General features: G+C 63.6%; 45 protein-coding genes and 1 pseudogene (2 of these 46 running past the window's edge). 16 read left to right on the top strand and 30 right to left on the bottom strand.

The window, feature by feature from the left end; all coding sequences use genetic code 11:
- Both ACN22W_RS33650 and ACN22W_RS33655 read right to left on the bottom strand, forming a co-directional pair.
- Positions 1-304: the 5' portion of an IclR family transcriptional regulator gene (locus ACN22W_RS33650; RefSeq protein WP_419690392.1), read on the bottom strand. Its footprint begins 506 nt before the window's first position; 304 of the gene's 810 nt are visible here — the first part of the coding sequence; it begins with the start codon at positions 302-304; its stop codon lies off the left edge, out of view.
- 383 nt (positions 305-687) lie between these two features.
- Entirely contained in the window at positions 688-942 is a 255-nt protein-coding gene (locus tag ACN22W_RS33655) for a hypothetical protein (RefSeq protein ID WP_419690393.1), read from the bottom strand.
- 95 nt (positions 943-1,037) lie between these two features.
- Between ACN22W_RS33655 and ACN22W_RS33660 the strand changes: the two genes are divergently transcribed.
- Positions 1,038-3,080, top strand: coding sequence for a 7TM-DISM domain-containing protein (locus ACN22W_RS33660; protein ID WP_419690394.1), 2,043 nt, complete (start codon positions 1,038-1,040; stop codon positions 3,078-3,080).
- Here the strand turns inward: ACN22W_RS33660 and ACN22W_RS33665 are convergent.
- The 11 genes from ACN22W_RS33665 to ACN22W_RS33715 all read right to left on the bottom strand — a co-directional run bounded on the left by ACN22W_RS33665 (position 3,047) and on the right by ACN22W_RS33715 (position 16,339).
- Positions 3,047-3,799 (bottom strand): response regulator transcription factor, encoded by a 753-nt coding sequence (locus tag ACN22W_RS33665; protein WP_419690395.1) that lies wholly within the window; start codon positions 3,797-3,799, stop codon positions 3,047-3,049. The two genes, ACN22W_RS33660 and ACN22W_RS33665, sit on opposite strands and share 34 nt — an antisense overlap.
- Before the next feature lie 183 nt (positions 3,800-3,982).
- Positions 3,983-5,452, bottom strand: a complete 1,470-nt coding sequence (locus ACN22W_RS33670; RefSeq protein ID WP_419690396.1) for an efflux transporter outer membrane subunit — start codon at positions 5,450-5,452, stop codon at positions 3,983-3,985.
- A 47-nt stretch (positions 5,453-5,499) separates the two neighbouring features.
- Positions 5,500-8,586, bottom strand: coding sequence for an efflux RND transporter permease subunit (locus ACN22W_RS33675; RefSeq protein WP_419690397.1), 3,087 nt, complete (start codon positions 8,584-8,586; stop codon positions 5,500-5,502).
- Complete coding sequence (locus ACN22W_RS33680) at positions 8,583-9,680, bottom strand: efflux RND transporter periplasmic adaptor subunit (RefSeq protein ID WP_419690398.1); 1,098 nt, start codon at positions 9,678-9,680, stop codon at positions 8,583-8,585. The genes ACN22W_RS33675 and ACN22W_RS33680 overlap by 4 nt, the downstream gene beginning before the upstream one ends.
- A 167-nt stretch (positions 9,681-9,847) precedes the next feature.
- Entirely contained in the window at positions 9,848-10,282 is a 435-nt protein-coding gene (locus tag ACN22W_RS33685) for a DoxX family protein (protein ID WP_419690399.1), read from the bottom strand.
- Positions 10,279-11,469 carry a multidrug effflux MFS transporter gene (locus ACN22W_RS33690; RefSeq protein WP_129518133.1) on the bottom strand — a complete coding sequence of 397 codons (1,191 nt, stop codon included), beginning with the start codon at positions 11,467-11,469 and terminating at the stop codon, positions 10,279-10,281. The genes ACN22W_RS33685 and ACN22W_RS33690 overlap by 4 nt, the downstream gene beginning before the upstream one ends.
- A 57-nt stretch (positions 11,470-11,526) precedes the next feature.
- The gene (locus ACN22W_RS33695) at positions 11,527-12,153 is read right to left on the bottom strand and encodes a thermostable hemolysin (protein WP_129518134.1); all 627 of its coding nucleotides are present in this window, start codon (positions 12,151-12,153) and stop codon (positions 11,527-11,529) included.
- A gap of 13 nt (positions 12,154-12,166) precedes the next feature.
- Positions 12,167-13,642, bottom strand: coding sequence for an AMP-binding protein (locus ACN22W_RS33700; protein ID WP_419690400.1), 1,476 nt, complete (start codon positions 13,640-13,642; stop codon positions 12,167-12,169).
- The gene (locus ACN22W_RS33705) at positions 13,639-14,568 is read right to left on the bottom strand and encodes a TauD/TfdA family dioxygenase (RefSeq protein WP_129518136.1); all 930 of its coding nucleotides are present in this window, start codon (positions 14,566-14,568) and stop codon (positions 13,639-13,641) included. Before ACN22W_RS33705 ends, ACN22W_RS33700 begins: the two co-directional genes overlap by 4 nt.
- A 191-nt stretch (positions 14,569-14,759) precedes the next feature.
- A complete protein-coding gene (locus tag ACN22W_RS33710; protein ID WP_129518137.1) occupies positions 14,760-15,716 on the bottom strand; it encodes a LysR family transcriptional regulator in 957 nt (318 codons plus the stop codon).
- A 92-nt stretch (positions 15,717-15,808) separates the two neighbouring features.
- A complete protein-coding gene (locus ACN22W_RS33715) occupies positions 15,809-16,339 on the bottom strand; it encodes a MarR family winged helix-turn-helix transcriptional regulator (protein ID WP_129518138.1) in 531 nt (176 codons plus the stop codon).
- Between the two features lie 107 nt (positions 16,340-16,446).
- On the opposite strand from ACN22W_RS33715, the gene ACN22W_RS33720 reads away from it, so the two are divergent.
- Positions 16,447-17,283, top strand: a complete 837-nt coding sequence (locus ACN22W_RS33720) for an alpha/beta fold hydrolase (protein WP_419690401.1) — start codon at positions 16,447-16,449, stop codon at positions 17,281-17,283.
- Positions 17,284-17,441: 158 nt separating this feature from the next.
- On the opposite strand, the gene ACN22W_RS33725 is transcribed toward ACN22W_RS33720, so the two are convergent.
- Positions 17,442-17,705: a hypothetical protein gene (locus ACN22W_RS33725; protein ID WP_419690402.1), complete on the bottom strand. Its 264-nt coding sequence runs from the start codon at positions 17,703-17,705 to the stop codon at positions 17,442-17,444.
- A 288-nt stretch (positions 17,706-17,993) separates the two neighbouring features.
- On the opposite strand from ACN22W_RS33725, the gene ACN22W_RS33730 reads away from it, so the two are divergent.
- The gene (locus ACN22W_RS33730) at positions 17,994-19,691 is read left to right on the top strand and encodes a M4 family metallopeptidase (protein ID WP_419690403.1); all 1,698 of its coding nucleotides are present in this window, start codon (positions 17,994-17,996) and stop codon (positions 19,689-19,691) included.
- 188 nt (positions 19,692-19,879) lie between these two features.
- Here ACN22W_RS33730 and ACN22W_RS33735 read toward each other — a convergent pair whose 3' ends face one another.
- The 13 genes from ACN22W_RS33735 to tssB form a co-directional block, all read right to left on the bottom strand.
- Positions 19,880-20,050 carry a hypothetical protein gene (locus tag ACN22W_RS33735; RefSeq protein ID WP_419690404.1) on the bottom strand — a complete coding sequence of 57 codons (171 nt, stop codon included), beginning with the start codon at positions 20,048-20,050 and terminating at the stop codon, positions 19,880-19,882.
- A 36-nt stretch (positions 20,051-20,086) separates the two neighbouring features.
- Positions 20,087-20,617, bottom strand: a complete 531-nt coding sequence (tssJ, locus tag ACN22W_RS33740; RefSeq protein ID WP_419690405.1) for a type VI secretion system lipoprotein TssJ — start codon at positions 20,615-20,617, stop codon at positions 20,087-20,089.
- 128 nt (positions 20,618-20,745) lie between these two features.
- Positions 20,746-21,843 (bottom strand): type VI secretion system baseplate subunit TssG, encoded by a 1,098-nt coding sequence (tssG, locus tag ACN22W_RS33745; protein ID WP_419690406.1) that lies wholly within the window; start codon positions 21,841-21,843, stop codon positions 20,746-20,748.
- On the bottom strand, positions 21,840-23,654 hold the full coding sequence (gene tssF, locus ACN22W_RS33750; RefSeq protein WP_419690761.1) for a type VI secretion system baseplate subunit TssF: 1,815 nt from the start codon (positions 23,652-23,654) through the stop codon (positions 21,840-21,842). Before tssF ends, tssG begins: the two co-directional genes overlap by 4 nt.
- 11 nt (positions 23,655-23,665) lie before the next feature.
- The gene (gene tssA, locus ACN22W_RS33755; RefSeq protein ID WP_419690762.1) at positions 23,666-25,246 is read right to left on the bottom strand and encodes a type VI secretion system protein TssA; all 1,581 of its coding nucleotides are present in this window, start codon (positions 25,244-25,246) and stop codon (positions 23,666-23,668) included.
- Positions 25,243-28,806: an ImcF-related family protein gene (locus tag ACN22W_RS33760; RefSeq protein WP_419690407.1), complete on the bottom strand. Its 3,564-nt coding sequence runs from the start codon at positions 28,804-28,806 to the stop codon at positions 25,243-25,245. The genes tssA and ACN22W_RS33760 overlap by 4 nt, the downstream gene beginning before the upstream one ends.
- A complete protein-coding gene (locus ACN22W_RS33765; protein ID WP_419690408.1) occupies positions 28,803-30,041 on the bottom strand; it encodes a hypothetical protein in 1,239 nt (412 codons plus the stop codon). Before ACN22W_RS33765 ends, ACN22W_RS33760 begins: the two co-directional genes overlap by 4 nt.
- Before the next feature lie 3 nt (positions 30,042-30,044).
- Complete coding sequence (locus ACN22W_RS33770; protein ID WP_419690409.1) at positions 30,045-30,302, bottom strand: PAAR domain-containing protein; 258 nt, start codon at positions 30,300-30,302, stop codon at positions 30,045-30,047.
- Positions 30,303-30,343: 41 nt separating this feature from the next.
- The gene (locus ACN22W_RS33775) at positions 30,344-31,366 is read right to left on the bottom strand and encodes a hypothetical protein (protein WP_419690410.1); all 1,023 of its coding nucleotides are present in this window, start codon (positions 31,364-31,366) and stop codon (positions 30,344-30,346) included.
- Positions 31,360-33,930: a glycoside hydrolase family 19 protein gene (locus tag ACN22W_RS33780; protein WP_419690411.1), complete on the bottom strand. Its 2,571-nt coding sequence runs from the start codon at positions 33,928-33,930 to the stop codon at positions 31,360-31,362. The genes ACN22W_RS33775 and ACN22W_RS33780 overlap by 7 nt, the downstream gene beginning before the upstream one ends.
- Positions 33,931-33,938: 8 nt before the next feature.
- Entirely contained in the window at positions 33,939-36,278 is a 2,340-nt protein-coding gene (locus ACN22W_RS33785; RefSeq protein WP_419690412.1) for a type VI secretion system Vgr family protein, read from the bottom strand.
- Between the two features lie 83 nt (positions 36,279-36,361).
- Entirely contained in the window at positions 36,362-37,894 is a 1,533-nt protein-coding gene (tssC, locus tag ACN22W_RS33790; RefSeq protein WP_419690413.1) for a type VI secretion system contractile sheath large subunit, read from the bottom strand.
- Between the two features lie 73 nt (positions 37,895-37,967).
- Positions 37,968-38,480, bottom strand: coding sequence for a type VI secretion system contractile sheath small subunit (gene tssB / locus ACN22W_RS33795; protein ID WP_048244991.1), 513 nt, complete (start codon positions 38,478-38,480; stop codon positions 37,968-37,970).
- A 593-nt stretch (positions 38,481-39,073) separates the two neighbouring features.
- Here tssB and tssK point away from each other — a divergent pair.
- The 6 genes from tssK to tssE all read left to right on the top strand — a co-directional run bounded on the left by tssK (position 39,074) and on the right by tssE (position 46,782).
- Positions 39,074-40,426 carry a type VI secretion system baseplate subunit TssK gene (gene tssK / locus ACN22W_RS33800; RefSeq protein ID WP_419690414.1) on the top strand — a complete coding sequence of 451 codons (1,353 nt, stop codon included), beginning with the start codon at positions 39,074-39,076 and terminating at the stop codon, positions 40,424-40,426.
- The gene (locus ACN22W_RS33805; protein WP_419690415.1) at positions 40,423-41,154 is read left to right on the top strand and encodes a DotU family type IV/VI secretion system protein; all 732 of its coding nucleotides are present in this window, start codon (positions 40,423-40,425) and stop codon (positions 41,152-41,154) included. Before tssK ends, ACN22W_RS33805 begins: the two co-directional genes overlap by 4 nt.
- Entirely contained in the window at positions 41,151-42,890 is a 1,740-nt protein-coding gene (locus ACN22W_RS33810) for an OmpA family protein (RefSeq protein WP_419690416.1), read from the top strand. Before ACN22W_RS33805 ends, ACN22W_RS33810 begins: the two co-directional genes overlap by 4 nt.
- 98 nt (positions 42,891-42,988) lie before the next feature.
- Complete coding sequence (locus tag ACN22W_RS33815; RefSeq protein ID WP_040140390.1) at positions 42,989-43,474, top strand: Hcp family type VI secretion system effector; 486 nt, start codon at positions 42,989-42,991, stop codon at positions 43,472-43,474.
- Between the two features lie 139 nt (positions 43,475-43,613).
- Positions 43,614-46,340, top strand: a complete 2,727-nt coding sequence (gene tssH, locus ACN22W_RS33820; RefSeq protein WP_419690417.1) for a type VI secretion system ATPase TssH — start codon at positions 43,614-43,616, stop codon at positions 46,338-46,340.
- A 16-nt stretch (positions 46,341-46,356) separates the two neighbouring features.
- A complete protein-coding gene (gene tssE, locus ACN22W_RS33825; protein ID WP_419690763.1) occupies positions 46,357-46,782 on the top strand; it encodes a type VI secretion system baseplate subunit TssE in 426 nt (141 codons plus the stop codon).
- A gap of 256 nt (positions 46,783-47,038) precedes the next feature.
- On the opposite strand, the gene ACN22W_RS33830 is transcribed toward tssE, so the two are convergent.
- The 3 genes from ACN22W_RS33830 to ACN22W_RS33840 all read right to left on the bottom strand — a co-directional run bounded on the left by ACN22W_RS33830 (position 47,039) and on the right by ACN22W_RS33840 (position 50,994).
- Positions 47,039-47,827 carry an enoyl-CoA hydratase/isomerase family protein gene (locus ACN22W_RS33830; RefSeq protein WP_419690418.1) on the bottom strand — a complete coding sequence of 263 codons (789 nt, stop codon included), beginning with the start codon at positions 47,825-47,827 and terminating at the stop codon, positions 47,039-47,041.
- A 14-nt stretch (positions 47,828-47,841) separates the two neighbouring features.
- The gene (locus ACN22W_RS33835; RefSeq protein WP_419690764.1) at positions 47,842-49,578 is read right to left on the bottom strand and encodes an AMP-binding protein; all 1,737 of its coding nucleotides are present in this window, start codon (positions 49,576-49,578) and stop codon (positions 47,842-47,844) included.
- A gap of 300 nt (positions 49,579-49,878) precedes the next feature.
- Complete coding sequence (locus ACN22W_RS33840; RefSeq protein WP_419690419.1) at positions 49,879-50,994, bottom strand: porin; 1,116 nt, start codon at positions 50,992-50,994, stop codon at positions 49,879-49,881.
- 386 nt (positions 50,995-51,380) lie between these two features.
- On the opposite strand from ACN22W_RS33840, the gene ACN22W_RS33845 reads away from it, so the two are divergent.
- From ACN22W_RS33845 to ACN22W_RS33875, 7 genes and pseudogenes are all read left to right on the top strand, one after another.
- A complete protein-coding gene (locus ACN22W_RS33845) occupies positions 51,381-51,767 on the top strand; it encodes a bacteriohemerythrin (RefSeq protein ID WP_419690420.1) in 387 nt (128 codons plus the stop codon).
- A gap of 32 nt (positions 51,768-51,799) precedes the next feature.
- A pseudogene (locus tag ACN22W_RS33850) lies at positions 51,800-52,794 on the top strand (PDR/VanB family oxidoreductase).
- Positions 52,795-52,839: 45 nt separating this feature from the next.
- Complete coding sequence (locus ACN22W_RS33855) at positions 52,840-54,141, top strand: Rieske 2Fe-2S domain-containing protein (protein WP_419690421.1); 1,302 nt, start codon at positions 52,840-52,842, stop codon at positions 54,139-54,141.
- Positions 54,142-54,165: 24 nt separating this feature from the next.
- A complete protein-coding gene (locus tag ACN22W_RS33860) occupies positions 54,166-55,434 on the top strand; it encodes a Rieske 2Fe-2S domain-containing protein (protein ID WP_419690422.1) in 1,269 nt (422 codons plus the stop codon).
- Between the two features lie 11 nt (positions 55,435-55,445).
- On the top strand, positions 55,446-56,273 hold the full coding sequence (locus ACN22W_RS33865; protein ID WP_419690423.1) for an SDR family NAD(P)-dependent oxidoreductase: 828 nt from the start codon (positions 55,446-55,448) through the stop codon (positions 56,271-56,273).
- Positions 56,270-57,226, top strand: coding sequence for an alpha/beta hydrolase (locus tag ACN22W_RS33870; protein WP_419690424.1), 957 nt, complete (start codon positions 56,270-56,272; stop codon positions 57,224-57,226). The genes ACN22W_RS33865 and ACN22W_RS33870 overlap by 4 nt, the downstream gene beginning before the upstream one ends.
- 113 nt (positions 57,227-57,339) lie before the next feature.
- A protein-coding gene (locus ACN22W_RS33875) for a MarR family winged helix-turn-helix transcriptional regulator (protein WP_226800689.1) crosses the window boundary here: on the top strand, positions 57,340-57,671 show its 5' portion. The gene runs 349 nt beyond the window's last position; 332 of the gene's 681 nt are visible here — the first part of the coding sequence; it begins with the start codon at positions 57,340-57,342; its stop codon lies beyond the right edge, outside the window.

Below are 57,671 nucleotides of genomic sequence, written 5' to 3' on the forward strand. Positions count from 1 at the left end.
CGAGGATGTCACGCAATGCCGGATGTTGCATCGCCAGTCGATAGATTTTGGAGGAGAGATGGTAGCGATCCCCGCCGGATGCGCGATGGACGTATCCGCGTGAGACCAGCCTCTCGACCATCCGATAAATCTCGCTCGGATTGCGACCGAGCGCCGTCGACATCTCGGTGCGCGACAAGCCGTCAGCCTGCCCCGCAAGCAATTCCAGTATGTCGAGCCCCTTGTCCAGCGCGGGTGCGTGATAGCGATCGTGCCTGACTGCGCGATGCGCGTTTTCCAGAGAGTGGGATTCAGAACCAGTCATCAGTTGTACAGATCGATCCGGTGAAATGCACCAGGAGTGCGCGGTGCGGAGGCATCGGCTCGCATGACGCGACGGTTGTAGTCATGCCCGGAGCCGACGCAATCATGGCCGGAAGCGAGCACTGCTCTTCGAACAAGGGGAAGAAATAGGTTTCTAGTTGTTTTTATCGACACGGCGCTTGTCGGTCGTCATCGCTCGACATGTGATCAACGCAACATCCGTCGCTCGAACGGTCGGACAGCGCCGCGCTTCCGGCCCCGCCCGGCCCGATTGGACCAGGCGAGGCTGGAGAGGGACGAGCCGCTGCCCGCCATCTTCGCGCGCAACACCCCGTCAGCCAGCAAAACCCTGCCGACCGTCCGTTGACGGCGATGGCATTGTGGTCAACGAGCGCCCTCGTGCCGATTTCTTGTGATGGCTCGTCGGAATGCCGCCGCCCGCCCGGCCCTGTTGTTTTCTGCGTCGATCAAAGCGGCCACATGACCGATCGACGCGCCGTCATCGCGCGGGGCGCTGCCAATGGTGGCATCGCTGGTCAAGGTTTCCGGGAGCGCATTGCCGGCGAACACGCCCCGTCTCCCTTGATTGGCGCGAATCTTAAATGAACGCGTGCGGCGAAAGCTGACAACTTCTGACATCCGGCTCGCGTGCGCAGCGGACGCCGTGCGGCCGGACGACGTCGGGCGTTCGGTTATAGTGACGCCCGATCGCAGAAACCGACACGAATCGCGTGATGCTCCCGCTCATATTCTTCATATTATTTTCCTGGGCCTCGGGAGCGTTCGCGTCAACGCCCATTCCGCTGCCGGATGGCGGGCGCGTCAACATCCAGGCAGGCTGGGATCTGCTGCGCGATCCGGGCAACGCGCTCACCGTCGAGCAGATATCGGGCGCCGAGATCGCACGCCGGTTCGTCGGCCAGACGTCGGAGCCGGCGCTCGGTTATGTCAACGGTGCGGTGTGGCTGCGTCTGACCGTGATGCGGCCGGCGAGCGCACCGCCGATGTGGCTGCTGGAATTGCGCTCGTCGCTGCTGAACGACGTCACGCTGTACGTGCCACAGCCCGACGGCGGCTATCGGCGCCACGTCGCGGGCGACCGCAAGCCGGTGGAGCAACGCGACGTCGCGTACCGCAACCCCGTGTTCCGGCTCGATCTGCCCGCCGGCCAGCCGGTCACGCTCTATCTGCGGATCCGCAGCACCAGCACCATGAGCTTCTCGATGGTGCTGTGGTCGCCCGACGCGTTCATCTCCGCGACGAGCAAGGAATCGCTGCTGTTCGGCCTGCTGGACGCCGCGCATCTCGTGCTGCTCGCATCGAGCCTGTGGCTCTTCCGGGTGACGCGCGACGCGTCTTTCGGGCTCTACGGGCTGAGCGTCATCGTGAACCTGCTCACCGCGCTCGGTGCCGAAGGCTACCTCTACCAGTACCTGCTGCCGGACTTTCCGCTCGCAAGCAACGCGGTTTACCTGCTCAGCTGGCTATTCGGCACGCCCGTCGGCACGCTGTTCACCGCGCACTATCTCGGCCTGTTCAACGCGCGCTGGCGGCGTCCGGCCATCGCCTTTTGCGTGCTGACGATCGTCGCAGCGCTGGCTGCCGCGCCGCTGATGCTGGTCGTCAACGTCTGGTGGGTGCGTCCCCTCTACCTGTTCTGGCAGATGGCGGTCATCATCGTGATGATCGCCGTTTCGATCTGGCTCACGGCGAACGGACAACGGCATGCACGCGTGATCGTGCTCGTGCTGCTGCTGTTGCTCGGCGGCAGCGCGTTGCGGGTCGCGCGCAACGTCGGCTGGGCGGCACCGGGGCTGCTCGTCGACAATGCCGGCTATCTGGGTATGCTCGCGTTCATGCTGATCATGAATTCGGCGATCAGCGCGCGCTACAACGCGATGCGCAATGCGATGGAATCCGCGCAGGCAGACGCTTTGCGCGTTGCCCGCCAGGCCGAGCGCGATCTGGAAGCCAAGGTCGCGCTGCGCACCCAGGCGCTTCGCGAGGCGATGGAGCAAGTGGAAGCATCTCTGGCGATTGAAAAGCGCGCGCAGGACGAGCAGCGCCAGTTGCTCGCGACCGTCTCGCACGAGCTGAGGACGCCGCTGGCCGTGATCGACGCCACCGCTCAAAACCTCGAGCTCGACGATGCCCATGCCGATGCGCTGACCTCGTCGCGCTACCAGAAGATCCTGCGTGCGACGCAGCGTTTGACGGTGCTGATCAATGACGCGCTGCACGAGGACGGTTTCGAACTGCTGCGGCGCGGACCGCGCATCGACCACGCCGGCCTGGCAGCCTTGCTCGACGATGCGGCCACCGCCGCCGGGGTGCTGTCCGATGGCCACCGCATCGAAATCGACGCGACAGATCTCCCGGACGCCTTTGCATGCGACGTCGGCCTGACGCGTCTCGTGCTGCGTACGCTCGCCGACAATGCCGTCAAATACACGCCCGGCGGCACCCGGATCGTGTTGCTCGGCCGGCGTGTGCCGGGCGGCGTGGAACTGGAAGTGGAGGATGGCGGCCCCGGTATTGCACCGGCGGACCTGCCGCACGTGTTCGACCGCTTCTATCGCGGCCGCAACGTGGGCCGCAAGCCCGGCACGGGCCTCGGCCTGCCGCTGGCACGCCGCATGGTCGAGATGCAGGGCGGTACATTGAGCCTGGTCAGCAACGAGGGGCACGGCTGCCGGGCGACCGTCTTCTTGCCGGCGAACGCGGACGCGGTGGCCGTTGCCGCTCAGCCGACCATCAGCGGCGCGGCGAACGCGTAGCCGGTGCGATGCACGGTCTTCAGCGGCAGCTCCGAGCCCGACTCGCCACGCCAGCGCTGCCGAAGTCGGCTCACCATCGTCTCCAGCCTGCGCTCGTCGTAGTCGACCCAGTCGAAACCGAACGCCTCCGCGATCTGCCGCCGGCTGACTGCCTCGGACGGATGGCGCGCCAGCAGTGCAAGCAGGCCGATCTCGCCGGCCGACAGGTCGAGCCGCCCGCCGTCCGGCGCGAACAGCACGCGTGCCTGACGGTCGAGCCGCCAGTCGCTGGCGACCCGGCGGCCGAGGGCCTGAAGAATGGCGTCGAGTTCGATCAGCTTCACCGGCTTGACGAGATAATGATCGGCCCCGCCAACCAGGCCATTGATCTTGTCCTGCGTCTCGCCTCGCGCGGTCAGCATGACGATGCCGCAGTCGCGATGCCGGGCCCTGAGCCACGCAGCCGCGTCGAAGCCGCTCCCGTCCGGCAGCATCACGTCGATGATCGCGAATGCGAGATCCGTCGCCCGTTCCCGGAACTCCGCGACCGTGCCGGCCTGACTGACCAGCCAGCCACGCCGTTCCAGAAACGCGGCGATTTCCTCGCGTAACTCGACCTCGTCATCGAGCAACAGCACTTTAGCCATACCACCACCCCGGCCCCGCGTTGTGCACTTGCGGAGTTTTCCTTGTTTCCGTCGCCGATCGGCGGTTGTGCCGCGCTGGATTGCGCGATGCATTCGTCATCGGCCCCACATGTGCTTGCGCGTCGCGAGCACGGGGAATTCTAGCCGACGATTACCGTGGCGATGATGACCGGTTGCAAGGAATCGAAGGCCGGGCCGGATGCGTCGCTCACGCGGGTGTCGACCGGCCAGCGGATCGTGTTGTTGCTGGCCGGAACCGTGGAAGAGAAAGAAAAATCACAGGGCGTCGGCTTCCCGGGCCCTCTCCCCACTTCGCTCTACCCAGCCCCCGCCCAACGCACGGTAAAGCGTGACCAGGTTGGTCCAGCGCGCCAGCCGCGCATTGATCAGCGACTGCTGCGCCGAGTACAGATCCGTCTGCGCGGTCAGCACCGACAGGTAGCTGTCGACGCCTTTCCTGTAACGCAGGTCCGACAGGTCGAAGCGGCGCTGCTGCGCGTGCTCGTTGCGCTCGAGCGCGGCGATCTGCTGGTCGTACGTGCCGCGTGCGGCCAGCCCATCCGATACTTCGCGGAACGCCGATTGAATCGCCTTCTCGTAGTTCGCGATCTCGATGCGCTTCTGCACGTGCGCGAGATCGAGGTTCGCGATGTTCTGCCCACCCTCGAAAATCGGCAGCGCGATGTTCGGCGCGAACGACCACGCCGCCGTGCCGGCCTTGAACAGGCCGCCCAGCGTCGGGCTCGCGGTACCGAACGCCGCCGTCAGCGAGATCTTCGGGAAGAACGCCGCGCGTGCCGCGCCGATGTTCGCGTTCGCGGCCAGCAGCGTCTGCTCGGCCTGCATCACGTCAGGGCGACGCGTCAGCAGATCCGACGGCAACCCGGCCGGCACGTCCGTCAGCAGGTTCTGCGAGTCGAGCGGCATGCCCGGCGGCAGATCGTCCGGCAGCGGCTCGCCGATCAGCAATACCAGCGCGTTCACGGCCTGCGCGCGGGCACGTGCCTGAGCCTGCTGGTTCGCGAGCGCCGTCTCGACGACCGTCTGAGCCTGACGCAGGTCGAGCTCGGAGCCCGTACCGTTGTCGAACTGCAGCTTCGTCAGGTCGTACGACGCCTGCGCGGATTTCAGCGTGTTCTCCGTGACCTTCAGCAGATCGTCGGTCGACAGCACCGTCAGGTACTGGTCAGCCACCTGCGACACCAGCGAGATTTCCGACGCCTGCCGCGCATACGCGGTCGACAGATACTGCGCGAGCGCCTGATCCTTCAGGCTCTGCACGCGGCCGAACAGATCGAGCTCCCACGACGCGGACAAGCCCACGTTGTAGGTGCGCGTGATCAGCGACTGCTGCGTCGTCGACACACCAGCCGGAACACGCTGGATGTTGCCCGTGCCCGTCGCATCGAGCGTCGGGAACAGGCCCGCGCGCGTGATCTGGTACTGCGCACGCGCCGCCTCGATGTTCAGCACCGACACGCGCAGGTCGCGGTTGTTCTTCAGCGCGATTTCGATCAGCCGCTGCAGGCGCGGATCGACGAAGAATTCGCGCCAGCCGATGGCGGTCGCCGCCTGGCCGTTCGCGCTGCGCGCGCGGGCCGCGGCACCCGGTTGCGTCGCATAGACGCCACCGGACGGGAATGCCTGTGCGACCGGCGCGTCGGGCCGCGTGTAATGCGGCGCCATCGTGCAGCCCGTGGCGAAGAGCGCGGCTACCGCGGCAGCCGCAACGCGGATCCGATTCATGTTGCTCCCGTTGCGCACCCCTGCGGCGCGCGTTTCAAATTGCTCGCTCATACCGTCTCCAGCACACGTGCCCGCTCGCTGGTCGCCGCCTCGCGATGCCGCTTGGCGATCAACGTGTAGACGGTCGGCAGCACGAACAGCGTGAACAGCGTGCCGACGAGCATGCCGGTCGAGACCGTGATGCCGATCGCGAAGCGGCTGGCTGCGCCCGCACCGCGCGCGAAAATCAGCGGCACGAGCCCGGCGACCATCGCGGCAGTCGTCATCAGGATCGGCCGCAGCCGCACCGCGGCCGCGTGCTCGATCGCCGCGCGCCGGTCGAGGTGCTGCGTGCGCTGCAGTTCGTTCGCGAAGCTCACCATCAGGATCCCGTGCTTGGAAATCAGGCCGATCAGCGTGACGAGCCCGATCTGCGTATAGATGTTCAGCGTCGCGAAGCCGAGATACAGTGGCACCAGCGCGCCGCACACCGACAGCGGCACCGACACGAGGATCACGAGCGGATCGCGCAAGCTTTCGAACTGCGCGGCGAGCACGAGGAAGATCACGACGAGCGCGAACACGAACGTGACGGTCAGCCGGTTGCCTTCCTGCACGTATTGCCGCGATTCGCCGAGCCAGTCGATGTCGTAGCCGGCGGGCAACGGCTGCTTCTGCAGGAACTCGACCGCCTGTCCCATCGTCACGCCGGGTGCGGCCACCGCCGACAGCGTGGCCGAATTCAGCTGGTTGAATTGCGTGAGCGCGTTCGCCTGGCTGCCGTTCGACACGCGCACGACGGTCGACAGCGCGACCATCTTGCCGCTGCGCGTCTTCACGTAGTAGCGGTTCAGCATCTCGGACGACAGGCGCTCCGCGCGTGCGACCTGCGGAATCACGTCGTACGAGCGGCCGTTGTGATCGAAACGATTCACGTAGTTCTCGCCGACGAGCACCGCGAGCGTATCGGCAATGTCCTTCATCGTGACGCCGAGCGCATTCGCCTGATTGCGGTCGATCGTCACGCCCACCGCGCGGCTGTCGAACGTCAGGTCGCTGTCGACGACCGCGAACAGCCCGCTCTTCGACGCGGCGGCCTTCAGCTTGTCCATCGTCGCGAAGATATCCTTGAACTCCGCGGGCGCGCGCAGCACCATCTGGATCGGCAGGCCGCCGCTCGACGCGGGCAGCGACGGCAGCAGGAACGTAAACACCTGGTCGCCGGCGATGGCATTCGCGCGCGTCTGCACGAGCGCCTGCAGGTCGGCGGCGCCGCGCGTGCGTTTCGACCAGTCGACGAGGTTCACGCCGGCGAAGCCGAGATTGGCGCCGCCGACGCCATTCAGCACGAAACTCGTATCGGCCTCCGGCAGCGATCGAAACACCTTCTCGACCTGCGGCGCGTAGCGTTCGAGGTAATCGAGATTCGCATACTGCGGCGCCTTGACCTGCAACATGATCGAGCCCTGGTCCTCCTGCGGCGCCAGTTCGCGCTTCACGCCGCTGAACAGCAGGCCGATGCCGAGCAACACGCCCGCGCCGAACACGAGCACCGCCGGCCGTGCGGCAAGGCTCGCATGCAGCAGGTGCCGGTAGCCGTGCGTGACGCGCGACAGCGTGTGCTCGATCGCACGCGCGATGCGCCCTTCCGACATCTTGCTGTCGAGCAGCAGCGAGCTCAGCATCGGCGACAAGGTCAGCGCGATCAGCGCCGACACGCACACCGCGCCCGCGAGCGTGAACGCGAATTCGCGGAACAGCGAACCGGTCAGCCCGCCCATCAGCCCGATCGGTGCATACACCGCGATCAGCGTGATCGTCATCACGATCACCGGCGACGCGATCTCGCGCGCGCCGAGCAGCGCCGCGCGCGCGGGTGGCTCACCGGATTCGATGTGCCGGTGGATGTTCTCGACGACGACGATCGCGTCGTCGACGACGAGCCCGATCGCCAGCACCATCGCGAGCAGCGTCAGCAGGTTCAGCGAGAATCCCGCGGCCAGCATCAGCGCCGCGGAGCCGACGAGCGCGAGCGGAATCGTCACGACCGGGATGATGACCGCGCGGAACGAGCCGAGGAACAGGAAGATCACGACGACCACGATCGCGATTGCCTCGATGATCGTCTCGCGCACCTCGTCGATCGACGCATTGACGAAGCGCGCCACGTCGAACACGTCGCCGATCCGGATGCTGGCCGGCTTGCTGCGCTCCATCGTCGGCAGCAGCGCCTGCACGCCGCGCACGATGTCGAGCGGGTTGCCCGACGGCGTCGCATTGATGGCGATATTCACTGCGCGGTGGCCGTTCATCAGCGCGCTCGCGTTGTACTGCTGGCCGCCCAGCTCGATCGTCGCGACGTCGCGCAGCCGCACGAAGCCGCCGTTCGCATCGGACTTCACGACGAGGTTGCCGAACGCGGCGACGTCGGTCAGATCGGTGTTCGCGGAAATGTCGGCGACGGTGAGCGCGCCTTTCAACTGGCCCGGTGCGGCCTGGACGTTGTTCGCCTTCAGCGCGGCCGACACATCCGCGGCCGACAACCCGTGCGCGGCCAGCCGCGCGGCGTCGAGCCAGACCCGCATCGCGAGGTTCTGCCCGCCGACGATCTCGGCCGATGCGACGCCCGGCACCGTGGTGACCAGCGGCTGCGCGACCCGCACCACATAGTCGGTGATCTCGGGGATCGACAGCGTATCGCTCGAGAAGCCGAGATACATGACGGCCGTGGGCGCATCGGTGAGCTTGGTGATCACCGAGTCGTACGCGCCTTCGGGCATCTTGTACTTGACCTCCTGCACCTTCGCCATGATTTCCGTCATCGCGCGGTCGGCGTTTGCATTCAGGCGCAGCCGCGCCTTCACGACGCTCTTGCCCTGGGTCGACGTGGACGTCAGGTACTCGATGCCGTCCGCGGTCGCGATCGACTGCGCGATCGGCGTCGTCACGAAACCCTGCATCAACGCCTGCGACGCGCCGGGATAGGCGGTCTCGACGCTGATCGTCGCGCTCTCCAGCATCGGATACTGGCGCACCGGCAGCGCGCCGAGCGAGCGCAGCCCGATCAGCAGGATCAGCACGCTGCACACGAGCGACAGCACCGGCCGCCGCACGAAGATATCGGTGAAACGCGCACCTTGCGTGGTCTGGCTCATCGCACGGTCTCCCGTTGCGTGGAGGCATCGGCGAGCGCCTGCACCTTCGCGCCCGGCGCGACGCGCAGCTGCCCGGTCGTCACGACCGCGTCGCCGGCGCGCAGCCCGTCCTCGATGACGATGCGGCCCTGGTCGCGCGTGCCGGTGCGCACCTTGCGCACGCGCGCGACGCCGATGCCGCGCCCGTCCCGCTGCTCGACCACGACCACGGTGTCGCCCGCCTGCGACGTCTGCACCGCCGTATCCGGCACGCTGATCACCGCGTCGCGGCCCGGCAGCATCAGATGGGCGTCGATGTACATGCCCGGGCGCAGCAGTTGGCCGGCATTGGTCACGGTGGCCTGCACGGTGATGTTGCGGGTCTCGTCGCCGACCTGCGGCTCGATGGCCGTCACGCGCCCGTCGAACGATCGTCCCGGATACGCATCGGTCGTCACGCGCACGGTCTGACCGAGCGCGACGCGGCTCAATGCCTTCTGCGGCACCGTGAAATTCGCATGCAGCGTATCGAGATCGGTGAGCGTCGCGATCGCGTCGCCCGGGTTCAGGTACTGCCCGAGATTCACGCGTCGCAGCCCGATCACGCCGGAGAACGGCGCGCGAATCAGCTTCTGCGTGATCACCGCCTGGGTCTCGCGGATATCGGCGCGCGCGGCATCGAGTTCGTAGCGGCGCACGTCGAAGGTCGCCTTCGGCTCGGCGCCGTTCGGCGCCAGCTGCTCGGAGCGCGCGAACTGGCGGCGCGTGTAGTCCGCCTTCGCCTGCAGCCCGGCAAGCTTCGCCTGTTCGGGCGCGTCGTAGAGCTGCACGAGCGCTTGACCGGCGCTCACGCGCGAGCCCGCGACGAACTGGATGCCGACGATGCGGCCCGCGACTTCCGGCGCGATCGTCACCTGCCGCACGGCTTCGAGCGAGCCGACCGCGTCGAGCGTCGGTGCCGTCGATTGCGGATTCACGACGACGGTTTCGACCGGCAACGGTGCGGGCGGCGGCACCGGCCGATCGGCAGCCGACACGCGCTCGGTGCGCCAGAGGAATAATGCGCCGAACAGGACGGCCAGCGCGCCGGCGGTAAAGAACATTGAGCGTCTCATGGAGAATTCCCGATCGAGTCTGTCATGGCATCAGTTTGGACAGGACAGCATGAGCCGGATGTCAATTTTTTGAATTCCTGATTAAATATTTCGCGCGCCCGAAGCGAAAAAAAACCGCATGCCCGGGACGTCGGGTCATGCGGCCAAAAAAGCACCTGCTACGACGGTCAGAGGGTCGCAGCAGGCGAGCGCCACGCGTGAAGGGTCCACGCGCGAGCATACGGATGCGACATCGCCAGCACGACCGCGCCGAACAGCAGCAACGGGTTGGTGCTGACGGCACCGCACATCAGGAACAGCGCGGACAGCGCGGCCGCCGTGCCGATGCCCCAAGCGGTCGCGATGCCGAGCAGGATCGACACGCCCGCTGCGAGCTCGAGCCAGGGCACGGCGAAATTGACCAGCGCGACGTGCGGCAGCGCGACGTGCCCGATCGCGCCGATCAGCGCACTTCGCACGGCTTCCGGCGCCGCCGCCGAGCGGGAGACGGCGGCCGTGAGGAACGGCCCGGCATCGAAGTGTCCGGCCAGCTTCGTGAGGCCCGCCCAGCACCAGAAGGCGCCGAGCACGAGCCGCAACGCGAGCGCGAGGGCCGTCTTCATCGCGCCACCTGCGGATGCAGGCGATGCAGTTGCCGGAAGCCGACCATGGTCACGCCCAGCAGGCACGCGAACATGACGGCGATCGCCGCATTCGTTTCGATCGGCAGCGCGCTGACGACCCCTGACACGATGGAACCGAGCGCCAGCATCAGGCACCCTTGCAGGCTCGCCGCGGCGCCTGCCCGACCCGGGAACAGCGCCATCGAGCGGGCCATCGCATTGGAGAAGATGAAGCCCTGCGCGAAGGCAATCAGCATGATGCCGCCGAGCGCGGTCAGCAGGATCAGCTCGCCGCCGCTCGAGGCCACGCAGGCCACCCCGAGGGCAAACGTCGCGATGCCGCCGCGCATCAGCTGCTCGCCGCTGTAGCGGCGGATCAGGCTCCGGTTCAGCGTCGTGCCGCCGAGGTAGCACAGCCCGACGCCGAGCGCCGTCGAGCCGAAATACGACGCGGAATGACCGAGACGGAACTGCACGATGTACGGCCCGATCACGTTCCACATCAGGAACGCGGAAAAACTCATGCCGAGCATCGCGACCGCCGACAGGAAATGCGGATCGGACAGGATCTCGCGGTAGCCCGCGATGGTTTGCCGCGGCGTGCGCCGCAGTTCCGGCCGCAACGTCTCGCGCAGGCCGGCGAACGCGAACGACAGCACGACGAGGCCGTACCCGCAGTAGACGACGAAGTTCCAGCGCCAGCCGGCCCATTCCTGCACGTGTCCGCCGATATACGGCGCGATCACGGGGCCGAGGCCGAACGCCAGGCTGAGATAGACGATCGCGACGCGGAAGCGGTCGCCCTTCAGCCGGTCGACCAGCACGGCGCGCGCGACGACCTGGCAGGAGCCGATCGCGAAGCCCTGGATCGCGCGCCCGATCATCAGCACTTCGAACGACGGGGCGACGACCGCGAGCACGCTGCCGGCGATGAACAGCGCGAGGCCGAACAGCACCGACGGGCGGCGGCCCCACCAGTCGGCGAGCATGCCGAATGCGAGTTGGCCGATCGCATAGAACACGAGCGTGATCGTGATCGTGTTCTGCATCATGCTCGGCGCGACGTTGAGTTCTCGACCGATGGCCGGGATGCTCGGCGCATAGAGGTCGATCGCGATCCCGCCGACGCTGTTGATCAGCGGCGCCAGGAACACGAGAAAGTTTTCGTATCGTTTGGAATCGGACATGGGGACGTTCCTGAAATGACGGGACAGGCCGACGCACATGCGTGCGGCCCGTCGGGATCAGTGACCGTTTGCGGCCAGTTCGACCTGCCTCAGCGGCATGCGCGCCGACGGTGCGTCGTCGAGCGGGCTCCACATCGGCAGATCGTTGCGGGCGGCCAGGTCGTCGATCTTCACCATGATGACGCGCGGCGCGTTGTCGTAGTACGTGCCCCAGTCGACATGCGTGTCACGTACCCGGCTCACGCACGCGGGGCCGAGATCGTCGTAGGCGATCTGCAGCGACTGCACGATGTGGCGCACTCGCTCCGTCGCCGTCATCAGCACGTACCGGTAGTGATGCTGGGCCAGCGTGCGGAACACATTCGAGATCAGGTAGCGCCCGGCGCCCTTCGAGCCGAACGACGAGAACTGCCCGAGTTCGACGAGTTCCGCGCGCGACAGCCCGTACAGGCGCGTGAGCGACTCGTCGAGGTAGTGTTCGGAGAACAGCGGCGCGCTGTCCCCCCAGCTGAGCCCCACGCACGCATAGCCGGGCAACGACATCGCGCGGTCGGTCAGGCACCAGAACTGGTCCGGCCGCGGCTCGGGCCGCGCGCCGTGCGCCTGGTAGTAATGCTGCGTGACCGCGAGCTGGATCTGGCGATAGGCGCCCTGACCCGGATGGAAGGTTCGTACGATGTGCACGTTGGGCTCCCGGTCAGTACAGCGACGCCGCGTGATCGCGCTCGATCAGCTGGCGGCGCGGCCGCCCGGTGACCGTGTAGTAGTCCTTGCGGAAACGCTCGATGTCGGTCACCACCCTGACCCGTCGAACCCGCGCGAAATCCGCGAGCCGAGGTTCGAGCCGCGCCATCTCGTCGCGCACCGCCGCTTCGTCGTGCGCGGACAGCACGATCGCCGCCGGCTCCTCGCGCCCTTCGCCGAACACCACGATGTCGTCGATCAGCGCGCTTTCCTTGTAGACCGTCTCCACCCACTCCGGCGAGATGTTGCGCGCCGTCGACAGGATGATCACGTGCTTCTTGCGGCCGGTGATGTACAGGAAGCCGTCGACGATCTCGGCGATGTCGCCGGTATGCAGGTAACCGTCGGTCAGCTCGCACGACGTGTCGTCCGAGTTGTAGTAGCCCGCGCAGAGCGTCGGCGTGCGTACCCGCAGCTCGCCGTCGACGATCACCGGCAGGATCCCGTCGAGCAGCGTGCCGGCCGAGCCGATGCGGCGCTGGCCCGGGTAGTTCAGCGAGATGATCGAGCTGTTCTCGCTGAGCCCGTAGGCCTCGTAGACCTGCACGCCGCGCTTGTCCAGCGATTCGAGCACGGTGGCCGGAATCTTCGCGCCGCCCGTGATGATGTGCGGGTTGCGGCGGCCGAACAGCTGCGTCACGCTGGTCGATTCGAGCAGTGCATCGGCTTCCTCGAGCAGCTTCGGCGGCAGGTACAGGAAGTTCGGATCGACGCGGGCGATCAGGTCCAGGTAGTCGCGTGCATTGCCGCTGCGCGAGCCGTACTCGGCGTAGTTCGCCGGCATCAGCGTCAGCGAGCCGCCGGACAGCACCGGCAGGAACACGCCGAGCACCTGCTCGATCAGCAGGCTCATCGGCACGATCGACAGATAGTCGAGCGGGCCGGCCGGCACGCGCTTCAGCACGTTGGTCACGAGCAGGCCGACGGCCTCGTCGCGGATCTTCACGCCCTTCGGCTTCGAGGTCGTGCCGGACGTATGGATGATCCCGCAGATGCCGGGCTCGATCCGCTCGCCGGTGCGTGCGCCGGCTGCCGGCCACGCGTCGCGCCCGCTGGCGGCGTCGAGGCAGGCGATGCCCGGCAGGATTGCGCCGATGCGCGAGGCGGTATGCGCATCCTGCGTGAAGATCGCGGTCGCCTTGTGCAGCAGGCTGCCGATCTGCTCGTCGGAGAATTCGATCGGTACCGGCAGCAGCACGGCCTTCACGCGGAAGATGGCGAGCATCGTCGCGACCCACGTGTAGCTGGAGCGCGCGGCGATCCCGAACACGAGGCCGCTGCAGTCGCCGTACACGTCCTGCAGTGTGGCGGCGATGCGCGCGACGTCCGCGCGCAGTTCGTCCAGCGAGTATTCGCGGCCGTCCATTTCCTTCACGACGACGCGGTTCGGTGCTTCGGCGAAATGACGTTCGATGAGTGCGCTGATCATGCGATGGCTCCCTTGCGATAGCTTTGGGCACCGAAGATGCGGCGTCCCGTGTCCGCGAGGCGGCGGCGGCCATGCATCACGCGGCTGTTGTCGATTGCGACGATGTCGCCCTTGTTCCAGAACAGGTCGTACGTATAGCGGGCGGTCACGTCCTTGATTTCGTCCCACACCTCGAAATCGATGTCGGTGCCGTCGGCCCAGGTGATCAGCGGCGGCTCGTAGTTCACGCTCGGTCCGAGCAGCGAGTTGCAGAACGCGCGGCGGCCCGAGAAGCAGCTGGTGGTGATCGCGTCGGTCACGCGCTCGGACGATACGAGGAACGGGTCGAGACGGCGATACTGCTGGCCGCGCACGCGCTGGTTGACGACCTCGAGATGCGAGTCGTTCACTTCGTCGGCCGGCACCTGCAGCTCGATGCTCAGGAAGCGCTGCACGTTCGGCCAGGGAATGCGGCGCGCATACTTGATCTGGCGCTGCTCGAACAGGCGACGCACGGCCGGCGTCAGTTCGTGCAGCACGCGCTGCCCGTCGCAAATCGTCGTCTCGGAGCCGACGCGCGCCGGCTCGAGGCAGTAGAACCATTGCAGGTCGGGCGTGAACGGCAGGTTGCCGTTTTCGCGGTGCAGGCCCATTTCGAGCGCGCCGGCATCGATCTCCGCGGTGTTTTCCGTCGAGGTCTTGCGCGCCGGGTCGAACGTGACGCGCGCCGAATGCTGGCTGACGAAACGATTGAAATCCTCGAGCGAGTCCGCGAAATTGCGGTAGATCACGACGCCCGAGTGGGCGAGCTGCTCGTACAACTGGTCGGTATCGACAAGGTCGATCGCCTTCTGGCCCGGTTCGAGGCTTTCGATCAACTCGAAGCCGAAACGCGGCAATGGTTTGTGCTGAACCTGCGCAGTGACTACGTCAACTACATCCATCATGGTTGCCTCTCAGTGTGGTTGGTCTTGAGTTCGAAGCGCGGCTTCGTCGAACACTGACCAATCTACCGACACGGCTGGGCAGACCGTTTTAAAAATTAAATGGTGAATGTAAATTTTGTTGAGGGTCCTGAAAGGAAGCCGGCCTTTGCTTCCTCACCATCAACAAACCGGACGTCGGCCGGGGTCGATTGCTACGCGCGGGACAACTCCCCCGGCTCGAGTGCGTTCGCGCTCGCGAGATCCTTGAACAGCGTGCGCATCGTGCGGATGTCGGGGTTCTTTTCCATCTGGGTGGACCAGATGACGTCGAGAGTGAAGGTCGGGAAGCCGAGCGGCACCTCGCAAATCTGTACGGCGGTCGGAATCGACAGGTAGGGAATCAGGCGCCGCGGCAGGATCAGCACGACCGGTAGCCGCGCGACGATATTCAGGCAGGCCTGGTACGTGTTCGCCCGCGCGACGATGTTGCGCGACCGTCCGAGCTTTTCGAGCCAGCCGTCGATCATGTTCCGCTCGGAAATCCACGGCGTCGGAAAGACGTGGTGCATGTCGCAGAACTCGTCGAGCGATACGCGTGTCGACGGGGCAAGTGTGCGCGACGCGGTCAGGCACACGAACGTGTCGGACAGGACGGATTCCCATTGCAGGTCGGGATGGAGCCGGTGATAACCGGGACCAAAGCCGATCGCGAAATCAATTTCGCCGGCCAGCAGCCGTTCGACCGGCAGTTCGCGGCCAAGCCGGTCGACGACCAGCGAGGTTTCCCGGCCACGCTTCATGAACGACTCGAGCACGCCCGGCAACAGCAGCAGCTCGAAATACTCGGGTGCGCAGACGCGAATCACACGGCGCGCCGACGCAGCGACCTGATCGTCATCCATGTCCGCACAGTGGTTCACGGCGTCGATCACGTTACGCAGATAAGGCTCGATGGCCTCGGCCTTGGACGTCGCGACGAGACTGCCGTGATCGACGTCGAACAGCGCGTCGTGGAAGCAGTTGCGCAGCCGTTTCAGGCAATAACTGACGGTCGGCTGGCTGATGCTCATGACTTCAGCGGTGCGTCGCGCACTTTTGTGTTCGTACAGGCACAGGAACACCATCACGTCCTGCAGATCAAGTTGGCGCAATACGTTGTTGTTGAGCACGTTATTTCCTGATCGTTGTTGTTGTCACTGTTTCAGGCCCCTCGCAAAACCCGGCCAGATATCGCATGAGCGTACGCTCTCCCCTGTCGCCGCTAATCCTCGCCGTCCGGCGGCAGTGCCTCGCCCGGCAGCGCAAGCAGCGCGCGCTTCAGCAACGCGGCAAGCGTCGTACGCGCGTCGCCGTCCAGGCCGCCGAGCAACAGGTTCTGGGTGTCGACGTGAACGTCGACGGCACGGTCGATCAGTTCGAGGCCCGCTTTCGTCAACCGCACGGCAAGTCCCCGGCCGTCCTGCGGATTCGGCACGCGCTCGACGAAGCCGGCCTGTTCGAGTCGCATCAACCGGTTGGTGATCGCCCCCGACGTGATCATCAGCGAGCGATAGAGCTGCGTCGGCGACAGCTCGTACGGCTTGCCCGCCCGCCGTAACGTTGCCAATACATCGAATTCGCCTTCCTTGAAGCCGAACGGCGACAGCGCCTCGGCGCGCGCCTTTTCGCAATGCTTCGCGAGCCGCGCCAGCCGTCCGAAGATCTCCATCGACGCGACGTCGAGTTCCGGACGCTGGCCATGCCATTGCGCAACGACGTGGTCGACGTGATCTTCCTGGCCCCGCACGGTCATGAACGCCCTCTCATTCGAAGATGCGCTCGATGAGCGCTTGTCATCAATATATCTCAATATTAAGATAACCACGAGGGCGCCCGTGCGCACGTCACTGGAGCAGACAATTGACAAAACTATCACTCAGAGACCACGACATCTATTATGCGGACGTCGGCAGCGGCATTCCGATCGTGCTGATACATGATCTGGGCAGCTGCGGCCGCGCATGGGCGCGGCAGATTCCGTTCCTTCGTCAGGCAGGTTATCGCGTCATCGTGCCTGATCTTCCCGGTCACGGCGCATCGTCTCATCCCGATCGCACGCTCGATACCCCGGCGCTGGCCAGCGCTCTGGAGCATCTCCTCGATCATCTCGGTCTTGACAGCGCGACGCTGGTGGGCCTCTCGTTCGGTGGTGCGATCGCGCTGACGATGGCGATCGATGCACCGTCGCGCGTCGGGAAGCTGGTCGTCTGCAACGGATTCTCGAATTCGACCGCCGACGATGCCGTGCGCCGTTTCGAGCTGTGGAAAGCCGGATTCCAGCGCGACGACGGTGCGATCCGCTGGTTCGAGGACATGTGGCCGTTACTGGTCAGCGCGGAGTACGCGCAATCGGAGGACGGGGAAATCGCGTATCAGATCGGACATGCACAGGCGGCTGCGGCCAATCCCGCCTATCTGGCGCGCTTGTGCGACGGCATCGCAAGCTACGACGTACGCAGGCGACTGAATCTCGTACGCAGCGAGACACTCGTGCTGCAAAGCGAGGAGGACGGAATCCATCCGGCCATCGAGGGCCAGCGACTTGCCGCGATGATTCCGGGCGCCCGGTTCGGCATGCTGCCCGGAAGCGGCCATCATCCGAACGTCGATCGTGCCGGCACGTTCAACTGGACGCTCCTGCGATTCCTGGCGGGACATGAGGTGCTGGATGCGGCGTGCGAAACGTGCCCGCAATAAGCGTCGAGCCATGCCGGAATGCAGGACGTGGCTGTGCGTTTGGGATCGGCCGGCGATTCATGGGCACGCCCGCTCACCCGGTCAAAACACAAGGGGCGCTTCGCGGCCCCTTGTTTGTCGAGCAAATCGCAACCTTCCGTTGTCTTTGATTCGTGCATTTACGTTGCCGTCGACAAATGGATCGCGGTGTTTCCGCTTCCGATGACCGCCGCGGCATCTGCAACAAATGCACTTGCATGGATGCCGAACGTCCGTTGCACATTTAAAGACAGTTGCTGCAATAAATGATAAGTGCTGCATCTTGCGGCAATTTTATTTCCGCGAACGAGAAGGCAACAATCAGAGTGAATATTCAATAAAATAGATTGTGGCTGTCGTTGTCGTTCCGCATCAATTCGCCCGTTCCGCTCGAACGGCGTCATGCCCCGCCCCGCTCCACGCCTGAATCTCCCGACGTTCGCCAAGCACACACCTTCAGCGCGATGTTGCCGATACCGCCAATTCTGCCGACAAGATCATTTCATGTTTTTCACCAAATCCTGACTTGATTAACATCTTCATTGTCAAAAATTAATCAAACAGAAAATATCTTGTAATTATAGAAGCGACCTTCTAGCATGCGTTTGCGGTTCGCGACATGTCTTATATCAAGGTTGGTGCTTGATGCATTCCTCGAAAGTCACGCTTTTATTCATAATCTGGGGGATTACATGAAGAAACTGTCTCGTCTGCTGTCCATCACCGCGATTACCCTTGCGAGTCTCAGCGCTTTTGCCCAAGCCGGCGACCAGTCGGCCGCGGTCGACAAGGCGCTGCAACTGATCCAGCAGAACCCGTCCGCCTTCAGTCTGGCTACCGGCAGCGCCGCACGCACGTTGAAATTCGCGGCGCCGCTGGCGGGCGCGCCGACGGACGGCGACCAGTTCCAGGTCCGCGACGTGATCGTCGATCCCGACGGCACCGAGCACGTGCGCTTCGACCGCTTTTATGCGGGGCTGCCCGTGATCGGCGGCGACGTCGTCGTTCATTCGAGCAAGGGGCAACTGAAGCAAGCGAGCGTGACCCAGCCCGCGCCGGTCAATCTCGCCGGCAAGATCGGCAAGGTCGGCGACCGCTTCGTGGTGCGCAACGCGCCCGACGTGGGCGCGGCCCGGGTCAAGCGCATCGCGGCCGCGCGTTTCAATTCGGACGTGCGCCGTGTCGACGAAGCAGAACTCGTCGTGTTCGCACGCGACGTCACGCCGACGCTGGCGTATGCGGTGCGCGTATACGGCAAGTCGACCGACGCGCACGGCGATGCGGTGCTGTACTACGTCGACGCGCGCACGGGCACCGTGCTCGATGCGCAGGACCTGATCAAGACTCCCGCCGCAACCGGCACCGGCCGCTCGCTGTACTACGGCACGCTGACGCTGACCACCGACCAGACCGGCACGAACGCATACCGGATGCTCGATCCGAATCGCGGCAGCGGCTCCGTGTACGATGGCCGCGGGCTGATCGCGGAGGACGTCGAGCAAGCGACCGACCTGCCGATCTTCACGAGCAGCACAAACGTGTGGGGCAACAACACGACCACCGACCGGCAGACCGTCGCCGCCGACATCGATTATGGTCTCGCATTAACTTGGGACTACTACAAGACGACGCACAACCGCAACGGCATCTTCAACGACGGGCGCGGCGTGAAGAGTTTCGCGCACGTGGTGTTCGACACCGGCAGCGGCACGACCGGCGCGAACGCGGCATGGATGCCGTCGCACATCATGGTGTACGGCGACGGCCAGCCGGGCACGAGCCTGCCGAAGCCGGTCGTGTCGGTCGACGTGGCCGGTCACGAGATGAGCCACGGCGTGACCGAGGCCACCGCCAACCTGAACTATTCGGGCGACGCGGGCGGCCTGAACGAGTCGACGTCGGACATCTTCGGCACGCTCGTGAAGTTCTACGCGAACAACCCGAACGATCCCGGCAACTACGTGATCGGTGCGCGCGTGGTGAGCGGCGGCCTGCGCAAGATGTACAAGCAGGATCTCGATGGCCGGTCGTTCAGCTGCTATCCGTCCGGCGGCTTCTCGTGGTCGAATCCGCGCCACGATCCGCACTTCACGTCGGGCGTCGGCAACCGCCTCTTCTACCTGCTGTCGGAAGGCCCGGTGGTGCCGTCGACCGATACCGGTCTGTCGAGGACGCAACTGGTCTGCAATGGCGACACGACCTTCAGCGGCCTGGGCCGCGAGAAGGCCGGCAAGATCTGGTACCGGACGCTGACCGTGTACCTGAACGCCAACTCGAGCTACCCGAACGCGCGGCGTGCGTCGATCCAGGCGGCGAACGACCTGTATGGCGCGAACTCGGCCGAGAGCGCAACGGTGGCGCGCGCGTGGAGTGCGGTCGGGGTGAATTGATGGCGCTTGCGTGGGTGTGTTGAACGCCGGAGGGTCGCGTGGCGGTATTTCGTTTCGGAGGAAGGCGCACCGAACGAAGTCGCGCGGTTCTCTCGCGTGAGACAGGCACGTGTTGATCAGCCGCCTGCGATTGCAGGTGGCTGATCGGCGAAAATTTCAACCGTGCGGCGCGCGTCGGGCCATGCCCTTCATTCTGCCTTCGCCTCCACGTTCGTGCGCTTGATCGCCAATAACCTGCCCGTGGTTTTCGACGGATGGCCGATTCCGCCGTCCTGCAGCCAGTAGCCGAGGCCCATGAGCGCCAGCGTATATTCTCGTGTCTGTTGCCAAAGCAACGTGACAAGCAACGCTTCTTCCATTTTTAGAATCGGGAATGTTGGCCGGCAAATCGTGGACTACTGCGATGAACTCTTTGGTGCGGCACCGCCCGCGAGCAGCAGTTGGTCAACGAGCTCAAGTTTCAACGGCTTGTCTGCGTCGAGCTTCTTTTTCTCGATCACATACTTCCAGCCGTTACCATTGCCAGGGTTGCGGTAGAACGCGACGATCGCGACATATTTCGTGTCTGCCTGCATTGGCTGCGTGAGGCTGGCCGACGCACCTGGATTCAGCACGGACGCGACGCTCGCCTGCATGTCCTGGGCGAGGACGATCCGATCGTTCTTCAACAAGTCCTCGTAGGACGCGCCATCGAACATCTTGCGATCCTTCAACTGGTATACACGTACGGCGACCGAAGTCGCGCGGCCTGCGTCGTCGGGGTTCAATGCCTCGCGAGCGGACAGATCGACGTTGAGCACCTTCACTTGCTTGAAGAACACCGCGTGATACGCGCTTGACGAGGCGTCCGAAACGGATTGCCACGCGCCGCATGCGGACAGGAGCACGACGGAAGCAGCAATCGAAACTACGAAACGGATTGACATTGACGCTCCTCAATTAGGCGTGTTGTGAGTTGTCTTCCTGTTCGGCGTCGACAAGCTACTGTCCCGAAACGCCCGACGCATTGGAAGTGAAATCGATCACTGGCGCTTTCGAAATGGCTGCCTTCCGGTCACGCATACGGTGTAGCAAGGTGCGGATTGGGCCCGGGCGCGGCGAACGCTTCGTAGACGCCGAGCGGGATATTGACGACACGATCCTCTTCAGCCGGCAGCACGGTAGTCCAGCCAAGCCGCGGCGCCGGACCGCCATTGCCCCGACCGATCGCGGGTTCCGGCGCGTAGCGCGACGACACTTCCATGCGCACGTGCACATCGGCTTTGACACCCACATACAACTGCAGATAAGCCATCAGATCGCGATGCAGGGTCCCGCCGGGTAGCAGGCCATGTGCCTGTTCCGCATCGGCGGGATGCAGCGTCACGCGCACCGCCCGGCTGCGATACGCCATGCGTTTGCCCAGTACATAACCGCCTCCCAGACCGCCGCGCTTCCCGCTTTCCGGCGTGCCGATCGCATCGCCGGCCGAAGTGAGCGGCTGAGGTCGGCCGGTCGACGTCGTGACAGGCCAGAACTCGTCGACCCGCACGCCAACGCGCGGAATCGCCAACGCGACGACGCCGGCCAACCCTTCCGGGGTGCGGGTGCGCTGAATCAAGAGCCCCAGTAGCGCCAGCATCCGTGAATCAGGCAGGCCGGCACGCTTCGGCTTGTCACCCCAGCCGAACCCGGCCAGACACAGCAGACTGCGCGAATGCGCATCGACACCGCCGGGCCTGAAGTGCTCCGGATAGCGGTACTTCTGCCAGGCGCGATACAGCAGCGTGACGTACCGGTGATTGAACTGGTCGAGAAATGCTTCGACCACCTCGTGCCCTTCCTCACGCAGCGCGATCTCGTCAAGCATGTGCGAAGGCATCGCTGCGTCGACGCCGTACAGACCCATGAACGTCGTGCGCACGGTCGGCGGCGCGTCAGGCCGTTCGTCGTCGAACTCGACAGACGCAACTTCGCCGGTGGGGAAGCCCATGCGCGGCCGCGGTCGGAATCGCACCGGATCATGCTCTGGGGTGTCCCGCGCACCGAACCCCGGGAGGTCAGGCATACGGACTTCGAGCAACCGGCACAGCTGCATGAAGTTCATGCGTGGTGCGCGCGCCAACAGCGACGCGAACAGCGGACCGAGATTGGGGAGATCGCGAGGCTTCATAGCGGTACCCGTCCGGCCTTGCTGCGTGACCATTCGACGCGGGCCTGCGACGGCAGGCTGACGATCGCGAGCTTCGTGAACAGATTGATGTCGGCGTAGAGCGCGAAGAACCGATGTAGCAACTCACCGAACAACATCACGTCGCCCTCACCTGAAAACGCGTGGCTGTCGAGCGTAACCTCGATCAGTACGCCACGCTCGACCGAACCACCGGACACTTCCTCGATCAGTTCCTGCGACACCCGCAGAATGCCCGCGAGCCGCCGACGGTTGAGTTCGTCGTCCGTCCAGTCGTAAAGCGCGAGCGCTCCGCGCAGCACTTCCGCGTTCATCATCGACAGAAAGTTCGGCGCCAGATGAGACAACACGCGCCACTGGAAGCGATCTTCCGTCGGCGGATACAGCGGCAGTGTTGGCGACACGAGATTGCGCACGCCGGCGACGTTCTGCGTGCTGGTCGCGAGTTCGTTGAGGCTCGCTTCCCGCAATCCTTTGCGCGGCAACAGCCCGTTCGTTCCTGTCACACGCAGCGACAGGCTTTCTTCCGGCAAGGTCTGCATCGTTTCCCAGGCGTGACCGCCGAGAATCACCCACGTCTCGTGAAGTCCGGAGACGCCCGGCCTCACCCGCGTATGGAAATACCGCTCCGGTGCCTCGTGGCGCAGCATGCCGCCGCGATGCCGGAACGTAGCGAACGGCACGTATTCGTACCGTTCGGCCGTTTCGTGGTCGAATGCCTCGATCGCGTCGACCGAATACGTTTCGACATGCTCGCCTTGATGGCCTGCCGGCACCACGCGGTATTCAGTTTCGTGATGGTCGATCTGGATCGGCTCGGCATCCAGTTCGAACAGGTTGATCACGGGAGAACAGAACAGTCGCACGTTCTCCGCACTGAAGCGCTGGTCCGATGGATAAGCGTACTTCAGCACGATCTCCAGCTCGAAACGGGTCGAGCTTTCGGGGAGCTTCGTGATATCCAGTCCGCACAGGTCGACGAACAGGAATTTTTCGCGGAACGTAAAGTATTCGAGCAGCAGCTGGTAACCCGAGAACGCCGTATCGGCCTTCGGCCACAACCGTTCTTCGGGCGAGAAGCCGGCCGGCTCGATCGTGACACCCGCAAGCGGCAGCGCTTCGCCATCGCGGATTTCCGGAATGCGCCAGTGGATGGTGTCGATCTGGCGCGTGAGTGCAAGGTGCATCGCAAACGCTGTTGGCAGATCCGCACTCAAGTGCAGGCGCAACCGCGACAAGTCAGTCTCTTTGCGACGTGCCGAGCCGTCGAGCGCGAACCCGAGGCGGATCACAGAGCGGCCGTCGTGGCGCACCGCCGGTCCGGCATGCGTGATCGCGATCGGCTGCAGTGCGACGGCTTGCGTGGTTCGGTAAACGCACTGCACCGTTTTCGACGCCGTGCCTTCGGCACCGTTTGCGGGGGGGACGGCGATCAGGGCGGAGCGCACCGGCACGCCCGCCGGCACGACTTCGGTTCTTTGAAGCTTTTCCGCAAGCGGGACAAGCTCGACAACCGACAGCGACGGGATCATCCGCAGGTAATGCGGCCATAACAGGCTGACCAGCCCTTCCGTCAGTTCCGGTAGCTCGTCGTCGAGCTTCTGGCGAAGCCGACCGGTCAGGAACGCGAAACCTTCGAACAATCGCTCGACGTACGGATCTCGATCACCAACGCGATCGAGGTTGAGCAGGCGCGCGCGGTCAGGATGCGCCTTCGCAAATTCCTTGCCGGACTCGCGCAGGTAGCGCATTTCCGCTTCGTAGTAGCGCAGGATCGGGTCGTCGTTTTCCATCGTAATACTTGTCATGAGAGAGTCAGTGCGCGTGCCGGATCGAGCACGGTCAGTTCCGCCTGCAGTTCGCCGATGCGGCGAGCGAGTGTCGGTTTGTCGGCGTCCTTGCGGTTGCTTATTGCTTTCAACGCACGAACCAGTTGTTGCTTGACCTCGAAGACCAGCGCCGGCTCCCAGCGCATCAGCGGCAGCGACCGGGATGACGTGTCGAGCTCGGCAAGCAGTGCCAGTGCCGTATCCGGGCGGCCCGCATGATCGGCAAGGCGCGCCATCACGAGCCGTTGCAGGTAGCGGTGGCGATCGGTCCTCATGCCCGGCAGCGCTTCGAGCCACGCGAATGCGGTTTCCACGCCTTCGCGCCCGGCCAGTTCCCGCGCCTGCGCTTCGATTTCCGGCCAGTCGCCGGCATTGCCTTCGCAATCGGCAGACACCGGTAGCGGCGCGACAGCCTCGCCCGCTTCGAGGTCGCGCACGACCGCGTGTCGTGCGATCCATTCGAGCGTCGTGTCGTCGGCGAACGGCGTGCCGTCGTTGAATGCCAGCCGCTCGATGCCGGGCAGCCGTTCGAGGAACAGCGCGAAGTCCGCGCGCAGCAGTTCGCGGCACGTGTTGTACGGCATCCCGGCGTGATCGAGGGCGACGTGCTGGAAATACTGGAGGTCGAACCAAAGGTGATTCACGCCTTCCATGAACGCGCCCTCGACGCGCTCGAGCAATTCGTGCCATTGCTTCTGCAACACGAGCCGTTTCATTTGCTGGCGCAGCTCGGCGCGAGGCGGGACGAGGCGCGTGCGGGTTGCGGCATCCGCCGGCGGCACCTCATGCAGCGTGTCCCAGCGGATGCAGCGCACGAGTCGCACCGACGGCAGGTAGCCGTTCTCCTGGTCACGCAGCCAGACCGCCATCGTGCGTGCCTGATCGAGCAGATCGCGTGCGGAGGCGATGGCGACGGGCGTCGCTGAGACAGCCGCACTTGCTATCGCGACGGTTTCCGATTCCGTACCGCGGGCAGGTTCGCCTTTGCGCTCGAAGCGGGAGACGAGCGGTTGCAGGTTCGGACGCGCGGCTTCGGGCCACGCGCTCGTGGCGGCTACCAGCACGTCGAGCGCGGCGAGCGCACGCTCTAGGTCGGCCGGCGCAAATGCACCGCGGCTGTCGAGCAACTCGATCACGCGTGCGGTGGCCAACATTTCGAGCGCGCCCTTCTTTGCCTCGACGCGCGTGGGCAGCACGGCCTCTCCGAATCGGTCGACAAGCGCGGCCGCCAATTCGAGCCCGTCCGCGAAGCCAGCGGTGCCTTCCTGACGCAGTCGCGCGAACGCGAAGTACCCGGCCAGACGCAGATCCTTGCCGATTTCCTTGATCAAATGCTCGCAGGACCTGACGATCAGCCCGTCGTCGATACCGGAAATCTTTTGCGTTTCTTCGCGAAGCTCGAAGAACACGTCTTCGTAGCCCGGATCGCGACCCACACCGCTGTCACCCGAGAGCGGGAGCAGCCACGCATTCCACGCATCGAGCCGCGCACGTACCAACTGCTCGGCGTCTTCGCGAGCAGGAAAAAGACCCTTGAACAGTCCCCCCAGTTTCATTCGACCTCCGGCAACGCGCCACGTGGAAGCGGCATCGCGGCGTGTTTGGCCGCTTCGATCATCGACCGCGGCAGCGGTGGCGGATTCGCGGACGAGAGCTTCGCTCCCGACTTCGCGGAACCCGTCAGGAAAATCCGCGTCGGCAGCGTGAAGTTGCGCAGTTGCAGCACGTCGAGCGGACCCGCACCGGCCTCGCTGCGCAGCTGCACCTTGAGCGGAATGCCCTGGCTCGTATCGGGTGTCCACGTCAGCAAATAGCGTGCGCTGTCCTGCGGCGACACATTCGCGCGCTCCAGCAGCCGGATCAAGCCGAACCGGCCCTGCGAATCGAGCGCTGACCGTAAGCCGCCCTGCTCGGTCTGCCATTCGATGTGAGACAGGTTTTCGAGCGACTGGCCCGGCCACTCGAACGGCACCCATTCCTGCTTCTGGTTGAAGTAGCGCAACTCGCGCCCGGACAGCACGAATTTCATGTCGGTCACACCCGGTGTCGGCACGGCCTGCAGTTCGTACCGCACGCGTGCATCTCCGGACGGGAACAGCACGGTCGAGACACGGGTCAGCTTGTTCAGACTGCTGAGGAAGCCCGGATCGATCGTCAATGCACCGTGGTCGGCGCCCTGCGTGGCGACCCACCGGTCGCCTTGCCGTTCGACGACGCCGGCGAGCTGACTCGTGACGAACTGCGCAATCACGCCGTTGTCGGGCCGCATGAAGCGTGCCATTTCAGGTAGCGACGCGTCGTTGTCCGAGTCCGCGAACGGATAGCGGCCGCCGAACGCCTTGTTCCAGTCAGCCACGATCGCGGTGCGCCAGATTTCGTTCAGGCTCGACGCGGCTGGCTGCACGACGACCTGCCACGCCTGGTCGAACGGCGTCCGAAAGAGCTCGCCGAAGCCGGCCCACTGCTCGCCCAGGCTCGCGGCCACACGGCTCGCGTAGTCGCGGCTGTCCGAAATATCGGACGTCTTGCCTTGCAGCACCGACTGCGCGGCGAGACGTGCGATCGCGTCCGGATCGGCACCGGAGACGATCTGCGACGCCTTGAGGCGCATGGCGGTGACCCGTTCGAGGTAGCGAGCCAGACTGAGGTCCCCTGTCGCAGCCAGTTGCGCCGCGGCCTTGTCCCTGGATTGAGTGCCGGACACCAGATCGCTGCCGGTCAGGCGCAAGATCGGTCCAAAGGCCGTGGCGAGCGGCGCAAGCTGCGGCTGGATCTGTTTCGACGGATCTTTCTCGTCCGCGCCGACAAGCTGCTGTGCCTTGTTGATCAGGCTATCGGAAAGTGACTGCGTGTTCGCGCCCGCTCCCGCCTGATAAACGATCACGTTCATCAGCGCGACGAGCGGCGAGCGTTGCGGGTCGCCCAGCAACGTCAACTGGTCGGCCGTGGCCGACAACGTCGGCGCGGATTGCCACCGCAGGCTGTTGAGGAACAGCGCCCACGCACGCGCATAATCGTCGAAGTAGCGCTGGCGCAGCTCGGCTTTCAGCGTGGACGGCGTCTGGTTGCTGCTCTTGGCGTCGGACAACACCCAGTCGCCCGAGACGTCGCGCTGGGTGCTGGCGTCATCGATCGCCTTCGCGATCCGCTCGTCCCACGCGGTGCGCGTGAACACGCCGGGAACAGTCGCCGTCGTGTTGAACAGGCCACGACTCGTCGTGTCGCCGAGCAGTGTCGCGAGGGAGATTGGCGGATACTTGGGCGTCGCTTCATCGATGATCTGCTGATAGAGCGCGTCCTTGGAGTTCTGGATGCCGCGTACGCCAATCACCGTCTGGCGGGCCGAGGCAATCAGGTTGCCGTCCGGCACGATAGCCAGCGCCGAAGCATTCGACGCACCGTCGCGGCCGAGATGGCCCGCAAAGAAGGCAATCGTGTGCTGGCGCAGGTCTTCCCAGGCGCCGGACGACAGGGGCGAGTTCGCGGGGCGTTCGGGGGCGGCGGTCGCAACGAGTTGCGGGGTCAGAAATGCAGCGACCGCGCGTTCCGGCTTCGCGAGCATCAGGTAAGCCTTCAGCGTGTCGTACGCAGCCTGCACCTGCGTATTGCCGCCGCCGGCGATCTCGGCGTCCGACAGTGATGCAAGCTGGTGCAGATGCGCCTCGAGCTTCTGGCGGATCGGTACCACGAGGATGCGGTTTGCCGCATTGGCGTAGCTCGGCGAGAGTGCATCGAGCAGCGCGTTGTCGCGGTTCAGGCCGAACCGCGCCGTCCACGGTGCGCCTTCACGCTGATGGACTTCCAGCGTATCGATTTGCCGGTCAAGACCGTTGAGGGTTTGCAGGGCCTGCGTGCGATCCTGGGCGGCGGATAGCTGCGCGACCGTATCGGCTGCGTTCCGGATCGTTGCACGGTTGACGAATCCCGACAGCATCGTGCCGCCGATCCAGCAGCCAACAAGGGCGGTCGTGAACCATGCTGCGGTCGTCGACAATGAGAAGCCAACGCGGCGACCGTGGATCTTGCGGCTGTGCTCGGCGACGGTCTGCCAGATCGTTCGGTGTTGAGGTCCGGCCGGCGGTTCGTCGTCGTTCGCTTCGGCGGGCAGCGGTGGCGCCAGCTCCCGTTCCTTGAACAGCGGTGCGAAAAGGAGCCCGTGGACCGCGTGCCGCCATACACGTGACTGGGAAGTTTGCAGTACCAGACCTGACAACGCACTACGAAGGTTCGAAATATGCTGCGACAGCTCGGCGGGGTACCGGTCATCTGCATCCCTCGTCAGGCGTACGACACCGGCGTTCGCCAGGTTGCAGGTGAGGTCCTGCAGTGACGTGTCGATCTCGTTCGCGCTTACGCGCGCGTTGGACCATGTCAAGGCGATCGCCTCGTCGGGACTCGACGTCACGCTGCCGAAATCGGTGACGTTGAGCAGATACGCGGGCGCAGCCCAGCGCAGGGCACGCGGGTAGCGCGCAAGCCGTTGGGCGAGTTCGTCGGTATCGAACGGCGTATTGGCCGAACTGCGGTTACGGGTCACCGCCACAATTGCGTCGATCGGGCGACGGCGGCGCAGGCGGCGGATCTGGTCGAGCCATTCGGTCTCGAGCGTGTCGCGGGTTTGCCTGGCGTACAGCAGGATCGTGTCGCCGGTGATCAGATATCCCCTGTCGATGAGCCCCGGTGCCAGACGCTTCACTAGCGGTACGTCGCCGGCGACGAGTACCCATCGTTCGCGGTAGCGCCAGCGCCAGCCGTTGCGGTCGCGCAGGACATTGCGAAGTGCCGCAGCTCGGTCGGCTTGTCCCGGCGGTTGGCCCTGATCGTCGTGGTCAACGGACGCAGCGCGTTTGCCAGTGTCGTAACGGGCAAACCAGCGGGACGCTCTCAGCGAGGCGATCCCCAGAAGCACCACCTCGAAGTACTTGACCAGCAGGATCACCACCAGCAAGGTGGAAAGCAGCGAAAGTTCGATGATGATCCGGGTATCACGGGACCACCCGCGACGAGGCCCGTCCATCCATATCGCTATACCGAGCGCGAGGAAGACGATGACGGCCGCAATGCCAATGAAGAGGCCGGCTGGTCGAGTCTTGTTTTCGTTCTGGTTGTCGTTCATGTCTGCTTTCTGCACATGAGGGCGATCAGTTCCTCACCTTCGCCACATAGCACCAATTGAGGATCGCCAGTTGTCCAAGCACTTTCTGCGGCAAGGGCGACGGCCAACCACGGCCCGGCGCCTGAACAGTCGCCCACCGACGTCTCGAGCGTGATCCATCGCGTCTCGTCCGGGAATGATGCGGCTTGCCGAACCGCACTCACACTGTCATCGATCAGGCCATGCACCCACACCGTTTGCAGCCTGTCGCGCGAGGATTGTCCCCAACGGGCTGCACGCTCAATCGTCGAAGCGGCGGCATCAAGCGTGCCTTTGCTTGGCCGATGCAGTCGTAGCCCGACAGGATTGGTCGGTGACGTAAGGCGCGGGTGCCCAACGAGCAGGGCGACGCCCGCCTCTGCAACACCATCAGACAGGACGGCACTGATTGCATCGCGAAGCTCAATAGCCAACAGCAAGCGGGCTGTGTTGACGTCTCGCTTGTCAAGCCATGCGTCCGTCCGGAAGAGCGATATCGTGTGTTCACCTGCCACGCCCTCCACCTTCAATGCAGGCACTTGTTCGGCGAGCACTTCCCGTAGCCGGGTCTCGACCGCGTCGGATTTCAGCCTGGACCGATGATGTAGCTCGACCTGAAGCTTCGTGTGTGGTGGAAGAGCGCTGAGCTGCGGCAGGAGACGGTTGATCAGACGCTCGATCAGCCACGTACACACGGCGTGATGGCGGGCATGTTCGACGAGTTCGTTACCCGGCTGAAAACGAATCTCGGGAATGTCGAACCATCGTGCATGGACTTCGCTATCCGGGACCGCGCCGCTTGGCCGTAGTTTCGCCAGTTCGGTTCCGGTCAGTATTCCTTCGAGCGAGTTTTCCGAATCGTTCGCGGCAAAGCACCATGCATGGCCCAGTATCGTCGTTGGCCGGCCCGCCATGGCATGACAAGCCTGTTCTGCCTCATCGCTGACACGGTTAATCGCAATCGCCTGATTGCGACGGACATAGCCATACCCGAGCCAGGAGCACAGCAGAAATGCCCACGCCATGAACGGGTAGCCCGCGACACAGAACCAGAACCACAGCGTGCTCGTCGGCGCGCCCGCGGGCCAGAGCACGATCGCCAGCGCCGCCCCTACGCCAATTACGAGAATTAGCGCGATCGTCCAGACGATCATCGACGGCTGCGGCGCGGGTGGTACCTCTACCCGTGGCGGCACGCGATTGAAATCGACGGGCATCGCTTACTTAACCTGCGCCCCGGTGGAAGAGGCAATGAGGACCGCCCCACACCGCGTGTGATCGCCGTCGCGCGACAGGGGCGTGGTGCCATCCCTCATTCTTCCGCTGCCTTCGACGATCTCGTTGTCGCCGTGGAGCGGGCACGACACTTTGTCGCCGACGCGGGCGGCTCGACGCCCCTTTACCTTGATGCGATCGGAGCCGGTCAGGATCTGGCCGCCGTGGCTCGTTGCGTCGCCTTCGTATGCGAGATTTTTCATTTGGCGTTTTTCCTCGTAAATTTCAGCAAATCTAATTGCCATCAATAAACCGAGAATGGTCCTTTGGGTGGAACCCCAACCCAAAATCCTTTAATTCCATTTCCAATTCTATTCAACATGAATGCTCCACTGGAAATTCGGTCGGAACCCATCTCCAAGAGGTAGTACATCCCATTTTCCACATTTCCTTCTAATGTGATTTTTCGATTTCTTTTGGTATAGCTATAGGTACCATTTAGGCAAATTCCGGTTATCGAAATGGAGTAGCTAATCTCATAAATTCCGTGAATCATGGCAGTGCCGCTGGTGGCATCGGACACAATTGATCCAATCGAATAGCACGAAAAATCACCCTTAAACAACACCGCGTCATCTTTTAGATTTGCCATCAAAAAGAACTTAGAGCTATTTTTCAATGGAATAAATTCATACCCGGCGATCGAGAAAAGCGGTCTATTATGTTGATCAAGCACGACAATCTTTTGTTTGCTTGTCTCCGATGCCCCTTCAGGCGCGCATCTAGCAATTCTGTACGAGCTGGCCTCAACACCCACAGCGCTTGCGCAAGATCCAGGGGACAAGCTCTTAAGCCAATCGTGGTTCACAGTATAAATATTTAGGTTGGCGGTATTGATTGACGAAGAGACATCAAACTGATGAAGTTCTTGTCTTTGACAAATTGCGCCAACCGCTCGTGTTTCTTCGACGGAGTCGTAAGTATTTTTGTACAAACATTCAACATACAGATTTCCGCCAACAAACTCTATTGGCGCAAGAATCTCGTATTTGGTGCGCGATCCTTCTGATTCTATTTTTAGCGCAATCCCATATCCAACGACAGACACTAAACTTGATGATAGGGATGACTCATTCACGATGAGATTATCGTACGAGCCAAGTAGTTTTTCATCTTCGTAGAAAGAAACAGAGTTGATCTGATTATTCGAGGTTATCCGTGCTTCGTATGTATGGCCGTCGCGCGCAGAAACAAACTTCAAAATTTCGGCGCGGGCACCTAGTGGCAGGGCAATGGCGATAAACATGCATGTTATAAATTTCAGCATTTTACGGCCTCGAGAATCGACTTAAATCGAACTGCGAAAGAAGCAATTGTGTCGGCCTGATCAAGGCCATTAATAATTCTTCTGGCGTTGAAGTAATCCTGCTCATCAGCATTGACGTAATCCGCCAGTTTCTTGCCGGTGAATATACCCCTTTCCATCCCGTATACAGTCGCCCACGCAGCGATTTCAGGCTCGAGCATCCGATCGGGTTCGTGAACGAGATCGACTCCGATCTGCTCCCCGATCGTCCGATAGTTATTTTTCCACGTTACCTGAACATACCCTCTTCCGCGGTAAGTGTAACCATCTCCTTGCTCTGTATTTCCATTATCCTTTGCACGTTGTCGACGCTTTTTATTATCGGCCAAAATTGGATCATATTTATTAAAATAACCTTCCCCTCCACCCTCGGTCGTAGGTTCAAAATATATAAATTTTTTCTCACCCTTGTGATATTTTTTTGTCTCGAGTCTAGCTGTTCCAAGCATATAGGCTACATACGGAATATTGCATTCTTTATTTTTGTATTTTTCGTAATAATTGAGAATTCCTTGGATAAGAATCCTTAAATTTTCCTTCGATGTGGCATCAAGTTGCTGAGTGCCAATCTCAAAAGAAATGTGTTGCTCTTCATATATTTGCAAAAATGCATCCACATTGATGCAATTGCAGGTGCACTTGAAATTTCCCACTAATCCAATAGGATTGACATGATAGACATCCGGCCCCGGGATACCGGCCTTCACGTCATCCCACCACGCAAGCGCCTCGATCCGCTTCCGTTCTTCCTCGTGATGTGGCTTTGGGCCCGTTTGCTTTTCCAGCTCGGTAATCAGCTGCGTCCACTTTGACGGATTGGCCCACTCGCTTTCGTGCTTTACGATCAGCCGGGATGCCGCCTGCATCAGCCACGGATATCCGCCTCGCTCGGTCTGCGACAGCGTGCATAGCTCATCAGCTGCCTGCTTGCCATCGCCTTTCTTGAACAGGGCGTCATACACCTTGAGCATCAAAGGACTGAGCTTCGAACGCGAAGCAAGGTCGACAGCATTGGCGCCGCTCGCATAATCAACCCACTCCTGTGTTGTCGCAAAGATCGTGTGCGCCGGATCATGGGCGTCCGCGAAGCACTCAAAGTCGACCCACTTCTGCGCGAATTCCCGCGTCACCCGCCCACTTGCGTGATTGAAATCGCAAACCCAGCCGTCGATCGATTGACCTTGTGCATTCACGCCGTCGACATGCCACCAATTCACCGGGTAACCGGGATTGGGGTTCGGGTTCGGATGCGGCTCGGGGATTCGCAGCTTCGGGTCACGCGCCAGTTCGGCGAGCGAATACACTTGGACCGCGTCCGTCTTTCTCGACTGTGGGTCAGTGCCTGGAACGAACTTGTTATCCTGGGTACGTTGATACAGTACCGTGCCCGGTGCAATCCGCAGGATTGTTGGCGCGGATGGCAGGCCCAGTGCCGCCCAGTCCTCCTTGTGCGGTCCGTGCTGGTTGACCCATGCGCGGCCCTGTTCGAGGAACGACTGGATGCCTTCGTCGCAGAACACCTCGATGTGTGCCATCCGGGTTCCAGACGTGCTTTGATTCAGCGAGTCGTAGCGGCCGAGGTGGCCAATCAGGTCCCCCGCCTTGACCGGAATGCCGCCTCCATCGCCTTGCGGATCCCCCTTTGTGCACGTCTGATTCGTCGTCACGATCACGCGGTCGAACATCGAGTCCAGAATGACCTCCTCGACGACCGGCCCGCCGTTTTCCTGGCCGAGATAAATCCAGCCGCCGATGGCACGGGAGGGCTCGACGTAGCCACCGGCGTCGGGCGGATACGGCGATGCCCCGTGCAGGTCCGTTACCTGGCCCCAGCCCTTCTCCCTTTTGCCGATGCTGACGTTCGTGCCCTGCGGCAGGATGCCAATGGTTTCTCCGCGTGGGTGGCTTTTGCGAACCCGCAGCCCCTGCTGCGACGGATCGGCCACCTGCCCATTACGACCCGGTAAAGGCTTGTCCTGCGCGTGCGGTGTAACCTTCCATTGCCGTTGCCAGTACGATGGTTTTTCACGCGTCGGGAAGTTCGCATAGTCCTCCCACGACATCAGGTGCATATACAGACTGTAGAACATCAGCCTCGCGCCCTGCGGGAACTCCATCGTGTGCCGCACCAAGGCGAAGCCCGTGCTAAACGGCGCCTGAACGGGCGATCCGTTACCGGCCTCGGAGATTTCGCTAAGCGGATAGGTCTTGTTGGCGCGAAACGCAATCAGCACGCCATCGGCGATGCAACGCAGCCCCGCATCAAGATCCAGCGATTGCCCTGCGCCAGCCTCCGTGACGTGGATGCCACCGTGCCACATGCCCTTGCGGCTGACGAGATACGCGCCTGATGGCTCGCGTTCGGCGAGCAGCCGATAAATCTCGTGTTCGTCGGTGAACTGGGCGGAGGCCTCGGACTGGCCCCGCCCCTTGCGCAGGAACGGAAAGGCGAACGACAACGGCTTCAGCTTGGCCTGGGCCGGCGTGGGCGCTCGCGGCTTCTTCGGTGCAGGTTGGCTTGTCATAGTTGAGCTTATTCAGAAAATCCGAAGTTCGTTGCGTTCTTCACGTCGTTGAGCGGCGCCTTGGACCATGTCGGGAATTTGAAGCTGCCACCGTCAGGGTCGTCGACTTTCAGGTTGCCCTTGAGCTCGATTTCTCCGGCTGGACTGCCGAGAATGATCTTGCCGCCCGAGAGCTTGATGTAAGCGCCGGAGCCGTCGCCGAGCGTGACACCTTTGCGGCCCGTGATGACCACCTCCCCATCTGACGAACTGGCTGTCATGTCCTGCATCGACATCAGTTCCATCGTGTCGGACTGCGCCTGGACCTGAACCTTCCCCTTCGCGGCGAGGATCCGGATCCCAAGCCGCGCTGCAAAAACCGAAATCGCCTCGCCAGCGGCGACTGCGATACGCTTCATGACGCCAATGTCGAGCCCGTCACCTGCAGTGATAAACATTTGCTTGCGGGCAGCAAGTTGCATCTGCTGGCCACTGGCGAGCCCGATGCCATCAGGGGCTGTCGCGACGATGACGGGTTTCTGAAGTTGCTTGAGCTTTTGCTGGATCAGCACGCGCTGTTGATCGATGTCAGCCTGTAGCGCTTTCGCAGCGTTTGCCGAGTCGTTGAGCGTATGCAGGATCTGTTCCGCCTGCTCGAGCGTCATGTCGGCGTCCTGCATCGCGAGTTGCTGCCCAGCAGCGCTGGGCTGTCCTTCAGCGGTAACCAACACGCCCTTTGCGCCCCGAACAGCAGCCGGCCCGTCGGTACGCAATTCCGCGCCTTGCCCACGCTCCTTGCGGTCACCGTCGACCATATGCCCCAGGTTAAGCTCGCTGGCCTGAAACGGCGTCGTCAGATGGATGTGCTCGACACCTTCCTTGTCTTCCATCCGCAACTCGTTCTGCGCGGTCGTACGGATAAGGTTCCGGGTGTGATTGAGGTTATTGACGAGATCCGGATGCAGGCTGTCGTGCATCGCACCGATGATCACGGGGCGGTTCGGGTCACCTCTCGTATGGATGATCGCCACCTCCGCGCCGTCAATCAACGGGAAATGATGACCGTAGTTGTCACCGCTATATGGCTTGGCGAACCGCACCGGCCGGCTCGTGCCACCGGGACTCCATTCGTCGAGGTCGAACGGCAGCTTGATCACATACCAACCTTGTTCGGTCAGGTACGCGTACTTGTAGTTTCCGGGCGACGTAATGCGCGCGGGCAGAATGCCGTCGATGACCGGGCGCGAAATCTCAGCCGTCGACGTGCGCCACACGCGGTCGGACGGAATTCCTTCGAAAGTCACCCAATACGACTGGTCGCGGCCGCCTTGCGACTCCACCGATGTGACAAAGATCCCGTGCTGCGCGTCGGCCGGATTCGGCTCGAGCCGCATGACTTCACCGGCCTCCAACCAGAACGGGTTGCCGGTACCCTTGAACGTGACCTGCGTTGCCAGGAACGCCTCGTGCCGCAGACGAGCGAAGCGCTTGCCTTCTTCGGGCGTCTCGTAGTGTTCGCCCCAGCGGTAGTCGACGCCATTCGTCGTCTTGTCGTCGCGCGCGGCGTTTTCTTCGACCAGCAGCGGCACACCGGCCTGCCGGTGGTTGTAGTCGTGCAGCCGCACCGCTTCAGGCACGCGTCGGGTCCGCTTTTCGAGCGTCTTGATCGCATCCGTACCCGAGCTCTCGAGCCCCGAGTCGCGCCGGTACGACACGGTGCGTTGCTTGCGCGCATAGGCGTCCAGGTCGTCGCCGAACACAAGCGCCGCATGATCCTTCTTCTGCTCCCACCGGAACCAGATCCCTTCCTCCGCGCAAAGGCGCTGGACAAAGGCGAACGTCGTCTCGTGATACTGGGTGACGTATTCGTGCCGCTTGTACTTGCCGCGCAACTGAAAAAGGAAGTCAACCCCGGCCCGGTAGCCGTAATGACGCAGTGTGTCGGTAACGATCTCCTCGACCGACTGCTTCTGAAACAGCCGGCTCGTGACACCGCGATTCAGATCGGCGAGCTTCGGCTCGAGCCGGACCCGATAGTGCGTCTGATCGGCCGACGTACTGCACTCGTCGAACTGCGTGACGATGCCGTGGACCGTATACGCCGGCGACATCTCGCTGAATTGCGCCGCGTTCTCGCCGAACATCCTGCGCAGATAGTCCATGTTCGGATCGACCGGAGCGATGATGAATTTCGCCGGTCGGCCGACCACCTGGTCCATCGGGATTCCCGAAATCGGACTCGTGAATTCGATATCGTAGCGGTACAGCTCGCTCACCGCGTCGCGGCCCGTGAATCGGAGCACGGACGTCGGTGCCGGATGCGGCGCCAGCTTCAATTCATAAGCCTGCGACGGCAATATCATCGACATGGGTTTTCTCTCAGGTGCACGCACACAAAGGCGCTGCCGGGGCAACCATCGGCGCCCCGGCGGATCGTGCTTGATACGTCAGATCAGTTCTTGGCCTTCGGCATCTGCGACACCAGCGACAGGCCGATATCCATGCCTTCGACCTGGAAGTGCGGAATGATGAAGAGCTTGATGCGGAAGAAGCCCGGATTGTCTTCGATGTCCTCGACGGTCACCTTCGCTTCGCGCAGCGGATGCGACGCCTGCAGCTCGTCGCCCGGGTCCTTCATTTCGGTCACGAGACCCTTGATCCAGCTGTTCAGCTCAAGCTCGAGCAGACGCCGGTCCTTGGTCGTGCCGATGTTCTCGCGCTGAATCAGCTTCAGGTAGTGGGCGATGCGCGACAGCAGGAAGATGTACGGCAGGCGCGCGTTGATGCGGCTGTTGGCCGTCGCTTCCTTGGTCTCGTACAGCGCGGGCTTCTGCGTCGAGCTGGCCGAGAAGAAGCACGCGAAGTCGTGATTCTTGTAGAACGAAAGCGGGATGAAGCCGAGATTCGCGAATTCGAACTCGCGCGTCTCCGGAATCAGCACTTCGGTCGGGATCTTCGGCTGCACGCCCGTGCCGAGGTCGTACAGATGGACCGGCAGGTCCTCGACCTTGCCGCCTGCCTGAGGGCCGCGGATCTGCACGCACCAGCCGTTGTTCACGAAGCTGCGTACCATGTTTGCCGCGAACGCGAACGACGCGTTGACCCACAGATACTTGTCGTGGTCCGGGCCCTTCACCGCTTCTTCGTAGTTGAAGGCACGAACAGGCGTCGTATCCTTGCCGTAAGGCAATCGACCGAGCACGCGCGGCATCGTCAGGCCGACGTAGCGCGCATCGTCCGTGTCGCGGAAGCTCTTCCACTTGATGTATTCGGCACGATCGAAGTAGTTGCCGATGTCCTGAATGGCCGCGACCTCCTCCATGGACTTCTTCCCGAAGAACGCTGCACCGACTGCGCCGATGAACGGCATGTGCGCGACGGCCGCCACCTTCGAGATGTTGCGCAGCAACGCCACATCCTGCGGCAAATGCGTGAACTCGAAGTCGCTGACCATCGCACTGATCGGCTGCCCGCCCGGCGTGTCGTACTCCTCGATGTAGGTCAGGCGATACAGGCCGCTCTGGATCAGCTCCGGCGTATCCTCGAAATCGCGCTGCAGCGCATCTTTCGATACGTCCAGAACCTCGATGCGAGCGTTCTTGCGGAAGTCGGTGCGCGAGACAAGCATCTTCAGGCCGCGCCAGCGACCCTCGAGCGCCTGGAAGTCCGGCGTGTGCATCACGGCATCGAGCTGCCGGCTGATCTGGCGATCGAGTTGCCCAATGTAGAAATCGAGCAGCGATTTGTCGAGGCGGTCGACCGGCTTGCTTTCCTTCGCGATGAGGTTGAGCAGCGCATCCATCCCGCGCGCCACACGCTCGTCGGCCGACGCTTCCGACAGCGTATCGTTATCGCGGAACGCTTCGAGCGGCCGCGCTTCAGCGACCGGCTTCAGGTTGATCTTGTTGCACAGCGCGGCGTAAACGCTGTCATTCTCGAGCACGACCGTTTCCGATGCGCTCTGACCTGCTTCATTCTGTTTCATGGTTCTCTCAGTCCCGTTTCGTATGGCTGCATGGTTGCGCGAGGCGGTGACGGCCCGCTTCGGCCGACCCCGCTCAGGCATGGCCTTCCGGTTGCGTAGCGGCCGTGGCGATCTGTGCCAGTTCGCCACGCAGCTTGTCCGTGAGGCGTCGGTCCTTCAGGATCTTCTCGAACTCACGGCGGAACGTGCCGTTGTCGAGCAAATTCGACTTGAGGTCGCGCAACAGATTGCGCATTGCCAACATCGCTTGCAGTTCCGGAATCTGGCGAGCGACCTGCTCCGGCTCGAAATCCTTCATCGAGCGGAATGCGAGATTCACCGGGAGTTCCGAGCCGTCGCCGGCCAAGGTGTTTTCCGCGGCAATCTTGAGATCCGGCGCGTAGTCGGCCAGGACAGCATCGAAGTTGTTCTTGTCGATATTGACCTTCTTCCGCTCGGCCAGCGGCGCCTGCTCGCGTCCCGCGCTGAAGTCGCCGGCGACGAGCAGCTTCAACGGTAGCTCGACCTTCTTCTGGGCCCCGCCCGTATGCAGATCCAACGTGATTGAGACGCGACTCTTCGGAATTTCTCTCTGGAAGCTATCCATATGCAATCCTTAATTGTTGATGGCCATGCATGGGCAGGCACGCGATGCGTTCGGCACGATGCTGACCTGTTCGATGCAACGCATACGCATGCAATGCGTGGCATGCCCCGATCGACGCTTCATCGTGTGGTCTCCGTTCGTACGGCGAAATCGCATCGCACTTATACACGGTAAATCCGACGCTCGTCAAAACGATTCACGTCATTGTCATTAAATAAAATGTAAAAAACAGTCATATCATGAATTAATGTTCACATTTAAGAATAACGACGTTATCAAAATAAAGAATTTGTCGATCACGAGAGATCGCTTCAATTGTGACTACATCTACGTGAAACACCGTATGGACTTGAGTTTCGCGAATTGACAATTTTTGTGTTACCTCTTTCGAGGTGGCGAGCCGATCAATCTCAAAAACAAAATACCTCGAAACTGATTGTGTCTAGATTTGACATTTTTCCGCATTAACCAGCCACATCATTAGTAAACCAAACTACTTGGGTTTGCCGTTATTGGTTGCATGTTTATCAGAAGATCGTGTATAGGTTACGCCCTGGTACCGAATAACGATCAGACACACCACACGAGAGACCATGCGAATCGAGAAGCCACTTTGGCACGAGGGCCTCATCCTGACGCAGCAGCATTTTCAGCAGCAGGACAGGTGGACCGAATTTGCGCTACGTCAGTACGCCTCCGCGGCAATTTCAGAGCCGTGGGGAACGCTTGCCGTCGAGGTCGACGAGGAGGCGCTGGCGACTGGGCGCCTGAAACTCGCCCGCCTGAAGCTGTGCTTTCCGGACGGCACCCCGGTCGATACAACCATTGCCGATGCGCTGCCTTCCGCGCGCGATCTGACGCAAGGCGTGCCGGCGGACGTTCATAGCGTCGTCGTGCTCGCAGCGCTGGCGCTGCCGGATGCGAACGGCAGCAACTGCCGTTTCGACGAAACCTCCCTTGCTCGCCCGCGGCGCTCATACCGTGAATTCGTGAAGGTCACGGACCTGAATGGAACCGGTGAGACCGAAATCGCGGCCGAGCGGCATGCGATTCGCCTGCTGTTCGACTTCGAATCGCATGCCGACGATACGGTCTGCGCAATCGCTCGACTGACGCGTGGATCGAGTGGCCAGTTTCAGGTCGATCATCGGTTCGTGCCGCCGTGCCTTACGCTCGGCAGCCATCCGCTCCATCGCGAGCGGATCAATCGCGTTGCGGACATCCTGCACGCCAAGAGCCTCGCGCTCGGTGCACGCCGTAGCGAGCGCATCGAGCAGGTCGCCGAATACGGCGTGGCCGACGTGCAGCTCTTCTGGTTGCTTCACTGCATCCATGCGGCGTGGCCACAGTTGCGGCTGTTTTCGACGCATCCGAGCCGGCCTCCGGAACATCTGTACGCCACCCTGGCACAACTGGCCGGCGCGTTGATGACCTTCTCGACAGGCGCCCAACTGACCGACATTCCGGCGTACGACCACGTGCGTGCCGACGAGGTGTTCGCGACGCTCGAGTCGACAATCCGGGCGTTGCTCGACGCCATCATTCCGTCCCGCGTCGTATCGGTCGGCCTCACGCGCAAAGGGCCGACCACCTGGACCGGCCAGTTCCTCGATGAGCGCATCGTTGCGGACGCCGCAGACTGGTACCTGTCGGTCAACGCGCCGATTCCCGCGTTCGAGCTTGTTGAAAATTTTCCGCGGCTGTGCAAGATCGGCGCGCCTGACGATGTCGAACACATCATCAATTCCGCGTTGCTCGGCATTCCGCTCAAGGCGGTCCAGCGCGTGCCGGGAGCAATCCCGGTGCGTCTGGACAACCACTACTTCGCGCTGGACTCGACCAGCGCCGTACACACCAGGATGCTCGCCGCGCGGGCGTGCCAGATCTACCTGCCCGCGTCGGTACCGGACGCTTCGCTCGAACTCTACGCGGTGCTGCACGCATGAACGCGCTGAATCCCAACCGAAACGACATTGCCCTGCTGCAGAATGCGGCGGGCGCCGGCCGCCCGACCGTCGACGGGATTCGCGATCTGCTGCGCGACACGGCGCTGCTCGTGACGACACTCGGCTCGGGTGGTACGACGCCTGACCCGGTCGCGTTGCGTGGACGGTGCGTGCAGCTCGTCGCGCAGTTCGCAAGCGACCTGGAGCGACGAGGCTTTCCGGACGATGTCCGCAACGAGGCGCTGGTCGCGCAGTGCGGGCTGCTCGACGAGACAGCACTGCGACATCTGCCGGGCGACTCCCGGTCCGCTTGGGAGAGCAAGCCGCTGCAGGTGGAGCAGTTCAACCTGCACGAAGCTGGCGAACGCGTGTTCGAGCGACTCGACGCCCGCATGCGCGAGCCGTCGCCTTCGGTCGCCCTTCTCGAGTGCTACTCGGCGATCCTCGGGATGGGATTCGTCGGCCGATACGCTCGCGACGGCGAAGCGAAGCGCGCTGCGTTGATTGCGTCGCTCGACGCCAAACTGGAAACGCTGCGCTCGACCTCCGATCGGCCGTTTATCGCCGATCGTGCCGGACGGCGGCTGTCCGATTGGTTCTACCGGCTTTCCCCATGGGCAATCGCCGGACTCGCCTGCATCGCCGCCGCGGTTGTATGGGGCGTCTGGTCCGCGGCGCTCGACGTGCAGCTCGCACATCTTGTGACCGCAAAGGCTGCGCTCCCGTGAAGTCCGACCTGCCTGTTCTGTCTGCAGCTTCGACGCGGACGCCCGATCGAGGCCACGAAGGGCTCGGCTATCCGTCGCGAGTCATCGTCGCGTACTCGGCCGTGCTGGCGCTCGCGGTGATCTGGCTGGTGTTGCCGCTCGGTCCGGGTGTCATCTGGACGCTCACTGTACTCGTCGCCCTCGTTACGCTCGCGCTGATGGGGTGGTGCACATGGCGGCTGTCCCGCGCGCGTGAGCAGAGTGCGAACGTGCTTGCCGCGCTGGGCGCCGCGACGTCGGACATTCCGGTGAACCTGCGCACGCGCATGCCGCTCGTGCTGGTGACCGGCGATGGCCTGCACGCGTTATTCGACCGGGTTGACGAATCCCGTCACGTGCACGTCGGTGACGGCGGCATCTGGCTGCGTGTCGACCGCCCTCAGGATCTGTCGCGACTGGCCGTAGCGGTCAGGCAATGGCGTGACGGCCGGCCCCCTGACGGCGTCGTGCTGTCGGTCGCACCGGCGTTGCACGCGGGAGTGGACGTGCTGACCCAAAAGCTGCGCGTCATTCGGCAGGCAGTTGCCGATGCTACCCGGATGCTGGGCACGCGATTACCAGGGTACGTGGCGGTCTACCAGCGACTTACCACCGGCCCGGTCGATTTCCCGACGCCGGAGTGGTACGGCGTTTCGTCGGCTACTCAAATGGCGGACGCCGATCGTTTCGAGTCCGTGATCCGTGCGGCGGAGGATGCGGTCCGGCGTGCGCATGGCGATCGCGTGGTCGCGACGCGTGCAGCCGCGCTTGCGTCGATCGTGGGTTGGACGCAGCGCATCGTGCTGGGTGCGCTTGCGGACCGGCTGCAGCCGGCGACACCGTGGGCATTGTTCGGCGCCGGCTGGGTCGACTGCGGCCCCGCAAGCGGACCGGACGCTCCGTGGGAACGCGATGTCGAAATGCAGACTCGCGTGAGACGTGCAACCTCCATCACGTCGCCGGCGCCGTGGCCGCTCCCTCAGCCGCTGATCGAGGCGATGCCCCGGCGATACTGGATGTCGCCTCGCCTGGCAGCCATCGCACACGCGCTCGCTCTGCTCGCCTGCGCCGCCGCCGTCGCGTTCTGGGGGGCGGCCAGGAACAACGAAGCACTGCTGACACAGATGGGTTCCGATCTCCATCGCTATTCGACGATCCCGGCCGGTCGTGACGCCGCGAAACGCGATGCGCTGCAGGCATTGGTGGCCGATCGTGATCAGCTTGACCGATATGCGCGCACCGGCATCCCGCTGCGCTTGTCGTTCGGTATGTACCGCGGTGCGCGGTTGATGCCGGTGCTGAACGATGCGATCGCATCGTATGTGCCCCCACCGCCGCCGCCCGCAGTGGTCACGCTTGACAGCATGTCGCTGTTCGACAGCGGTCGTGCGCAACTGAAGCCCGGCTCGAACCGCGCGATGGTCGACGCGCTCGACATGATCAAGTCACATCCCGACAAACGAATTCTCGTTGCCGGCTACACCGACAACGTAGGCAATCCGGACAGCAACCTGAAACTCTCCACGGCGCGCGCAGAGGCCGTGCGCGACTGGCTGATCGACGCGTCGGGTATTCCGGCGACGCAATTTGCGATCCAGGGTTATGGCATCACGCGACCGATCGCAAGCAATGACATACCTGACGGGCGTGCGAGGAACCGCCGCGTAGAAATTACGCTGGTTCCGGATCTCGCCTCCGACCACGGTGTGGTCAAGTAAAGAACAGGCTTTAGCCCCTGAAGCATTTCGCTTCGGGATTCTGAGGCTCGGGGGCTCGCTCCGGGCAATATTAGTAGTACGTATAAAGGAGTGAAGAAATGGCAATTCCTGCCTATATGTGGCTCAAGGACGATGGCGGCGCCGACATCAAGGGTTCGGTGACGGTTCAAGGCCGTGAAGGCAGCGTCGAGCTCGTCGCATTCGATCACGGCGTGCACATCCCGACCGACGGCAACACCGGCAAACTGACGGGTACGCGTGTTCACAAGCCCATCACGCTGACGAAAGAGACGGACGCGTCGACGCCGTATCTGTACAAGGCGGTGACGAGCGGCCAGACGCTGAAGTCGGTCGAGATCAAGTGGTACAAGATCGACGACGCGGGCAAGGAGAAGGAGTATTTCAACACGAAGCTCGACAACGTCAAGATCGTCGCCGTGAATCCGGTGATGTACGACATCAAGAACCCGGACTACGAGAAGCATAACCACCTCGAAAACGTCGAGTTGCGTTACGAGACGATCACGTGGTCGTACAAGGACGGCAACATCATCCACAAGGACACCTGGAACGAGCGTTCCTGATCCTTATCGCACGGTCGGAACCGCCGAGTCTTTTAGCGGTTCCTTTGCCGGCCTGAACTGGTCTGGCCGGCCTTTTTCTACCCGGGAGCGAGCCACGCCGATGGTTGCGGCTTACTCCTTTCCGTATCCAGGCATCGACATGACTCCGCGCGACACTACTCACCTGCTCCGTCGGCTGAATCCGCACTGCGCCACGGCGCTCGAAGCGGCCGTGAGCCTATGCCAGACGCGTCTCGCGGACGAAATCACGGTCGAGCACTGGCTGCTCAAGCTGCTCGAAGCGGCGGACGGCGATATTCCCGCGATCCTGGGGCACTACGGGATCGACATCGACACCGTCTGGGATGCGCTCATCGCCGCCATCGACCACCTTCCCCGCAATCTGCGAGGTAAGCCCGCCCTCTCCCCGCAACTGGCGACCATGCTGCAGGATGCGTGGATGCACGCGTCGTCGGAGAAGGATGACGCAACCATCCGGTCCGGCAACCTGCTGCAGGCGATTGCCGATACGCCCCATGTGCTGCGTGCCCGGAACGCATGGCCGCTGCTGTCCGTCAGCAGCGCGCAGGTCCATCGGATTCTGCCTCGCCTGGCCCATCGGTCTTGCGAGGGCCGGTTCGACGAAGGCAATGAAGGTGGAACGGACGACGGTGCGACGGCTCCTACCGAAGACAATACCCGGGAGACGGCCGCGCGCATTGCGACGATGACGCCTGCGCCCCAGCGGACCACCGAAGGCGATGCACTCGCCCGTTTTGCGATCGACCTGACCGACAAGGCCCGCCGCGGCGACATCGATCCTGTATTCGGCCGGGATCGCGAGATCCAGCAGATGGTCGATGTGCTCGCGCGCCGGCGCAAGAACAATCCGATCCTCGTCGGTGAGCCGGGCGTCGGCAAAACCGCACTCGTCGAAGGCCTCGCGCTGCGCGTTGCCGACGGGAGCGTGCCCAACGTCATTCGCGGCGTACGCATTCTTACGCTCGATCTCGGACTGCTGCAGGCCGGTGCCGGCGTGAAGGGCGAATTCGAGCAGCGCCTCAAGAACGTGATCGACGAAGTGCAGGCCTCCCCGATGCCGATCCTGCTCTTCATCGACGAAGCCCATACGCTGATCGGCGCAGGCAATTCCGCCGGCGGTGCCGACGCAGCCAACCTGCTCAAACCCGCACTCGCGCGCGGCGAACTGCGCACGATCGCGGCGACAACATGGTCCGAGTACAAGGAGTTCTTCGAGCGCGACGCCGCGCTCGAGCGCCGTTTCCAGATCATCAAGGTCGACGAACCCGACGATGATGCGGCTTGCCTGATGCTGCGCGGCCTGAAGAGCCGCTATGCGAAGTACCACAACGTGCACATCCGCGACGAGGCGCTCGTCGCGGCAGTCAAGCTTTCGCGCCGCTACATCCCGGCCCGGCAACTTCCGGACAAGGCGGTCGACCTCATCGATACGGCCGCCGCTCGTGTGCGCATGGGGCTTGAATCGCCGCCGGCAGAACTGCAGCGTGCAAGCGCAACGGTCGCCGCGCTCGAACTGGAGCAGGCAACACTCGACTCGGACGCGCAGGCCGGCATCGACGACGTTGCGGGCCGACGCGCGGTGCTGGAAGGCGCATTGACCGAGGCACGCAACGTCCTGACAGACCTGCAGACCCGCTATGTCAGTGAGCTCGAACTGGTGCGTCTCGTTCACCGGCATCGGGCCGCGATCAGCGAAGGCAGCTCGATGCCCGAGCGCAACCAGCTTGACGAAACCAAACATCGGCTTGCCGATCGACAAGGCAGGACGCCATTGGTCTTCGTGGACGTCGATGCATCGGCGATCGCGCGCGTCGTCGCGGAATGGACAGGTGTGCCTGTCGGCAACCTGATGGAAGACGAACTGCAGAGCCTGCTGACCCTCGAGCAGCAGTTGGCCAAGCGCGTGGTCGCGCAGGGCGACGCGCTGACTGCGCTCGCGGAGAGCCTGCGTACCGCGAAGGCGGGCCTCAAGAATGAACATGCGCCACTTGGCGTATTTCTGCTCGCAGGAACATCGGGCGTCGGCAAGACTGAAACGGCACTGGCACTGGCCGACTTGCTGTTCGGCGGGGAGGCGGCGCTCACGACCATCAACATGTCGGAATATCAGGAGTCGCACACGGTATCGCAACTGAAAGGATCCCCGCCCGGCTACGTCGGTTACGGCCGCGGCGGTATCCTGACCGAAACCGTGCGGCAGCGTCCCTACAGTGTCGTGCTGCTCGACGAGGTCGAGAAGGCGCACCGCGACGTGCTGGACATGTTCTATCAGGTGTTCGACCGCGGCACGATGCGCGACGGCGAAGGGCGAGAAATCGATTTCCGCAACTGCGTGATCCTGATGACCTCCAATCTTGGAAGTGCCCAGATCGACGACGTGACCGCGGACAATCCGGACGTCACGCAGGCGGCGCTGCTCGATGCAATTCACCCGCAGTTGGTGGCGCACTTTCAGCCTGCGCTGCTGGCCCGCTTCCAGTCAATCGTCTATCGGCCGCTCGACGCCACCGCGCTCGCGTCGATCGTGCGGCTCAAGGTGGCAAAGGTTGCCGAACGCCTGTGCCGACAGCACGACGTTGAGCTGGCGTGCGATGACTCGCTGGTCGCAGCAATGGCAGAGCTTTGCCTGGCGCGGGAGTCCGGCGCACGCAACGTCGATGCATTCCTTGACCAACGCATCCTGCCCACCGTATCCCGTGAGCTGCTCGTACGCATGGCGGCCGGCGACGCGCCCGCGAAGATCGTTTTGTCGGGCTCGGCCGACGGAAATCTGACAATCGATTTTGTCGATCGCGACGACGTTGCGGCCGGCACGACAGAACCCACCACCGCCGTGTCCGTGTAACGGACCGAGGATGATCATGCAGTCGGGACCCTCCCTCTATGACATGCTGCTCGGCCAAATCGGAGGTGAGCCGCTTGACGCCTATGACGACCGGACACTGGAATGCATGAGCGTCCAGCAGAACGTACAGCGCATCCTGAACACACGGGCCGGCGCACTCAAGCACCTCCCCGACTATGGTCTGCCGGACCTGACGAACATCTACAAGGCGCTACCCGCTTCAGCCCACCTGCTCAAGCAGCAGATGGAAGCGACGCTTCTGAAATATGAACCACGTATCCGCTCGATCGACGTCGCGATCCTCGAGAACGACGATCCGGGCGTACTGGTGAATTTCGAGATGACGTGCCATCTGAAGAAGGCCGGACTCGTACAGTTCGGCACGTACTTCGAGCCGCCCGGCCGTATGTGGGTCAAACGCAGAATTCCGGAGCGCGGTTGATTCGACGATCATTCGCGGAGACCAGTGTGAACGGCCATTCCGCGCGAAGGTTGACGCATTGTCCGACCCGATGCCGGGTGGCAAACGGCCCCAAGCAGCCTTTCGGTCGAGGTCACACAGGTTGGCCGGCGCGGATGTGGCGGGCCTGCGGCGACTTTCTGGTCGGGGAAGAGCTGATCGGAACAATGCCCCAGGATCAAAGGTATCCCTTGTTCGCATGAGCGCCCCCTCCACTGGAACGCCACCCCGACCCGCATCACCGCCCGTAAAAAACGACCGGCTCCGGTTCCACACCCCGCTGCATCGCGTCGACGCGCGCCGTCCGCCCGCGTCGCGCATCTTCGGTGTTGTGCAGCGGCATCCCGAGATCGAGCACCACCTGGTCGGCGCCCGGCACACCGCCCGCCGACCACGCCTTCAGCAGCGCGCGAATGGCCGCATACGAGCGCGTCGGGCCATTCGCCAGCCGGATCGCCAGATCCTGCGCAGCGCTTTCCACATCGGCTTCCGGGACCACGAACGCGGCGATCCCCAATTCACCCGCCGTCGTACCCGACATCACCTCGCTCAACATGACGTAGCGTGCCGCACGCGCCGGCCCCGCGCGTTCCGCGATCCGTTGAACGGCGCCGCAGACGGGTATGGTGCCGACCGACGGCTCGATGCAGCGGAACGACGCGTTGTCCGCCGCCACGACCAGGTCGCATGCGAGCGCCAGTTCGAACGCGCCGCCCCAGGCCCGGCCGCGCACCGCACACACCGTCGGAATCTGCAGTGCTTCGATCTTGCGATACGCGTGATGCATGTCGCTGATGAAGGTGCGCCACGCGTTGAATTCCTTGTCGATGAAATCGAGGATATCGCCGCCCTGGCTGAAGTTCGGACCTTCCGCACGAACCAGCAGCGCGCGGATGTTCGCTTCGCTGGCCGCGTGGATCGCGTCGCTCAGGTGTTCGGAAAACGCGGTGGCAATCAGGTTGAGCGGCGGGTTGCCGAGCACGATGTGGCCAACGGCATCGTGACGCTCGAAACGGACGGATTTCATGCTTGTCTCCTTGATCAGGCAGTTTTGCTGGCATTCAAATCGAGTTCCCGGATCATGCTTTCGCGCATCGCGAACTTTTGCGCCTTGCCGGTCACCGTCATCGGCATGTCTTCGACGAAGCGGATATAACGCGGGATCTTGAAGTGCGCGATCTGGTCGCGGCAGAAATCGCGGATCTCGTCCTCGGACGCATCCTCGCCCGGCTTGAGCACGATCCACGCGCAGATCTCCTCGCCGTACTTTTGATCGGGCACGCCGAATACCTGCACGCTCTGCACCTTGGGATGGCGGAACAGGAACTCCTCGATCTCGCGCGGGTAGACGTTCTCGCCGCCGCGAATGAGCATGTCCTTCACACGCCCGACGATATTGCAGTAGCCGTCGGCATCGATCGTCGCGAGGTCGCCGGTGAACATCCAGCCGTCGCGAATCGAATCCCGCGTGCGCGCGTCGTCGTCCCAGTAGCCGAGCATGACCGAGTAGCCGCGAGTGCACAGTTCGCCTGTCTGCCCGATCGGCACGACCTTCCCGTCCGCATCGACCACCTTGCACTCGAGATGCGGCTGGATGCGGCCGACCGTCGACACCCGCTTGTCGAGCGGATCGTCCGTCGCGCTCTGGAACGACACCGGGCTGGTTTCCGTCATGCCGTACGCAATCGTGACTTCCGTCATGTGCATGTTCGCCACCACCCGCTTCATCACCTCGATCGGGCACGGTGCGCCGGCCATGATGCCGGTGCGCAGGCTGGAGAAATCGTGGCGCGCGAAATCCGGGTGGTCGAGCTGCGCGATGAACATCGTCGGGACGCCGTGCAGCGCGGTGCAACGCTCGTCGCTCACGGCCGCCATGGTGGCCGACGCATCGAACGCCTCGCCCGGAAAGACCATGCACGCGCCGCTGGCCGTACACGCGAGGACCGACATCACCATGCCGAAGCAGTGATACAGCGGTACGGACACACACAGCCGGTCCGTTTCCCGCAAGTTCATGGCCGCCGCCACGAACCGTGCATTGTTGATGATGTTCCGATGCGTCAACGTCGCGCCCTTGGGTGCGCCGGTGGTGCCGCTGGTGAACTGGATGTTGATCGGGTCGTTGGCATCGAGCGCCGCGGCGATCGCATCCAGCTCGTCCATCGGCACGCCCGCGCCACGCTCCAGCACCTGCCGATACGTCAGCATGCCCGGCGTGCGCACCTCCTCCATGCGAATCACCCATCGCAGCGTGGGCAGCCTTGCCGCACGCAATTCGCCGGGTGCGCAGTGCTGCAGCTCGGGGGCCAGGGTCTGCAGCATGTCCAGGTAGCGGGATGTCTTGAACGACTCGGGCGCGACGATGGCCTTGCAGCCCACCTTGTTCAGCGCGTATGCAAGCTCCGCGAGCCGATACGCCGGATTGACGTTGACCAGGATCAGGCCGAGCCGGGCAGTCGCGAACTGCGTCACGGTCCATTCGAACCGGTTGGGTGACCAGATGCCGATCCGGTCGCCCCGGCGCAGCCCCATCGCATGCAGGCCGGCGGCCATCGCATCGACTTCGTCGGCGAACGCCTGCCAGTTCCAGCGCACGCCTTGCGCGCGGAATACGACAGCCGGACGTTCGCCGTGAAGCTTCACGGTCTCGGCCAGCAGCGCCGGCACCGTCAGTTCGCTCAACGCGAAGCCGGTGGCGCCTTTGACGTAGGACAGTCCACTGACCGGCGGCGTCGCAGCGTCGCCGGGCCCGGATGTTCCAGACTGCATCTTCATTTGTGTCTCCAGAGTTTCACCGGCGCAACGCTTGCCACGACTCGCGCGTGGGCTTCGTCCGATCCGTTTCCGGGATGCATCATTGTATCTTCCTCGGAAGATGTCAAGACGGGATTTTTCCCGTATCTCGGTGAGAGGTTGTTTCCGCATGAATGGTCCTTAAATCGCGGATAAATCTACAATTTCAACCCGGGATATCGAGTGGAACGATGCGCGCGAACGCTCTCGAAAGACGAGATAACGTCATCCGTGGAAGTTAGCATGATGCGAGCCCGCACGAACGACGCGCGCACCGTTTCTTCAGAACATATGGCGAATGCCGACCATCACCCCGGTCTGGTCCACGCCCGGCGCCGGCCACGAAGACGTGCCCGCGGTGCCGCCGTCGATCGTGAGCACGGAGTCGCGCTGATTGAAGATGCGCCCTGCCGTTACGTAGACGGAGCTGCGCTTCGACAGCAGATACATCGCGCGCGCCGCGATCACGGAGGCGCCGGCGTCGTATCCGTTCACGGTGAGATGGCCGAACTGCGCGTCGAGGACGATGCTTGGAACCGGCAGATAGGTCGCCCCGAGCCACCAGTAATTGCTGCTCGCGTCAAAAACGCCCGGCGCCATTTCCCCGTGGTTGATGCGGTGCAGGAAGCCGCCGCCGATCGTCGCCGTGCCGAACTTCACGTAGCCGTCGATGACGGCTCGGGTGTCGGTCTGCGAGCTGTACGGCAGCGGCGAGTCGGGCCCGCCGCCGCCATAGTTGCGATCGAACGCAGTCGCGATGCCCCAGCTGTCCGCCTCGTATTTCAGCATCGCGGAGATCGACTTGCACGCGCGATAGTCGGTCGGCGACTGGCCCGCGCATCCGCCGGCGGCCGCGGGCGCGACCGCGTCCCGCCCGAGCGAATAGCTGACGCCGAAGGTGAGGCCCGACGACGTAATGCTGTAGACGATCGTGTTGTCGAGGCGCGCCTGGGACAGATAGGTGTCGAGCAGCCCTGCCGCATAGATGTTCGGCCCCATCGTATCGCCCGGTATCGCCCAATAGATCTGCGAATACTGACGGCCGACCGACAGCGTGCCCCACCGCCCCGACAGCCCGACGTACGCCTGCCGGCCGAACAGGCGGCCGCTCTGGTTCAGCGTCCCCTGCCCCGGCGAAAAACCCGACTCGAGCACGAAGACCGCGCTCAGGCCGCCGCCCAGATCCTCCTTGCCGCGAAGGCCCCACCGCGACGGCAACGACCCGGTGAGTTGCGGCACCTTCACCACGCTCTTCTTCTGGGGACCGACGTTCGTCACGTATTCGACGCCGGTATCGATGATCCCGTACAGCGTCACGCTCGATTGCGCGTGCGCCGCTCCCGACGCGCACATCGCGAGCGTCGACAGTCCGAGCCAGACCGCGTTGCGCCGCGCCAACCCTTCTCCAAACCCATTTGTCCGCAGACTCATTTTTGCTGCCTCCATGTAATTCATGTCTTCCACGGAAGATAGTAATCACACATCTTCCATGTCAACCAACAGTCGGGTCGTGAGTTACCCTATGCTCGCTCGGAGCGGCGCGTGTACAGGCTATTGGCGCGAAATTGAAGCGCCTCATAGTTTTCCCTACCTCGACATTTGGTTCATCGTTATCTATCTTCCACGGAAGATAAATGAGATTCGTCTGATCCGATTCATGTGGCGAGACAGGAAAATGAAAGAGTCAGAAGATCATCAGGCGGCCGCTCATCCCCGGAGCATGCCGTCGCCGGCCGACACCGCCCTTCGTCTGGAGCGACGACTACGCGCTCGGTCACGCGTCGATGGACGACACGCACCACGAATTCGTCGCATGCGTGAATGCGCTGCTCACGACACCGGACGACGACCTCAAACGTGCGCTCGATGCGTTTGCCGCGCATGCGCACGACCACTTCGGCGACGAGGATGCCGCGATGCGCGACACGGCCTATGGCTCCGCGGGCTGCCATATCGACGAGCACGCGGCCGTGCTGCGGTCGATCGACGAGGTTCGCGCCGCGCTGGCCGAAGGCCGGCCGCAGGTCGTCCGGGCATTCGCCCGCGCGTTGGCCGGATGGTTTCCCGAGCATGTGCGCGTGATGGACCAGGGGCTCGCGCGCTGGCTCGTTCAGCAACAACTGGGCGCGGCCCCAGTGGTCATCCGGCGCCGTCTTGCGGTCGCGGCGTGACGCACGCCCCCTTTTTCATTCGAATGCTCATCATGGAACAGAACCCCCTTTCACCGAACGTGTTGCTGCGAGTCGGCGTATCCGCGAAGACGTGGCTGGCCGACGACATCGTCGGCTTTGAGTTCGCGCCGCTGTCGGACGATCGGTTGCCCGACTTCGAAGCGGGTGCGCATATCGACGTGCACCTGCCTAGCGGACTCGTGCGTCAGTACTCGCTGTACGACCTGCCGGGCGAGCCGTCGCGCTATCGCATCGGCGTGCTGCGCGATCCGCAATCGCGCGGCGGATCCGCGAGCCTGCACGACGACGTCCGCGCGGGAGACACGCTGTCAGCGCGCCGCGCAATCACTTCGCGCTGCACCGCGGCCCCGAGCAGTCGCTGCTGTTTGCGGGCGGCATCGGCATCACGCCGATCCTCAGCATGGCGCAGCAGCTGGCGCGCGAGCACCGGCCGTTTGCGATGCACTACTGCGGCCGCTCGCTGGCGCGGATGGCATTCGTCGAGCGCGTGCAGCAGATGGCGTCCGTCGACGATCCGCGCGCACGGGTGCAGGTTCACGTCGACGACGGCCCGGCCGAGCAGCACCTCGATGCGCGTGCCGCGATCGGCTCGCCGTCGGCCGACAAGCATCTGTATGTCTGCGGGCCGACGGGCTTCATGGATCACATCCTGCAGACCGCGCGCACGCTCGGCTGGGACGACGCGCATCTGCACCGCGAATATTTCGCGGCGGCGCCGGTCCAACCGTCCGACGAAGACAGCCCGTTCGAAATCGAAATTCACAGCAGCGGCGAAGTGATCCAGGTGCGGGCCGACCAAAGCGTCGCGCATGCGTTGCTGGACGCCGGATTCAACCTGCCGCTGTCGTGCGAACAAGGCGTTTGCGGCACCTGCATGACGAGGGTGCTGGCCGGCGAGCCCGACCATCGGGATCTCTATCTCACCGACGACGAGAAAGCGCGCAACGACAGCTTCATGCCGTGCTGCTCGCGTGCGAAGACTGCGCGGCTGGTACTCGATCTCTGAGGCCGCCGCACGCGACCCGCTGAACACTGCAACGAGGGAATCCACATGTTGACCAAGCAGGACAATGAACTGATGTGCCGCACCGGCCCGGGCACCGCGATGGGCAATGCGATGCGCCGCTTCTGGCTGCCGGTGATCCAGTCGTCCGATTTGCCGCCGCCCGACGGCGACCCGAAAACGATCGAGCTGCTCGGGCAGCGGTTCGTGGTCTGGCGCGACCGGGATGGCAGGCCGGGCCTCTACGACGAAGGCTGCCTGCACCGCGGCGCGTCGATGCAGCTCGCCCGCGCGGACGGCGACGGCCTGCGCTGCATCTATCACGGCTGGAAATTCGCGGTGGACGGAACGGTGCTCGAAACGCCGAACGTTCCCGATCCGAAATTCAAGGACCGCATCAGGGGACGCACGTATCCGGTGCGCGAAGCGGGCGGCCTGATGTGGGCATATCTCGGCCCGGCGGGCAACGCGCCGCCATTCCCGCACCGGGCATTCATGGATCAGCCGGACGCGCATCGCATCAACGTGTGCGCGATCGTCAACTGCAACTTCGTGCAGGTGATCGAAGGGCTCGTCGACTCGTCGCACCTGACCGTGCTGCACAGCTCCGCGCTGGCCCAGACCAACGACTCCGATCTGGACTATGCGGGGAAGATCACGCACATGCAGTTCGACGCGGCCCCTGCGATCGAAGCGGACGAGACGGATTTCGGCTTTCACTACGTCGCGATCCGCCAGGCCGGCGACAACCGCATCGCCCGCGTCACGTCGTTCATCACGCCGGGCTTCATCGCCAACGCGAACGGCGACGTGTGGCTCGCCGCGGTGCCGATCAACGACGAGCGCTGCTACTTCTTCCACGTGTGGTGGGATGCCGACAAGCCCGTCGGCGAAGAGCCGCTGCGCAGCGCGCAGCTCAAGTTCGTGGGCCTCGACGCGCCGACGCTGCGCAAATACGGGATGACGCTCGACACCTGCGACTCGCCGGCGGCGATGTCGTTCGTCAACGGCTATCGCCAGGATCGCCATGCGCAGCGCGACGGCCACTTCACCGGATTCGACAGCATCACGCAGGAAGACGCCGCATGCAGCATTTCGAGCGGCGCGATCCGCGACCGGTCGCAGGAAATGCTGTCGAGCGCGGATCTCGCGATCAGCCGCCTGCATCGCACGCTGCTCGCGTGTGCGCGCGCGGAGCGCGATCAGCAGGACATTCCGGCGTTGCGCGCGGAATCGGGCCGTGCGATCGGCGTGTCCGGCGAAATCGGCCCGGGCGAGGACTGGCGACAGCTGGTTCCGCACCACCGGATCGTGTCGTCTTCCGCCACCCGCACGCAGCGCAACGCATAACCCAGTCTGAAACAGGAGTTCGACATGTTGAGTCACGAAGATAACGAAATGCTGTGCCGCGTCGGTCCGGGCACGCCCGGCGGCGCATTGATGCGACGTTACTGGCACCCGGTCTGCACGTCCGCCCAATTGCCGGACCCGGACTGCGCGCCGTTGCGCGTGCGCCTGCTTGGCGAGCAGTACGTCGCGTTCCGCGACTCGAACGGCCAGGTCGGCCTGCTCGAGGAGCTGTGCATGCACCGCGGCGCGTCGCTCGCGCTTGGCCGTGTCGAGGAAGGCGGCATTCGCTGCCTGTATCACGGCTGGAAGTTCAGCGTGTCCGGCGCCGTGCTGGAAACGCCGAACCACGCGGACCCGAAATACGCGGCGCGGATGAAGGCGCCCGCGTTTCCGGTGCGCGAGGCCGGCGGCATCGTGTGGGCCTATGTCGGCCCGAAGGAACTGGAGCCCGCGTTTTCGCGCTACGCGTTCATGGATGCGGCGCCGAATCATCGCGTCGTGCTGCGCATCAACGTCGCGTGCAACTACCTGCAGCTGGTCGAGGGCGGCGAGGACAGCTCGCACGTCGGCGTGCTGCACACCAACATGGCGCGGCCCGGCTGGAAGGACGACGCGTTCACGCGCAATCCGGACGTCGTGAATCCGGCCGCGCTCGCGTCGAACGATCTCGAACCGTCGCTGAAGATCGAGGACACCGCGTTCGGCTTTCACTACGTCGCGCTGCGCAAGACCGACGAGCCGGGCGTGCGCAATGCGCGCGTCGTGCCGTTCATCGTGCCGTACGGCCGCATCATTCCCGCGCCGGCGTTTCTGTTCACCGTGTTCGAAGTACCGGAAGACGACACGCACACGAGCACCTACATCGTCGTGCACGGCGACTCGCCGGTCACGGAAGACAAGATCATCGAACTGCTGGGCCTGGACGATCCGAAGTATTACGATCGCCAGAACTGCACGTTCAACGCGAGCTGGGCCGATTCGTTCGGCCAGAGCCGCGAGCGGATGAAGGAAAACTGGACCGGGCTGCGCGGCGTCGAAGTCGAGGACGCGACGATCGGGCTGTCCCAGGGGCCGCTCTACGACCGTTCGCGCGAGCATCTGGTGCCCGCGGACCAGGCCGTCGTGCGGGTGCGCCGTGCGCTGCTGGCAGCGGTCAAACGTGTGATGAACAACGAGCCGCCGCCGGCGCTCGGGCTCGATCTGCGCGGCGTCAGCGCGTGCGACCGGCCGCTCGCGGACGATGCGGCATGGCAGGAGCTGCTGCCGACGCATCGCGACACCATCGAAGCGTGAGGAGAACCTTGATGACGAACGATCAAACCCGCAGCGATACGCCGGACTACCTGTCCCTGCTGCGACTCGACGGGCGCGGTTTCGTGGTGCTCGGCGCCGGCCAGGGCATCGGCGAGCAGACAGTTCATGCGCTCGCGCAGGCCGGTGCACGCGTACTCTGCGTCGATCGCGACGAAACACTCGCGCGCCGCATCGCCGAAGCCGTCGACGGCGTGCCATGCGCGGCCGACGCCACGTCGCGCGACGACATGCAGCGCGTGTTCGACACGGCGCGCCAGCACTTCGGCCGCATCCACGGCGTGGTCGACATCATCGGCGTCGCGGGCATCAAACCGCTGTCCGCTGTGGACGATGCGTCGTGGAATCAGCAGTTCGACATCGTCGTGCGCCATGCGTACCTCGCGCTGCAGATCGGCGGCGAGCTGATGAAGGCCGACGGCGGCGGCACGTTCGCGTTCGTCGGCTCGCTCGCCGGCGATCGCGCGGTGCCGAGCGAGGTCGCGTATGCGGCGTCGAAGGCCGCGCTGCACCATCTGGTCCGCTGCGCGGGCGTCGAGTATGCGCCGTACAACGTGCGCATCAACGCGGTGTCTCCAGGGTTCGTGCGCACGCCGCGCCTGAACCAGCGGCTGGACGAAGCGACCTGGACGCGGGTCGGCGAAGCGATCCCGATCGGGCGCGCGGCCACGCCCGCAGAAATTGCCGGCCACCTGCTGTTCCTCGCGTCCGACCTGAGTGCGCACATGGCCGGTGAAATCGTCACCGTCGACGGCGGCCTCGGCGTGAAGGCCGCCATTCCCGCCATCACGTTTGCCCCGTCGGCAACCCCCACACCATGAGCCAGATGACTCAACCTTCTCCACGCGACCTCGTTCATCCGTCGCTGCGCGCGTTCGCCGACGCGGCCGCCGCGCGGCCGAGCCTCGCTCAGATGAGCGCCGACGACGCGCGCGCCGGCATCGCCGCACGCACCGCCACGCGGGCGCCCGGCCCGCGCGTCGACAAGGTCTTCGACCTCACGATTCCCGGCCCGGACGGTGGCATTCCGGTGCGCATCTACCATCCCGACGGCGCCGTCGGCGTGACGATGGCCTTTCACGGCGGCGGCTGGCGGATGGGCAATCTCGACAGTTTCGACGCCGTGTGCCGGCACCTGGCCAACGATTCCGGGCTGGCCGTGATCAGCGTCGACTATCGGCTGGCGCCCGAGCATCCGTTCCCGGCGGCGCTGGAAGACGTGTGGGCGGCGACCTGCTGGGTCGCCGAGCACGGGCACGAGCACGGGCTGCCGACCGGGCGGCTGACCGTATTCGGCGAATCGGCTGGCGGCAATCTTGCCGCCGTCGTGTGCCTGCTTGCGCGGGAGCAGGCACACCCGCGCATCCTCGCGCAGGCGCTCGTGTATCCGGCGACCGACGCCACGCAGCACCACGCGTCGCGGTCCGTTTATGCGGAAGGCTTCGTGCAGCGCACCGCCGACGTCGCGCATGCGTTCCGCGAGTACGCGCTCGATCACGGCGTGTCGCCGTCGGTCTGGACGCTGTCGCCGTTCCATGCGGCCAGTCACGCGGACTTGCCGCCGGCCCTCGTGATCACCGCCGAGTGCGACGTGCTGTGCGACGACGGCGAAGCCTATGCGCGCAAGCTCGCCGAAGCGGGCGTGGCGACGACGTGCGTGCGTTATGCGGGGATGCTGCACACGTTTTACGGCATGCGCGGCGAGGTCGGCGCCGCCGCGCTGGCCCAGCGGCAGGTGGCCGACATGCTGCGTGCGGCCGTACACGCCGGGTAGCGTGCGACGCGAACGTGCGACCGGGAAACTTACGTACAATGGCGGTCAGCCACGCCGGTCATCGCCCCGTTACGATCGATCCGGTCGCACGCCCTTCCAAGGAAGCCATCGAGATGAGCACCGCAGACGCAAAGCAGCCCGCCCGCAACCGAACCGGCAAGAACGCAGCGCCGGCGCAGACGGAATCCGCTCCCAAGGCGAGCCTGCCGCGTCACAGCCTGATCGAACTGATCACGCTGCAATGGCAGCACGAGCACAGCGAACTCGACCTGTCGAATTTCCTGATGGCGATCTACTTCATGCGGATCGGCACGCTCGTCGAGCAGTCGTTCGACAAGATGTGCCAGCGCATGTGGGGCATCAGCGGGTCCGACATGCGTGTGCTGCTCGCGCTGCGCCGCAGCGGGCACCCGTATGCGAAACGTCCGACCGATCTGTATCGCGC

Source organism: Burkholderia theae, from assembly GCF_048565265.1.
Taxonomy (GTDB): Bacteria; Pseudomonadota; Gammaproteobacteria; order Burkholderiales; family Burkholderiaceae; genus Burkholderia; species Burkholderia theae.

What these genes read in the sequence shown, in the direction of transcription:
- ACN22W_RS33655 (WP_419690393.1), bottom strand. Translation starts at nt 942, where the DNA reads ATGTCAGAAGTTGTCAGCTTTCGCCGCACGCGTTCATTTAAGATTCGC.
- ACN22W_RS33660 (WP_419690394.1), top strand. Translation starts at nt 1,038, where the DNA reads ATGCTCCCGCTCATATTCTTCATATTATTTTCCTGGGCCTCGGGAGCG.
- ACN22W_RS33665 (WP_419690395.1), bottom strand. Translation starts at nt 3,799, where the DNA reads ATGCATCGCGCAATCCAGCGCGGCACAACCGCCGATCGGCGACGGAAA.
- ACN22W_RS33670 (WP_419690396.1), bottom strand. Translation starts at nt 5,452, where the DNA reads ATGAATCGGATCCGCGTTGCGGCTGCCGCGGTAGCCGCGCTCTTCGCC.
- ACN22W_RS33675 (WP_419690397.1), bottom strand. Translation starts at nt 8,586, where the DNA reads ATGAGCCAGACCACGCAAGGTGCGCGTTTCACCGATATCTTCGTGCGG.
- ACN22W_RS33680 (WP_419690398.1), bottom strand. Translation starts at nt 9,680, where the DNA reads ATGAGACGCTCAATGTTCTTTACCGCCGGCGCGCTGGCCGTCCTGTTC.
- ACN22W_RS33685 (WP_419690399.1), bottom strand. Translation starts at nt 10,282, where the DNA reads ATGAAGACGGCCCTCGCGCTCGCGTTGCGGCTCGTGCTCGGCGCCTTC.
- ACN22W_RS33690 (WP_129518133.1), bottom strand. Translation starts at nt 11,469, where the DNA reads ATGTCCGATTCCAAACGATACGAAAACTTTCTCGTGTTCCTGGCGCCG.
- ACN22W_RS33700 (WP_419690400.1), bottom strand. Translation starts at nt 13,642, where the DNA reads ATGATCAGCGCACTCATCGAACGTCATTTCGCCGAAGCACCGAACCGC.
- ACN22W_RS33705 (WP_129518136.1), bottom strand. Translation starts at nt 14,568, where the DNA reads ATGATGGATGTAGTTGACGTAGTCACTGCGCAGGTTCAGCACAAACCA.
- ACN22W_RS33715 (WP_129518138.1), bottom strand. Translation starts at nt 16,339, where the DNA reads ATGACCGTGCGGGGCCAGGAAGATCACGTCGACCACGTCGTTGCGCAA.
- ACN22W_RS33725 (WP_419690402.1), bottom strand. Translation starts at nt 17,705, where the DNA reads ATGACGCCGTTCGAGCGGAACGGGCGAATTGATGCGGAACGACAACGA.
- ACN22W_RS33730 (WP_419690403.1), top strand. Translation starts at nt 17,994, where the DNA reads ATGAAGAAACTGTCTCGTCTGCTGTCCATCACCGCGATTACCCTTGCG.
- ACN22W_RS33735 (WP_419690404.1), bottom strand. Translation starts at nt 20,050, where the DNA reads ATGGAAGAAGCGTTGCTTGTCACGTTGCTTTGGCAACAGACACGAGAA.
- tssJ (WP_419690405.1), bottom strand. Translation starts at nt 20,617, where the DNA reads ATGTCAATCCGTTTCGTAGTTTCGATTGCTGCTTCCGTCGTGCTCCTG.
- tssG (WP_419690406.1), bottom strand. Translation starts at nt 21,843, where the DNA reads ATGAAGCCTCGCGATCTCCCCAATCTCGGTCCGCTGTTCGCGTCGCTG.
- tssF (WP_419690761.1), bottom strand. Translation starts at nt 23,654, where the DNA reads ATGGAAAACGACGACCCGATCCTGCGCTACTACGAAGCGGAAATGCGC.
- tssA (WP_419690762.1), bottom strand. Translation starts at nt 25,246, where the DNA reads ATGAAACTGGGGGGACTGTTCAAGGGTCTTTTTCCTGCTCGCGAAGAC.
- ACN22W_RS33760 (WP_419690407.1), bottom strand. Translation starts at nt 28,806, where the DNA reads ATGAACGACAACCAGAACGAAAACAAGACTCGACCAGCCGGCCTCTTC.
- ACN22W_RS33765 (WP_419690408.1), bottom strand. Translation starts at nt 30,041, where the DNA reads ATGCCCGTCGATTTCAATCGCGTGCCGCCACGGGTAGAGGTACCACCC.
- ACN22W_RS33770 (WP_419690409.1), bottom strand. Translation starts at nt 30,302, where the DNA reads ATGAAAAATCTCGCATACGAAGGCGACGCAACGAGCCACGGCGGCCAG.
- ACN22W_RS33775 (WP_419690410.1), bottom strand. Translation starts at nt 31,366, where the DNA reads ATGCTGAAATTTATAACATGCATGTTTATCGCCATTGCCCTGCCACTA.
- ACN22W_RS33780 (WP_419690411.1), bottom strand. Translation starts at nt 33,930, where the DNA reads ATGACAAGCCAACCTGCACCGAAGAAGCCGCGAGCGCCCACGCCGGCC.
- ACN22W_RS33785 (WP_419690412.1), bottom strand. Translation starts at nt 36,278, where the DNA reads ATGTCGATGATATTGCCGTCGCAGGCTTATGAATTGAAGCTGGCGCCG.
- tssC (WP_419690413.1), bottom strand. Translation starts at nt 37,894, where the DNA reads ATGAAACAGAATGAAGCAGGTCAGAGCGCATCGGAAACGGTCGTGCTC.
- tssB (WP_048244991.1), bottom strand. Translation starts at nt 38,480, where the DNA reads ATGGATAGCTTCCAGAGAGAAATTCCGAAGAGTCGCGTCTCAATCACG.
- tssK (WP_419690414.1), top strand. Translation starts at nt 39,074, where the DNA reads ATGCGAATCGAGAAGCCACTTTGGCACGAGGGCCTCATCCTGACGCAG.
- ACN22W_RS33805 (WP_419690415.1), top strand. Translation starts at nt 40,423, where the DNA reads ATGAACGCGCTGAATCCCAACCGAAACGACATTGCCCTGCTGCAGAAT.
- ACN22W_RS33815 (WP_040140390.1), top strand. Translation starts at nt 42,989, where the DNA reads ATGGCAATTCCTGCCTATATGTGGCTCAAGGACGATGGCGGCGCCGAC.
- tssH (WP_419690417.1), top strand. Translation starts at nt 43,614, where the DNA reads ATGACTCCGCGCGACACTACTCACCTGCTCCGTCGGCTGAATCCGCAC.
- tssE (WP_419690763.1), top strand. Translation starts at nt 46,357, where the DNA reads ATGCAGTCGGGACCCTCCCTCTATGACATGCTGCTCGGCCAAATCGGA.
- ACN22W_RS33830 (WP_419690418.1), bottom strand. Translation starts at nt 47,827, where the DNA reads ATGAAATCCGTCCGTTTCGAGCGTCACGATGCCGTTGGCCACATCGTG.
- ACN22W_RS33835 (WP_419690764.1), bottom strand. Translation starts at nt 49,578, where the DNA reads ATGAAGATGCAGTCTGGAACATCCGGGCCCGGCGACGCTGCGACGCCG.
- ACN22W_RS33845 (WP_419690420.1), top strand. Translation starts at nt 51,381, where the DNA reads ATGGACGACACGCACCACGAATTCGTCGCATGCGTGAATGCGCTGCTC.
- ACN22W_RS33855 (WP_419690421.1), top strand. Translation starts at nt 52,840, where the DNA reads ATGTTGACCAAGCAGGACAATGAACTGATGTGCCGCACCGGCCCGGGC.
- ACN22W_RS33860 (WP_419690422.1), top strand. Translation starts at nt 54,166, where the DNA reads ATGTTGAGTCACGAAGATAACGAAATGCTGTGCCGCGTCGGTCCGGGC.
- ACN22W_RS33865 (WP_419690423.1), top strand. Translation starts at nt 55,446, where the DNA reads ATGACGAACGATCAAACCCGCAGCGATACGCCGGACTACCTGTCCCTG.
- ACN22W_RS33870 (WP_419690424.1), top strand. Translation starts at nt 56,270, where the DNA reads ATGAGCCAGATGACTCAACCTTCTCCACGCGACCTCGTTCATCCGTCG.